50 protein-coding genes (2 of these 50 cut by a window edge) are annotated in these 57671 nt (G+C 71.9%); 31 read left to right on the top strand and 19 right to left on the bottom strand.

All coding sequences use genetic code 11. The features are described from left to right. On the bottom strand, positions 1–1116 hold the 5' portion of the coding sequence (locus AB0J80_RS10610; protein ID WP_364703036.1) for a GGDEF domain-containing protein. Its footprint begins 435 nt before the window's first position; the window shows 1116 of its 1551 coding nt (coding positions 1–1116); its start codon is at positions 1114–1116; its stop codon lies beyond the left edge, outside the window. A 156-nt stretch (positions 1117–1272) separates the two neighbouring features. Here AB0J80_RS10610 and AB0J80_RS10605 point away from each other — a divergent pair, with 156 nt between their 5' ends. Then, a complete protein-coding gene (locus tag AB0J80_RS10605; RefSeq protein WP_364703033.1) occupies positions 1273–2169 on the top strand; it encodes a DUF1996 domain-containing protein in 897 nt (298 codons plus the stop codon). On the opposite strand, the gene AB0J80_RS10600 is transcribed toward AB0J80_RS10605, so the two are convergent. Continuing rightward, positions 2163–2921 (bottom strand): hypothetical protein, encoded by a 759-nt coding sequence (locus tag AB0J80_RS10600; RefSeq protein WP_364703031.1) that lies wholly within the window; start codon positions 2919–2921, stop codon positions 2163–2165. The genes AB0J80_RS10605 and AB0J80_RS10600 overlap by 7 nt on opposite strands. Before the next feature lie 167 nt (positions 2922–3088). Here AB0J80_RS10600 and AB0J80_RS10595 point away from each other — a divergent pair, with 167 nt between their 5' ends. From AB0J80_RS10595 to AB0J80_RS10585, 3 genes are all read left to right on the top strand, one after another. After that, entirely contained in the window at positions 3089–3640 is a 552-nt protein-coding gene (locus AB0J80_RS10595) for a sigma-70 family RNA polymerase sigma factor (protein WP_364703686.1), read from the top strand. Continuing rightward, positions 3637–4338, top strand: coding sequence for a zf-HC2 domain-containing protein (locus tag AB0J80_RS10590; protein ID WP_364703029.1), 702 nt, complete (start codon positions 3637–3639; stop codon positions 4336–4338). The genes AB0J80_RS10595 and AB0J80_RS10590 overlap by 4 nt, the downstream gene beginning before the upstream one ends. Positions 4339–4412: 74 nt before the next feature. After that, positions 4413–4631, top strand: coding sequence for a hypothetical protein (locus AB0J80_RS10585; RefSeq protein ID WP_364703026.1), 219 nt, complete (start codon positions 4413–4415; stop codon positions 4629–4631). An 8-nt stretch (positions 4632–4639) separates the two neighbouring features. Here AB0J80_RS10585 and AB0J80_RS10580 read toward each other — a convergent pair whose 3' ends face one another. After that, a complete protein-coding gene (locus AB0J80_RS10580; protein WP_364703023.1) occupies positions 4640–6307 on the bottom strand; it encodes an MFS transporter in 1668 nt (555 codons plus the stop codon). Positions 6308–6388: 81 nt separating this feature from the next. Between AB0J80_RS10580 and AB0J80_RS10575 the strand changes: the two genes are divergently transcribed. Further along, positions 6389–7114, top strand: a complete 726-nt coding sequence (locus AB0J80_RS10575; RefSeq protein WP_364703021.1) for a TetR/AcrR family transcriptional regulator — start codon at positions 6389–6391, stop codon at positions 7112–7114. Between the two features lie 221 nt (positions 7115–7335). Next, positions 7336–7944, top strand: a complete 609-nt coding sequence (locus AB0J80_RS10570) for a hypothetical protein (RefSeq protein WP_364703019.1) — start codon at positions 7336–7338, stop codon at positions 7942–7944. 405 nt (positions 7945–8349) lie between these two features. Here AB0J80_RS10570 and AB0J80_RS10565 read toward each other — a convergent pair whose 3' ends face one another. From AB0J80_RS10565 to AB0J80_RS10555, 3 genes are all read right to left on the bottom strand, one after another. Beyond that, a complete protein-coding gene (locus AB0J80_RS10565) occupies positions 8350–8760 on the bottom strand; it encodes a rhodanese-like domain-containing protein (RefSeq protein WP_364703016.1) in 411 nt (136 codons plus the stop codon). Next, positions 8757–9230, bottom strand: coding sequence for a cysteine dioxygenase family protein (locus tag AB0J80_RS10560; protein ID WP_364703014.1), 474 nt, complete (start codon positions 9228–9230; stop codon positions 8757–8759). The genes AB0J80_RS10565 and AB0J80_RS10560 overlap by 4 nt, the downstream gene beginning before the upstream one ends. Before the next feature lie 454 nt (positions 9231–9684). Then, positions 9685–10623, bottom strand: coding sequence for a magnesium transporter CorA family protein (locus tag AB0J80_RS10555; protein WP_364703012.1), 939 nt, complete (start codon positions 10621–10623; stop codon positions 9685–9687). A gap of 397 nt (positions 10624–11020) precedes the next feature. Here AB0J80_RS10555 and AB0J80_RS10550 point away from each other — a divergent pair, with 397 nt between their 5' ends. The 3 genes from AB0J80_RS10550 to AB0J80_RS10540 all read left to right on the top strand — a co-directional run bounded on the left by AB0J80_RS10550 (position 11021) and on the right by AB0J80_RS10540 (position 13559). After that, positions 11021–12214 (top strand): neprosin family prolyl endopeptidase, encoded by a 1194-nt coding sequence (locus tag AB0J80_RS10550; protein ID WP_364703009.1) that lies wholly within the window; start codon positions 11021–11023, stop codon positions 12212–12214. A gap of 122 nt (positions 12215–12336) precedes the next feature. After that, the gene (locus AB0J80_RS10545; RefSeq protein ID WP_364703007.1) at positions 12337–12858 is read left to right on the top strand and encodes a sigma-70 family RNA polymerase sigma factor; all 522 of its coding nucleotides are present in this window, start codon (positions 12337–12339) and stop codon (positions 12856–12858) included. Then, positions 12855–13559, top strand: a complete 705-nt coding sequence (locus tag AB0J80_RS10540) for a zf-HC2 domain-containing protein (RefSeq protein ID WP_364703004.1) — start codon at positions 12855–12857, stop codon at positions 13557–13559. The genes AB0J80_RS10545 and AB0J80_RS10540 overlap by 4 nt, the downstream gene beginning before the upstream one ends. Before the next feature lie 80 nt (positions 13560–13639). On the opposite strand, the gene AB0J80_RS10535 is transcribed toward AB0J80_RS10540, so the two are convergent. The 8 genes from AB0J80_RS10535 to AB0J80_RS10500 form a co-directional block, all read right to left on the bottom strand. Beyond that, on the bottom strand, positions 13640–14023 hold the full coding sequence (locus AB0J80_RS10535) for a DUF393 domain-containing protein (protein ID WP_364703001.1): 384 nt from the start codon (positions 14021–14023) through the stop codon (positions 13640–13642). A gap of 12 nt (positions 14024–14035) precedes the next feature. Then, on the bottom strand, positions 14036–15055 hold the full coding sequence (locus AB0J80_RS10530) for an ABC transporter permease (protein WP_364702999.1): 1020 nt from the start codon (positions 15053–15055) through the stop codon (positions 14036–14038). After that, positions 15052–16029 carry an ABC transporter permease gene (locus tag AB0J80_RS10525; RefSeq protein WP_364702996.1) on the bottom strand — a complete coding sequence of 326 codons (978 nt, stop codon included), beginning with the start codon at positions 16027–16029 and terminating at the stop codon, positions 15052–15054. The genes AB0J80_RS10530 and AB0J80_RS10525 overlap by 4 nt, the downstream gene beginning before the upstream one ends. Further along, the gene (locus AB0J80_RS10520; protein ID WP_364702994.1) at positions 16019–17560 is read right to left on the bottom strand and encodes a sugar ABC transporter ATP-binding protein; all 1542 of its coding nucleotides are present in this window, start codon (positions 17558–17560) and stop codon (positions 16019–16021) included. Before AB0J80_RS10520 ends, AB0J80_RS10525 begins: the two co-directional genes overlap by 11 nt. Positions 17561–18149: 589 nt before the next feature. Continuing rightward, positions 18150–20900 (bottom strand): AbfB domain-containing protein, encoded by a 2751-nt coding sequence (locus AB0J80_RS10515; RefSeq protein WP_364702992.1) that lies wholly within the window; start codon positions 20898–20900, stop codon positions 18150–18152. A 194-nt stretch (positions 20901–21094) separates the two neighbouring features. Then, positions 21095–22180: an ABC transporter substrate-binding protein gene (locus AB0J80_RS10510; protein ID WP_364702989.1), complete on the bottom strand. Its 1086-nt coding sequence runs from the start codon at positions 22178–22180 to the stop codon at positions 21095–21097. A 262-nt stretch (positions 22181–22442) separates the two neighbouring features. Continuing rightward, on the bottom strand, positions 22443–25922 hold the full coding sequence (locus AB0J80_RS10505; RefSeq protein WP_364702987.1) for a BTAD domain-containing putative transcriptional regulator: 3480 nt from the start codon (positions 25920–25922) through the stop codon (positions 22443–22445). A 56-nt stretch (positions 25923–25978) separates the two neighbouring features. Then, positions 25979–28330, bottom strand: coding sequence for a BTAD domain-containing putative transcriptional regulator (locus tag AB0J80_RS10500; protein WP_364702985.1), 2352 nt, complete (start codon positions 28328–28330; stop codon positions 25979–25981). Positions 28331–28766: 436 nt separating this feature from the next. Here AB0J80_RS10500 and AB0J80_RS10495 point away from each other — a divergent pair, with 436 nt between their 5' ends. The 6 genes from AB0J80_RS10495 to AB0J80_RS10470 all read left to right on the top strand — a co-directional run bounded on the left by AB0J80_RS10495 (position 28767) and on the right by AB0J80_RS10470 (position 34656). After that, the gene (locus tag AB0J80_RS10495; RefSeq protein WP_364702982.1) at positions 28767–29093 is read left to right on the top strand and encodes a hypothetical protein; all 327 of its coding nucleotides are present in this window, start codon (positions 28767–28769) and stop codon (positions 29091–29093) included. Positions 29094–29236: 143 nt separating this feature from the next. Next, positions 29237–29860 carry a response regulator transcription factor gene (locus AB0J80_RS10490; protein WP_364702979.1) on the top strand — a complete coding sequence of 208 codons (624 nt, stop codon included), beginning with the start codon at positions 29237–29239 and terminating at the stop codon, positions 29858–29860. A gap of 80 nt (positions 29861–29940) precedes the next feature. Next, on the top strand, positions 29941–31617 hold the full coding sequence (locus AB0J80_RS10485) for an RICIN domain-containing protein (protein WP_364702976.1): 1677 nt from the start codon (positions 29941–29943) through the stop codon (positions 31615–31617). Between the two features lie 50 nt (positions 31618–31667). After that, complete coding sequence (locus AB0J80_RS10480) at positions 31668–32288, top strand: TetR/AcrR family transcriptional regulator (protein ID WP_364702973.1); 621 nt, start codon at positions 31668–31670, stop codon at positions 32286–32288. Positions 32289–32365: 77 nt separating this feature from the next. Further along, positions 32366–33442 (top strand): D-alanine--D-alanine ligase family protein, encoded by a 1077-nt coding sequence (locus AB0J80_RS10475; protein ID WP_364702970.1) that lies wholly within the window; start codon positions 32366–32368, stop codon positions 33440–33442. Then, entirely contained in the window at positions 33439–34656 is a 1218-nt protein-coding gene (locus tag AB0J80_RS10470; RefSeq protein WP_364702968.1) for an acyltransferase, read from the top strand. The genes AB0J80_RS10475 and AB0J80_RS10470 overlap by 4 nt, the downstream gene beginning before the upstream one ends. On the opposite strand, the gene AB0J80_RS10465 is transcribed toward AB0J80_RS10470, so the two are convergent. Continuing rightward, complete coding sequence (locus AB0J80_RS10465) at positions 34649–35968, bottom strand: hypothetical protein (protein ID WP_364702965.1); 1320 nt, start codon at positions 35966–35968, stop codon at positions 34649–34651. The genes AB0J80_RS10470 and AB0J80_RS10465 overlap by 8 nt on opposite strands. 192 nt (positions 35969–36160) lie before the next feature. Here AB0J80_RS10465 and alr point away from each other — a divergent pair, with 192 nt between their 5' ends. The 3 genes from alr to AB0J80_RS10450 are packed head-to-tail and all read left to right on the top strand — an operon-like array spanning position 36161 to position 39347. Further along, complete coding sequence (gene alr / locus AB0J80_RS10460) at positions 36161–37345, top strand: alanine racemase (protein WP_364702963.1); 1185 nt, start codon at positions 36161–36163, stop codon at positions 37343–37345. After that, a complete protein-coding gene (locus AB0J80_RS10455; protein WP_364702961.1) occupies positions 37342–38313 on the top strand; it encodes a hypothetical protein in 972 nt (323 codons plus the stop codon). The genes alr and AB0J80_RS10455 overlap by 4 nt, the downstream gene beginning before the upstream one ends. Then, positions 38310–39347, top strand: a complete 1038-nt coding sequence (locus tag AB0J80_RS10450) for a CapA family protein (RefSeq protein WP_364702958.1) — start codon at positions 38310–38312, stop codon at positions 39345–39347. The genes AB0J80_RS10455 and AB0J80_RS10450 overlap by 4 nt, the downstream gene beginning before the upstream one ends. Here AB0J80_RS10450 and AB0J80_RS10445 read toward each other — a convergent pair. Continuing rightward, a complete protein-coding gene (locus AB0J80_RS10445; RefSeq protein WP_364702956.1) occupies positions 39331–40377 on the bottom strand; it encodes a S66 peptidase family protein in 1047 nt (348 codons plus the stop codon). The genes AB0J80_RS10450 and AB0J80_RS10445 overlap by 17 nt on opposite strands. A 12-nt stretch (positions 40378–40389) precedes the next feature. Further along, positions 40390–40557, bottom strand: coding sequence for a hypothetical protein (locus AB0J80_RS10440; RefSeq protein WP_364702953.1), 168 nt, complete (start codon positions 40555–40557; stop codon positions 40390–40392). A 176-nt stretch (positions 40558–40733) separates the two neighbouring features. Here AB0J80_RS10440 and AB0J80_RS10435 point away from each other — a divergent pair, with 176 nt between their 5' ends. The 4 genes from AB0J80_RS10435 to AB0J80_RS10420 all read left to right on the top strand — a co-directional run bounded on the left by AB0J80_RS10435 (position 40734) and on the right by AB0J80_RS10420 (position 45712). After that, positions 40734–41450 (top strand): DUF6668 family protein, encoded by a 717-nt coding sequence (locus AB0J80_RS10435; protein ID WP_364702951.1) that lies wholly within the window; start codon positions 40734–40736, stop codon positions 41448–41450. A 289-nt stretch (positions 41451–41739) separates the two neighbouring features. After that, the gene (locus AB0J80_RS10430) at positions 41740–42324 is read left to right on the top strand and encodes a sigma-70 family RNA polymerase sigma factor (RefSeq protein ID WP_364702949.1); all 585 of its coding nucleotides are present in this window, start codon (positions 41740–41742) and stop codon (positions 42322–42324) included. Then, the gene (locus tag AB0J80_RS10425) at positions 42321–43952 is read left to right on the top strand and encodes an RICIN domain-containing protein (RefSeq protein ID WP_364702947.1); all 1632 of its coding nucleotides are present in this window, start codon (positions 42321–42323) and stop codon (positions 43950–43952) included. The genes AB0J80_RS10430 and AB0J80_RS10425 overlap by 4 nt, the downstream gene beginning before the upstream one ends. 17 nt (positions 43953–43969) lie before the next feature. After that, positions 43970–45712 carry a S8 family serine peptidase gene (locus AB0J80_RS10420; RefSeq protein WP_364702944.1) on the top strand — a complete coding sequence of 581 codons (1743 nt, stop codon included), beginning with the start codon at positions 43970–43972 and terminating at the stop codon, positions 45710–45712. Positions 45713–45756: 44 nt separating this feature from the next. Here the strand turns inward: AB0J80_RS10420 and AB0J80_RS10415 are convergent, their stop codons facing one another. Then, a complete protein-coding gene (locus AB0J80_RS10415) occupies positions 45757–46377 on the bottom strand; it encodes a response regulator transcription factor (RefSeq protein WP_364702941.1) in 621 nt (206 codons plus the stop codon). Positions 46378–46533: 156 nt separating this feature from the next. Here AB0J80_RS10415 and AB0J80_RS10410 point away from each other — a divergent pair, with 156 nt between their 5' ends. From AB0J80_RS10410 to AB0J80_RS10370, 9 genes are all read left to right on the top strand, one after another. Then, positions 46534–47292, top strand: coding sequence for a zf-HC2 domain-containing protein (locus AB0J80_RS10410; protein WP_364702938.1), 759 nt, complete (start codon positions 46534–46536; stop codon positions 47290–47292). Positions 47293–47428: 136 nt separating this feature from the next. Further along, positions 47429–47752 (top strand): hypothetical protein, encoded by a 324-nt coding sequence (locus tag AB0J80_RS10405; RefSeq protein ID WP_364702935.1) that lies wholly within the window; start codon positions 47429–47431, stop codon positions 47750–47752. 107 nt (positions 47753–47859) lie between these two features. Then, on the top strand, positions 47860–48483 hold the full coding sequence (locus AB0J80_RS10400) for a response regulator transcription factor (RefSeq protein WP_364702932.1): 624 nt from the start codon (positions 47860–47862) through the stop codon (positions 48481–48483). A gap of 61 nt (positions 48484–48544) precedes the next feature. After that, the gene (locus AB0J80_RS10395) at positions 48545–49057 is read left to right on the top strand and encodes a hypothetical protein (protein WP_364702929.1); all 513 of its coding nucleotides are present in this window, start codon (positions 48545–48547) and stop codon (positions 49055–49057) included. Between the two features lie 96 nt (positions 49058–49153). Beyond that, on the top strand, positions 49154–50647 hold the full coding sequence (locus AB0J80_RS10390; RefSeq protein WP_364702927.1) for an SCO6880 family protein: 1494 nt from the start codon (positions 49154–49156) through the stop codon (positions 50645–50647). Then, on the top strand, positions 50644–52398 hold the full coding sequence (locus tag AB0J80_RS10385) for an ATP/GTP-binding protein (protein ID WP_364702924.1): 1755 nt from the start codon (positions 50644–50646) through the stop codon (positions 52396–52398). The genes AB0J80_RS10390 and AB0J80_RS10385 overlap by 4 nt, the downstream gene beginning before the upstream one ends. Beyond that, entirely contained in the window at positions 52395–54212 is a 1818-nt protein-coding gene (locus tag AB0J80_RS10380) for a TraM recognition domain-containing protein (protein ID WP_364702922.1), read from the top strand. Before AB0J80_RS10385 ends, AB0J80_RS10380 begins: the two co-directional genes overlap by 4 nt. A 6-nt stretch (positions 54213–54218) precedes the next feature. Then, on the top strand, positions 54219–54935 hold the full coding sequence (locus AB0J80_RS10375; RefSeq protein WP_364702919.1) for a ricin-type beta-trefoil lectin domain protein: 717 nt from the start codon (positions 54219–54221) through the stop codon (positions 54933–54935). Between the two features lie 38 nt (positions 54936–54973). Further along, a complete protein-coding gene (locus AB0J80_RS10370) occupies positions 54974–57187 on the top strand; it encodes a hypothetical protein (protein ID WP_364702916.1) in 2214 nt (737 codons plus the stop codon). Between the two features lie 3 nt (positions 57188–57190). On the opposite strand, the gene AB0J80_RS10365 is transcribed toward AB0J80_RS10370, so the two are convergent. After that, positions 57191–57671, bottom strand: the 3' portion of a protein-coding gene (locus tag AB0J80_RS10365) for a glycoside hydrolase family 19 protein (protein WP_364702914.1). It continues 935 nt past the right edge of the window; 481 of the gene's 1416 nt are visible here — the last part of the coding sequence; its start codon lies off the right edge, out of view; its stop codon occupies positions 57191–57193.

Genomic DNA, 57671 nt, shown 5'->3' with positions numbered 1-57671 from the left:
GAGCCCGGTCAGCGGATCGCGGAGGATCTCCCGCTCGGCCCGGGCGCGCGCGGCATCGATCTCCTCGCGCTGGCGGGCCTGCCGCAGCATTCCCAGGCGCTGCAGCCGCAGCAGCCACAGCTCCCGCACCTGAGCTTCGACCACCTCGAACAGGTCCCGGCTGGACCCGCCGTCGTCGAGCTCCAGGACGGTCAGCGCCAGCTCGAAGCGGATGATGGGCAGCTCGTCCGGGCGTACCCCGGGCTCGGTCAGGTCGCGGGCGGCGACGAACTCACGCCGCGACTCGGCGAGGAAGCCGTGTGCCCGCAGACTGATGCCCAGGGCGAGATGGGCCATCCGGGCGTACTGGTGGGTGCCCGCGGCCCGCAGCTCCATGACCACCGAACGGGCCAGCTTCTCCGCCACCGTCGTCTCGCCGAGCTTGGCCAGCGCCAGGGCGTGGGCGGCGGTGACGGTCGGGTCGGGCTGGTCGTCGAGCCTTTCCCGGGTGATCTCGGCGCTGCGGCGCAGGCGGGTGCGTGCCTCTTCGGTACGCCCAACGTGCGAGAGCCGCAGTCCCCAGTACAGCAACGTGACCGCGTGCACCAGGTCGAACGACGTCGACCGGTGCCGCAGGTGTTCGTACGTCTCGGCCGCGGTCTCGTACAGCTCGGCCGCGGTGGCCGCCTCGGCGAACGAACACATCGCCGAACGGTGCCGGTCGTCGGGAACGGGACCGGCGTCGAGCAGGACCCCGGCCCGGGCCAGGTTGCGCATGCAGTCGACGTAGTGGCCGCTGAGCAGCTGAATCTGGGCCAGGTCGCAGAGCGCCTTGGCCTCCCCGGGCACCGACCCGGCCCGGCGCTGTGCGTGCAGCAACGTCACGCCGAGGGTGTGGGCCTCGGCGATCCGGCCGAGGGCGAGCAGCGCGTACATCTTGCTCTGGATCAGGAAGCGGACCGTCCGGTCGTCGCCGACGGCCTGCGCGACCGCCAGGTACGCGTCGGCCGCCCCGAGCGCCTCGTGGGCCCGCCCGGTGGAGGCCAGCTGGTGCGCCCGGCGGGCGAGCAGGTGCAGCGGGCCGTACGCGGAGACCGGCACGGGCAGCCGCCCGTCACGCGAGATCCGGTCCGCCATGTTTCCCAGTATCGACAGTTCGGTCATCAAGTAAATCCCGTGCTCGGCCCGCAGGATCTTCGATGTATGAATGGTCTCGACCGATGGCGGCGGGACCCAGGTATCTGTCCGATGTGCAACACGGTGCGCCATCTCACGCGTGCGTATCGTGAGGTCATGGCCGACGCGTGGGGCCGGCGCCCGGTCGTCGCGGTGACTCTGGCGATCGAGATCGTGCTCGCCGGAGTGGCGATCGGCGCCGCCCGCGCGACGACGCCGGACCTGGGGCCCGACTACGTCGCCATCAAGAACGTCACTCCCGCGCCTGCCGCGCCCGCCACCTTCTCGTACGCGTGGGACTGCGGCCACAACGAGGCCGGACACCGCAACACCGCGAACATCGTCGTCACGCCGGGACGCCCCGGGCCGCCACACCACGTGCACGAGTACGTCGGCAACCTTGCCGTCGGCGTCGCGAGCACCGTCGACGACCTGTCCGGCGGCCCGACCACGTGCCGCAACGGGGACCGATCAACCTATTACTGGCCTGTCCTGCGCACGGACACGGTGCAGGTGCCCACCTCGGTGACGTTGACGTTCTACGGCAACTCCCGCAGCCCGGTCGTGCAGATGCCCAGACTGCTGCGCGGGACGGTCGGCGACGCGCGCGCGTTCACGAACGGCGGTGCGCGTGCGTCGCCGGTGTGGAGTTGTTCGGGCGAGGAACGGCGGCGCAGCCTGCGCTACCCGATCTGCCGGACCGGCGAACGGGTGCTGCGGATCTTCGACTTCCCGAGCTGCTGGGACGGACGCCGGGTCGACGCCCCGGACCACCGGGCGCAGCTGATCCAGCCGCAGCCCGGTGGTGGCTGTCCCGAATCGACGTTCGCGGTTCCCCGGCTCGAGATCGTCGTCGCGTACGCGTTGCCGCGAGGAACCCCGTACCGGATCGACTCGTTCGACGACGAGCGGCACAGCCCGCGTACCGATCATGCGTTCTTCGTGAATCTGATGCCGGACGCCCTGATGAATGCGGTCGTCGAGTGCCTGAACACCGGCCGCGGGTGTCAGTAACCGGGGTCGGCGGGGGCGTCGGCGCCTTCGCCGCCCTGCCCGTCGGGAGCGGGCTGGATCGCGTCCGGCAGCGGCTTCGTCCTGCCGCCCGCCGGGCCGACGGCGAACCAGGTGCCGTTGACGCCCTGGCCCAGGATGTCGCCCGGCTTCTCGTCCTTCGCGAAGTAGTACACCGGCCAGCCGTTGATCGTCACCTGACAGTGGCCGTCGGCGCGTTCGACGTACCCGAGGACCTTGGGGTCGATGCCCTTGGGGTAGATCTTGCCCGGCGACTTGATCAGCAGCGGCGGCCACGCCTTGGCGCAGTCGCCGTTGCAGGTGGCCTTCGGCGGCTTGTTGTCGTCCTTGTCGAAGCGGTACAGCGTGCGGCCGGCGCCGTCGGTGACGTAGGTGCCGATCTGGGCGTTCTCGGTCGCGTTCAGCTCGACCGTCTTGCTGCCCTTGCGAATGCTCTTCGGCGGCGTGACGTCCTTGTTCGCCGGACCGTTGAAGATCTTCACCCACTTCTGGGTCTTCGCGACGGTCGGCTCGGGCACCGGCGTGGCGGGCGGGTCCGGCGTCTCCACCGCGGCGAGCTCCTGCGCGGGACCGAGGCCCACTTCCGGGGGCACGTCGGCGGTCGGCGGCGCGGTCGGCTCGGCGGTGGCGGCCGCGAAGTCGATGGTGGCGGTGTCCGCGGGCCGGGCACAGGCGGTCAGCCCGAGCACGCTGGTCACGGCGATGGCCACGGACGCGATGCTGGTGCGGTTCATGAACCCCACACGACGACGCCGCCGATCCGGTTCACCGGAATTCGTTTGAACCGGTTCGGCAGCGGCGTACGTGTGAGGGGAGTCAGACCGACGAATCGGGGGTCGAGGGTGGCCGGTACAGCGCTCCGTCCGGCCAGCCTCGGCATGTGGACCCCTTGGGGGAAGAGATGCCGGGGTTGAGGCTCCAACGTCGCCGGGAGGTGGCCGATGAGGCGCTGGTCAGGTCGTTGTTCGAGGAACACGGGCGGGCGATGCTCGCGTACGCGACCCAGCTGACCCGCGACCGGGCGGCCGCCGAGGATGTCGTCCAGGAAGCCCTGGTCCGCGCGTGGCGGCACCCGGACAGCCTGGTGAACGGTAAGGGTTCCGTACGCGGCTGGTTGCTCACCGTGATCCGCAACATCGTCACCGACCAGATCCGCGCCCGCAACGCCCGCGCCCCCGAGGTGCGGGAGAGTCCGATCGACGTGGCGTCGGACGACGATCACGCCGAACGGGTGGTCAACTCGATGGTCGTCGTGGACGCGCTGAGCCGGCTCTCCGCCGAACACCGTGAGGTCCTGGAGCAGCTGTATCTGCAGGGCAGCACGGTGACCGAGGCCGCCAAGACGCTCGGCATACCACCCGGAACCGTCAAGTCACGATCCTTCTACGCACTCCGGGCGTTACGCGAACTCAAGTCGCTGAGCCCCGCCGGAACGGAACGGTCTGCCTCATGAAGACGAACCACGTGGACCTCGCCGGCTACCTGACCAAGTCGTTGGACGCGGACCAGAACCGCGCGGTCGAAGAGCATCTCACCGGATGCGATGAATGCCGGGCCGAGGTGGAGTCTCTGCGGGAGTGGACGATGGCGCTCGAGGCCGTGCCCGAGGCTATGTTGCTGGACGGGCCACCGGACGACGCCGATCTGCTGTTGCAGCGCACGCTGCGGCAGATCCGGAACGAGTCGGCCGGGAGGCGGCATCGGCGCACGGCGCTGGTGGGAGCCGCCGCGGCGGTAGTGGTCGGGCTTTCCGTCGCCTCCGGCGTCGTGGTCGGCCACGCCACAGCGCCGGACCCAGAAGCCGTCAGGCCGTTGCCGACGCTGTCGCAGCCGACCACCGCGCCGGGCACCAAGACGGCCACCGCCGTGGATCCCGCCACCCAGGCGCGGATCACGGTCGCGGTCGCGCCCGCTCCCGGCTGGGTGCGGATCAAGGCCGCGGTCTCCGGGATTCCGCAGGGTGAGCGGTGCCGGCTCGAGGTCGTGGCCCGTGACGGTACGGCGGTACTGGCGGGCAGCTGGGTCGTCTCGGAGGTCGGTGCGAAGGACGGTACGACTCTCGACGGCAGCGCGCTGGTGCCGCCGGACCAGGTCGCTTCGGTACGCGTCGTGACCGAGGGCGGAAAGCAGTACACCAGCGTCGCAGTATGAGGTGAGGTTTTCCGCACCTTCAACCGGGAGCTAACCCCATGGTCGGCGGCCGCCGGGCTCCCTAGCGTCGGGGTATGCGCTACCTACCACTGTGGATCATCGGCATCTACGTGATCGTGCGGGCCGCGGCCGAGCCGTTCGTCATCGACGTGACGGACCCGGCCACCTATCGCCACGACTGGGGCGGACCTCATTTACTCGGCGTCCTGGGCGTGCACTGCGTGCCGGGGATCGTCGCGGCGGCGCTCATGGTCCGGTTCGTGCTGCGCCACCGGCGATCGGTCACCCAGTGATGTCCTGGTCAGTGTCCTTCCGCGTCGGGTCTGGCCTTGCGCGGCAGCAGGAATGCCAGGCCGAACGCGGCCACGATCAGCAGCAGCGCGACGCCCAGAGTGCGGACTGTGACGTCCCGGAAACCGGCGCGGACGGCGTCCGCGGCGCGGGCGCCGATCTCCGCTCCCGCCGGGCCCTGCGGCTGGGTCTGAGCGCGGCAGGATGGCGGTTCGACCTCGGGATCCTCCTCGGTTACCCGGTCCCGCAGGCAGGTACGCAGGGAGTTGACCACTCCGGGCTGCGCCTCCGCCGGGACGGCGGCGGCGGTCAGAGCGGGCTTGAAGGCGGCCGTGTCGACGTGATGGCCGACCGCGCCGGGCAGCAATCCGAAGAAGACGGTACCGAGCACGGCGATCCCGAAGGCGCCGCCGAGCTGCTGCACCGAGGTGAGCGCACCCGAGGCCGAGCCGGTCTCCTCGTCGTCGACCCCGGCCAGCACGATGTTGAAGAAGGGTGCCATGGCCAGTCCCATGCCGGCACCGAGCGGGAACAAGGCCGGGATCAGGTGGTAGGGCGTGATGTCGCCGCCGGCGACCTGAACCGTCGCCGCCACGCCGACCGTCGCGAGCGCCATGACGACGGTGCCGACGAGCAGCAGCTTGCGGCCCAGCCGCTCGCTGAGCCCGGCACCGGCGGCGATGAACCCGACGATCGTCCCCAGAGCCTGCGGAAGCGTCGTCAGACCCGCCTTCAGCGGGGAGTAGCCCAGGCCCACCTGCAGATAGAGCGTGAAGACCAGCCCGGTGCCGATGAGCGCCGCGAAGAAGAAGAGCCCGAGCAGCAGGCCGCTGGTGAACGCGCGCTTGCGGAACAGGCTGGGCGTCACCAGCGGATCCAGACCACGCTTGTCGCGGCGGGCCTCGAAGTAGCCGAAGAGCCCGAACAGGCCGATCCCGGCAGCCAGCATGACGAAGATCCAGACGGGCCAGTCGAGCTCCCGGCCCTGCACCAAGGGGTAGAGCAGCAGGAAAGCGCCGGCGGCGGCCAGCGCCACGCCGACGAGGTCGAGGCGTGGCGTGCGCTCACTGCGGAACTCGGGCAGGAACTTGATCGCCCCGAACACCGCGAAAAGGCCGAGCGGAAGGTTGATCAGGAAGATCATCCGCCAGCCGGTGCCGAAGTAGTCGGCGTCGACCAGCCAGCCGGCGAGGATCGGCCCGCCGACGGCGCCGAGGCCCATCACCGGCCCGAACGCGCCGAAGGCCTTCGCCTGCTCCTGCGGCGAGAACATCTGCTTGATCATGCCCAGGCCCTGGGGCAGCATCAGCGCACCGAAGAGCCCCTGCACCGCCCGGGCACCGATGAGCACACCCGGCGTCCACGCCACCGCGCAGAGCAGCGAGGCAAGCGTGAAGCCGGCCGCGCCCACGAGAAACATCCGCCGGCGGCCGTGGATGTCACCGAGCCTGCCGCCGGTCAGCAGCCCGATCGCCATCGCCAGCGTGTACGCGGCGCCCAGCCACTGGATGAGGCTCAGCGAGCCACCCAGCTCCTCACGGATGACCGGCCCGGCGATCGTCGTGACGAGCGAGTCCAGAAGGTCCATCACCTCGACGGCAAGGATCACGAACAGCGCGACCCAGCGCCATCGGTAAGGAGTCGCCCCCGTAGGCGCGTCTTCGAGTACGGCTTGCATGGGATCCCCCGAACATCGTTCCGATATGCCGAACACCGTTCTACTTACGAACACCGTTCGCGTCAAGTACGATGTTCGCCGATGACCGACACAGAGCTGCCCCTCCCGCCCTGGCGCCGTGGAGTACAGAAGCGCACCCGACCCGCCCGTCCGGCCCTCAGCCAGGCGCAGATCGTCGACGCCGGCCTGCGCATCGTCGCCGAGGAAGGCATCGAAGCGGTGAGCATGCGGCGCATCGCCGCCGTCTTCGGCACCGGGGCGTCGAGCCTCTACGCCCACGTGGCGAACAAGGAGGAGCTGCTCGCGCTGATGTTCGACCGCATCTGCGGCGACGTCGTGGTCCCCACGCCGGAGCCGGCCCGCTGGCAGGAGCAGATCAAGGAGATGGCCCGCTCCGGCCACGCCGTGATGACCAGGCACAACGACATCGCCCGTGCGGCGCTGGCCACGGTACCCAGCGGCCCCAACGCTCTCCGCGTGTCCGAGGGCATGCTCGCGATCCTCCTGGCCGGTGGTGTGCCCCCGGAGGTCGCGGCTTGGGCGCTCGACCGGTTGTTCCTGTATCTGGTGGCCGACGCGTATGAGAGCTCGCTGCATGCCCAGGCGGCAGCGGGGCGCGGGGTGGGGGAGGCGGAGATGAGCGAGGCGTTCCGGGACCAGCTCAACGGCTACTTCGAGAGCCTGCCGGCGGACCGGTTCCCGAACCTGCGGGCACACGCGCGCGCCATGACGTCGGGAAGGCAGGACGAACGCTTCGAGTTCGGCCTGGATCTGCTCATCGACGGGGTAGCTCGATACGCGGCATAGCGGCCTGCCCCCGGACGGCGAGGTGACCAGGTGCCGGGTGCTCACCTCGACGTGAGGTGACAGTCATGGGCTGCTCACCACTCGTCCGGCCCGACCTGAATCGCGTGACCGGACCTGACCGGCCTCGACGCGAGGCACGGGCTCCTATCGGCGAGGGGCCGACAGCAGCCGAAGTAGAGGCCGATCGGCTCTGAGGTCGAAGATCGCTTAGGCTGCCGGCCATGGGACACGTCCTCGCCCGGCTCAGCGGCTTCGGTCTGGTGCTGTTGCCGCATTGGCCCTACTCGTTCGAGCGCGAGCGGGAGGGCTCGGACGCCGTGCGGGTTACGCGGTGGACCCCATCAGGACCGGTGCAGGCCGTCGTCGAGCCCGGCCAACGGGTCGACCCCACGGACGCGATGGACGTTGAGCCTGGTTCGGACCTGCCCTACTGGCAGATCGAGACATCGGTCTTCTGCGCGCGCTGGCCTGCTGACTTCACTCTCGAGTCACCGCGCGACACGGGCGACCGAACCCCGTTCTACCTGCAGGGACCGGGCGAGGCGACGATCTTTCCGCAGGGGCCGGTGCCCAAGGCTCGGCTGGCGAGCCCGGACGCCCTCGTCGCTCCTTACCAGACGGTCGTGGCGCGGCGAACCGACGACAACGGCGTCACCGTCGTCGAACTCACTTATGAGCACGACGACAAACTCTGGTGGCAGGCGCACTGGGTGCTCCCGTTCCGAGGGGACCAACTCGTCGTTCTGACGGCACAGTCGCTGGAAAGTTCGTCGGAACGAGCTCGGAAGGCCGCCGAAACGGTGGTGGCGAGCTTCCAAAGCGCGCCGTAGAGCGCGACTCGCGGCCCGAGTCGTTCGGGTTGACGTCAGGCGATCGCGTACGGAGTCGCGACGAATGGGCGCGGCTTCGTCGGCTGCCGGTCCCCGGTGCAGCCGCACAGCCGACACTTTGTGCCGGGATGCCGCTGGAAGAAGCCGCGGAGCCGAGGCGCCGATCCTGCCGCTCGGCACGACCAGAAGTCGGGTCTGTCCGGCTGCGTGCCTCACCTGCCTGTCCCGTCCGGTCGGCTCGGCTGCCTGCCTGCCCGGCCGGCTGGGCTGCCTGCCCGTCTGGTCGGCTCGACTGCCTGCCCGCCCTGCTTCGCTGGCCTCGCCGATTGTTCGATGTGTCCGGTCGAGTTGCCGGGCCGAGTGCCGGCAGGGCCGACCGGGCGGTGGGGTGTCTCCTGGAACCGGTCAGACGGTCGGGAGGCCCGCCGCCTGCCAGGCCTTGAACCCACCCTCAAGGTCGGTCGCGCGCAGCAGGCCGAGGTCCTGCAGTGCCGCCGCCGCCAGGCTGCTCGTGTAGCCCTCCTGGCAGGTGACGATCACCTCGAGGTCGTAGTGCGTGAACTGCAGCCGGGCATCGCTGCGGGGGTCGAGACGCCATTCGAGGACGTTGCGCTCGATGATGACTGCGCCTGGAATCTCGCCGTGTTCGGCTCGTTGGGAGGCCGGCCGGATGTCGACGAGGACCGCTCCCCGGCTCATCGCCCGCTCGGTTTCGTGGGGGTCGACGCGTACGAGCCGCGATCGCGCCTCGGCGAGCAGGTCGTCGATGCCGCGGGAGCCGGGCGGGGCGGTGGCCTGCAGAGGAACGGCGCTCACCACTGAGCTCCGGCCCGCTCGACGGTCACCACGTCGAGGCCGGCAGCGCCGATGCGGTAGCGGGTCATCGTGGTCAGGGCCGGGCCGTACGCGTGGATGCTGATCGCCGGGCGGTTGGAGCGGTTCGTGATGCGGTGGATGTGGCGGGTGCCGAAGCGGCGGCCCGCTCCCTCGCCGAGCTCGCGGGAGGTGATCCGGGGTGCGCCGCCGGGGGAGGCGGCGACCGTGTCCTCCACGAGGCTGCCCGAGAAGACGTAGAACGCGCCTGCTGAGCCGCCGTGGTCGTGCAGGTCAGTGCCCTGGCCCGGTAGCCAGGTCAGCAACCACACCTCGTAGTCCGGCTCCTCGGCCAGCCGGTGGTACCAGCGGTCGACCGCGTCGAAGCGCGGAGCGACCGGCCAGCCGTCGGGGTCGGCGGCGTACCGCTGGGCGATGGCGAGGTGATCGAGACGGATGTCCACGGCGGTCACGAAGCGCTCCCGGATGTATACAAAGCCTATAAGGCCTATAGGTTTACCTCCTGAGGATACGCCGGTGGGCGCGCCGCGCGCGATCTTTCCGTCGTGAGATCTGTGAACTTATCCCCGGGGTGTACGGGTCCGCCCCGGTGAAGGGTCGCGCACTCGCGGCGTCGGCGGTCCGGGCGGCCCGAGGGTGTGGCGAAGCGGCGGTCGGGTTGGCTCGATGGGTGGCGGCGGGGCGGTCGGGTGCGCCGGTTGTGGCGGCGGGGCGGTCGGGTGCGCCGGCTGTGACCGCGGGGCGGGCGGGTGCGCCGGTTGTGACCGCCGGGCGGGCGGGTGCGCCGGATGGGTGAGGCGCTGGGCGGTCGGGCGGGCCGGGTGTGTGGCGGCGGGCGGTCGGGTCGGCCGGAGGGGCGACGGCGGCCGTCGGGTGAGCCGGATATGACGGCGCCGCGGTCGGCGGCTACCACCAGCCGCGGCGTTTGGCCCACGTCAGGAGCATGGCGGACATGATCGCCATGACCACCAGGACCGCGATCAATTGGGGCAGATGGGTGTTGTCGTTCACGATGATGTTCATGCCGTAAATGGAGGAGAGTGCGGTGATCGGCAAAGTCACCACGGCGATCACCGCGAGGCGTTCCGCCGCGATGGTCATTTTCGTCTCGGCGCGCACTCGGTAGAACTCGATCACGCCCTGGAGATATTCACGTTGACCGTCGGCGAGTCCTCTGATCCGGCCGAATTGATCAACGACGTCGGTGATCAAGGAAAGATCGGAGTTCTTGACTCTTTGGCCGAGTGCGACGATTCGGCCGTACACCTCGGCGCCGAGAGCGCCCATCGTGCGGACCGCGAGCAGGCCGTGCCGGGCTTGGAACAATTCCTCGAGAAACTCCTCCGGGTTGCCCATGTGTCCGCCGGTCACCCGCTGCTCGAGCTGCCACACGTCGCGGGTGATTTCTTCGATGAACGACTCCAGGCGCTGGGCGAGGGTGGAGACGATCGCGTACGAGAGCTCGTACGGCGACTTCGGCCGCAGGCGCCCGCTCTCGAGCCGGCGGCGGACGGCGTCGGTCTCCCGCAGCGCGACCTGGGGATCCACCGCCGGGTTCAGGGGGCCGTGCACGGTCACGACGTACCGGTCGCCGATGATCTGGTCGAGCTCGAGGTAGTGGACGTGCCCCGAGGGTCCTCGTTCGGGCCCGTGCAGGATGAGGAGATGGTGCTGCGGATAGATGTGCACCCGTGGCACCCGGTTGCGCACGGCGCAGTCCCGTGCGGCGAGCGGGTGGCAGTGCAGCACGTCGGTGAGCAGGTGTACGGCTTCCTCGTCGCACTGCCGAATATCTACCCAGATAAGTGTGTCGTCGCGCGCCAACAATTCGTCGAGTTCGGACATATGACGCTTTTCGGCACCCTGCTCCGTCAACAGAAGAATATCGATTTCCGACATGGCTCCACGCTAGACCCGAAAGAGCCTCACACCTCTAAGCCTCTTTCACAAAGAGTCTGGGTAATTTGCCGCACAGCGACCGGATAGACACTTACGGTCGATCCTTGCCCGTCTTGATTCACCGGATCGGCCCAGGTCCTCAACCGTTCAGGCGGAATGGTCGTCCGAGCGCAGCCACCGGTATCCGGAGCGTTATATGGTCGGCGACGCCTGCGAGAGCGGGTGCCCGGAGGACCCCCCTCGCCCCCTGCCTCCGAGCCCCCCGATGAACGAGGACGGACACGTGTCGAACTCCCGCCGCGGTTTGCTCGCCGCCGGCCTAGCCGCCGCCGTAGTCGGTTCCATGGGGGTCGTGTGGACCCTGAACGCCAACGCCGAAGAGACGCCGGAGGCCCCGGCGCCCGCCGTAGCCCTGCCGGGCGAGGCGGCAGCCGCCGGAACCGCAGTCGACGAGGCGGCAATCGGCGGAGCTGCAGTCGACGACGCGGCCGCGGACAAGGCGGCGGCCGGCGAAGCTGCAGCGAACGAAGCGGGAACCGACTCGGCGACGGCAAAGGCCGCGGCAGCCGACGGTGCAGCGGTTCCCGGTGGAGCGACGGCTCCCGACACGATGGAAACCAGCAACGGCGCTCCTCTGCCGACCCCGCCGAAGCTGCTGCCCTGGGGCGAGCGACCGTCGAAACTGAAGCGGGCCCGCGCCGGTGCCTCCAGCGCCGCGGTCGCCGCCGCCGGCGCGGACGCCGCCCCGGCCGACACGAGCGGCTCCCTGGAGCCCGTGCCCGAGTACGCCCCGAAGGGCCGCAACTCGCGTACCGGAATCCTGCGCAAGGCCCGGACCACCATCGTGCCGCCGGCGCCCCCGGTCGCCGGCGCGGCCGCCGCGGCGAGTGACGTCTACTTCCACTACGCGGTCGGCACCCAGACCGGCGAGACCGACGGCACCTGGGCCAACCTCAGCATCGCCAAGCCCGAGCTGAACCGCGACGACTTCCACACCTTGACCGAGATCGCGGTGCAGTCCGCGGACGGGCGGCAGATCGTGGAGGTCGGCTGGACCGTGGACCGCACCGTCAACGGCGACGCGGATCCCCACCTGTTCGTCTACTACTGGAAGGACCGGCAGCCGAGCTGCTACAACGCGTGCGGCTTCGAGGTATACAGCAAGACGATCAAGCCCGGGGACACGCTGCCGACCGGGACGCAGAAGCGGTTCGGCATCCAGCACTCCGGCAACGTGTGGTGGATCGCGTACGACTCGGAGTGGATCGGGTACTTCCCCGACCGGCTGTGGAACGGCACGTACACCCGCGGCGGCCTGACCCAGTGGTTCGGCGAGGTGGCCGCGGCGAGCTCGACGCCGTGCACCGACATGGGCAACGGCCTGCCGGCGTCGGATGGCCTCGCCGCGCGTGTCGGCTCGATCTCCATGACCAACGGTCCGGAACCCCGGGCAACCGTGCGTGCCACGAGCGATCTCTACAGCGCCGTCTCCCTCAGCGACCGGACGTTCCGGTTCGGCGGTGCGGGAGCCTGCTGACCGCAGCCTGACGGAGAGGCCTGATCTCGTACGAGGGGATCGGGCCTCTTTTGTCGTGTGCTGATCGAACCGTGCGGCCACGGGCGGGGTACAACGAGGCGGGGTACCGACGGGAGGCGGCGATGAGACGACGGGTGAGTCCCGACGAGGAGCTCATGACCGCGCTGTACACCGAGCACTACGCGGTGCTGCTCAGCTTCATCTCGCGCTACGTCAAGGACCGGCACAAGGGCGAGGACCTGGTGCAGGAGACGCTGCTGCGGGCGTGGCGGCACATCGGGCATCTGGACCCGGACCCCGGCCGCACCCGGTCCTACCTGCTCACGATCGCCCGCAACGTGGTCACCAACGCCTGGCGGGCCGAGCAGCGCAGACCGCATCTGGTCGCCGACGACGCCGCGGTCGCCGCGGTGCCGTCGGCGGACAACGTCGACCAGCTCGTCGAGGGGTGGCTGGTGGCCGAGGCCCTGGAACGGCTGTCGGCCGACCACCGTGCGGTCGTACAGGCGATGTACTACGAGGGAAGAACGGTCGCGGACGCCGCCAAGAGCCTGTCCGTGCCCGAGGGAACGGTGAAGTCGCGGGCGTTCTACGCGGTGCGCGCGCTGCGGCAGGTGTTCGAGGAGATGGGGGTGCTGCGATGAACCCCGCCGACCACGACGACCTGCGCAGACTGCTCGGCGGTTACCTGCTGGGCGGCCTGGACGACGCCGACACCGACCGGCTCGACGCCCATCTGGTGCACTGCGACGCCTGCCGTGCGGAGTTGGAGCAGCTCGGTCCCGTACCGGAAATGCTCCGGTCCTTGAAGAGCTCGCCCGCCCCTGCGGTCGCGCCCGGCACGCGGCCCAGCGCCGACCGGATCGAAGGCCTGCTCGGCAAAATGCGGGCCGAACACGCCCGCGAACGCCGTTCGTTGCGCACGCGCTGGCTGGCGGCGGCTGCGGCGGTGGTGCTCGTGGCTGCCGTCTCGGTGGGGTTCGTGGTGGCCGGCGACGACGAGCGGCCGACCCCGCCACCTCAGGCGGTGCCGAGCCGGCCGCCGCTGGTCACCGCGGTGTTCGAGTCCGCGAGCGGCAGCGGAATGACCGGCGAGGCGGTGCTGACCGGCAAGACGTGGGGAGTGTCGATCGACCTGAACGTGTCCCGGCTGCGCGGCACCGGACCGTTCGTCTGCCAGGTTCGCGAGGCGGACGGCTCGATGGAGGAGGCGGCGGTCTGGGGCCCCACGCCCAGCGGCAACGCCAAGGTCACCGGTGCCAGCTCCATCCAGCTGCCCAATGTCCGTTCGGTGGCGGTGGCGGACAAGCAGGGGCACGTGCTCGGCACAGCCAGACTGGACTAATCGGACCGGTCAGGTGCCGGACCCGGCCCGCGGCGGCGAACGCAGGGCGCGTCGGACATGACCCCGGCTGAGCGGACCGGTCAGGCGGCGTCGGACCTGGCTCGGGGGAGCGAGCACGCCGCCGTGCCGCCCGGAAGCAGATGGCGGTGGCCGGCGATCCAGCGGTACACCGGCCAGGCCAGCAGGCCGACAGGCTTGAGCTGCAGCGCGCGGCCCGGAACCTCCCAGAGCCGGCCGGCATCGCGCAGCAGCATCGCGACGGCGTCCGGCCCGGAGGCGATCGTGCCGTCCGGGCCGACCCACTGCACCGCCTCCTCGACCTGCTCGAGCGTCAGCCCCAGCGCATCGAGGTCGGCGAACTGCCACGGGACCACCGTCGCACGCGACGGAATACGGCGTTCGATGAACTGCGCGCACGAACTGCAGAACGAACAGTCGCCGTCGTACACGAGGGTCGGTTCCATGCGTTCATCCTGTCAGGTCACCCGGCGGAGCCGGACCAGGTAGGTCTGGGCGACGACCACCACGGCGAGGAATGCGCCGCTGATGACCTGCTGGTAGCTGCTCGGCACGTTGCCGACCTGGTTGATCATGTTCTGGATGACGCCGAGCAGCAGCACGCCGGCGATCGTGCCGGCGATGGTGCCCGCGCCGCCGGTCAGCAGCGTGCCGCCGATGACCACCGCGGCGATCGCGTCGAGCTCCATGCCCGTGCCCAGGACCGTGACGCCCGAGCCGAGCTTGGCCGCGTTGATCGCCCCAGCGAGGCCGGCGAGCAGACCGGACATGACATAGACCCAGACTTTGGTACGCCGAACAGCGACGCCCATGAGGCTCGCGGCGTCCTCACTCCCACCGACGGCGTAGACCGCGTGACCGAACCGCGTGCGGGACAGCAGCACCATCCCCAGCGCGAACACCACCGCCACCAGCCATACCGGGTACCCGATGCCCAGGAACGAGCCCGTGCCGAAGCTGCGGAACGTGTCGTCGGTGACCAGATACGTCTTCGAACCCTCGCTGCTGAGCGCGCGCATCAGCCCCCGCGCCCCGAGCAGAGCCGCCAGGGTGACGATGAAGGGCGCCATTCTTGTGTACGCGATGAGCACGCCGTTCAGCACTCCGATGAACCCGCAGACAGCCAGCGGCACGAGGAACGCCGGAACGAGTCCCCACTGCGACGCATAGGCCGAGACGACGCCGCCGAGGACGTACAGCGAGCCCACGGAGAGGTCGATGCCGCCCGTGATGATCACGAAGGTCATGCCGAGCGCGATCAGCGCGGGTGGAGCCGCCGCGACCAGGATCGTGCCGGCGTTGTCGTAGCTGCGGAAGTTGGGGAACACCGCCGACGCGATGATCACGACCGTGATGAGCACGGCCAGCGCGCCCTGCCGTTGCACGAGGCCGACGAGACGGTCGGTGCGCTGGGCCCGGCGCTCGTCGGCGGCGACGACCGCGGGGGCCTGCGGTTCCGACGCGATCTGCTGGGTCACCGGGTCTTCCTCTCTCGGGCGGCGTAGACGGCGATGAGGATGATCACGGCCTGCACCATCTCCGTCGTGGACGGCTGCAGGTTGTGCTTGATCATCGTTGCCACCACCAGTTGCATGAGCAGGGCGCCGGCGACGGTCCCGACGATGCGGATCTTCCCGCCGGTCAGCGGGGTGCCGCCGACCACCACGGCGGTGATCGCGGAGAGCTCGATGAGCAGGCCGACCGCCGAGGCGTCGCTGGACTGGATGCGGGCGACGGCAAGCAGGCCGGCGATGGACGCCAGCACCGCGCAGGCGACGTAGACAGTGATGAGGACGCGCTTCACGGGTACGCCGGCCAGCTCCGTCGCCGGGCGGTTGCCGCCGATGGCCAGCAGCCGGCGGCCGAACACCGTACGCCGTACGACGAACGCGACGACGAGCACCAGCAGCGCCGCGATCCACACCAGCATCGGAATGCCGAACAGGTCGCCGGAGCCGAGGAAGATGAGCTCCTCGTTCCGAACGTCTTTCAGCTGGCCGTTCGAGATGACCAGCGCCAGCCCCCGGCCGCCCACGAACAGTGCCAGGGTCGCGACGATCGGTTGCAGCCCCACCCTTGCCACGAGGGTGCCGTTGACCAGGCCCACGGCAACGCCGGCCAGCAGCGAGACGAGAATCGCCGCGATCACGCCGTACCCGAGATAGAGCGGGATGAGGGCGGCCGCGAGCGCCATCACCGAGCCGACCGAAAGGTCGATGCCCTCGGTGCCGATCACCAGCGCCATGCCCAGCGCCACGATGACGATCGGGGCGACCTGGATGAGCTGGATGCGCAGGTTGCTCCAGGTCAGGAAGTTGGGCGTGAACAGCACGTTGTAGAGGACCAGCACCGCGATCGCGACGTAGACGCCGTACTTCGGCAGCCACGCACGTACCCGGGCCAGATCGATGTCCAGGGCGGGCCGCGGGGCGGTCGCAGCCTCAGTCTTCATTGCCGACCTCTTTCGCTTCGACCGCCGCCGCGGCGATCGTCTCCAGCAGCGCCTCGGTGGTCACGTCGTCGCCGCGCAGCTCGCCGACCACCGCGCCGTCGCGCAGCACCACGACCCGGTCGGCGCCCTCGACCAGCTCCTCCGCGTCGGAGGACACGAGCACCACGCCCAGCCCCTCGGAGGCCAGCTCGTCGATGAGCCCCTGCACCTCCGCCTTCGCGCCGACGTCGATACCGCGCGTGGGCTCGTCCAGCAGCAGCACCTTGGGCTGGGTGGCGAGCAGGCGCGCCAGCAGCACCTTCTGCTGGTTGCCGCCAGACAGGTCACCCACCCGCTGGTCCGGGCTGGACGCCTTGATCCGCAACCGGGTCATGTAGGTGGAGACGATCTCGTCGATCTTGCGGTCGGAGACCAGTCCCAGCCGCGACATCCGGGGCAGGACCGCCAGCGCGATGTTCTCCCGCACGGACAGGCCGGCGACGATGCCCTCCGCCTTGCGGTCCTCGGGCTGGACCGCGATCCCGGCCTTGACCGCCTGCACGGTGGTCGGACGCTTGAGGTCCTTGCCGTCGACCTCCACGGTGCCGCTGTCGACCGGGTACGCCCCACCGATCGCCTTGATCGTCTCGCTGCGCCCGGCGCCGAGCAGTCCGCCCAGCCCGACCACCTCGCCCGGCTGAACGGCGAAGCTGATGTCGTGCAGCTTGTGCCGGCTGTTGAGGTGCGACACCCGCAGCACGGGCGCGGCGTCGTCCGCGCCGGTGTGGTCGCCGGTGAAACCCGTGAAACCCTCCCGGCGTACGGCGGACATGTCCCGGCCGAGCATCAGCGAGACGAGCCGGATGCGCTCGAGGTCGGCGAGCTTGCCGGTGTGCACCACCTTGCCGTCGCGCAGGATCGTGACCGCGTCGCAGATCTGGTAGAGCTCGTCGAGCCGGTGACTCACATAGACGATGCCGATGCCCTGCGCGTGCAGGTCCCGGATCACGCCGAACAGCGTCTCGACCTCCCGCGGCTCGAGCGAGGACGTCGGCTCGTCCATGATGACGACCTTCGCGTCGATCATGACCGCCCGCGCGAGCGCGACCATCTGCTGCGCGCCGAGGGCGAGGGTGCCGAGCTGGCGGCGTACGTCGGTGGTGACGCCGTAGCGGAGCAGGATCTCGTGGGCCTCGCGGAACATCCGCTTCTCGTCGAGCAGGCCGAGCGCGTTGCGCGGCTCGCGGCCCAGGAACAGGTTGTGGGCCACGCTCATCAGCGGGATGAGGTTGACCTCCTGGTAGATCGTGGAGATTCCGGCGCGCTGGGCGTCCATGGGCGAATCGAACCGGACGGGCTCGTCGTGGTAGCGCACCTCGCCGCCGTCCGGCTGGTAGACGCCGGTCAAAACCTTGATCAGAGTGGACTTCCCGGCGCCGTTCTCGCCGACCAGGGCGTGTACTTCGCCCGCTTGCAGAGTGAAGGACACACCGTCCAGGGCGCGCACGCCCGGGAACACCTTCGAGACATCGACGACTTCTAGCAGCGCCATGAACGCATTCACTCACTTCTCAACATAATCCGTCAAGACTTCGAACATCGCCGTTCGGAGGAGATCGTGGGAACGGTGGCTGCCGAGCGGGCCGGAGCGGGTCGCGAAGCTGACCTAGGAGAGGGCCGTGAGGTGCGGAAACACCGTTCGTAGGCGACGGTGGGACGCAGTTCGTCGTGCGGCGTTCGGGAGCGGTTGGTCGGTGGTGTGAGAACGCCGTTCGTCGGCGGGCGTGGGACGCCGTACGTGGTGCAGTGGGTGCGAAGCGGGCCGTCGGTCGTGGGGAACGGCGTTCGGGGTGGTGGTGGGATGCGGTTCGCGGTGTAGCGGTGGGAAGCGGGTCGTCGGTCGTGGGGAACGCCGTTCGCGGGTCCTTCGGTGCGCGAGCGGAGTGAGGAACGTGACGAACGCCGTTCGCGGAGCAGCGCGAATGCAGTTCGTGGTCGCGAACGCCCGTCATCCGGACCCGGCCGAGTCGTGACGCACCGACCACCGGGACCGCGGGCTCAGGGGCTCCTCGCCACCCGGCCACCGGGACCGCGGGCCGGGCGGCTCCTCGCCACCCGGCCCGCGCCAACCCCGCCGAGCCTCAGCCCAACGGCGCCGCGTTGTTCCACGTCGCGTCGGCCGCATAGCTCGCCGAACTGTCCCACGTGTTCCCGCCGCCGTTCGTCGCGATGTACACCGCCTCGGCGTAGTGCCGCCAGTAGTACCCCGGATAGTTGAACGACTCCAGCGACACGTTCCCGCCGCCACCGTTGAGTGCCGGTTGTGCGCAGAATGTCGCGTCCTGCAGGAATGTCGTCGTGTTGTCGTTCGACGCCTTCTGCAGCCGGTACCCGGCGTGCCTCAGGTACTGCCCCGGGAAGTTGACCGACTCGAACGAGTAGCAGCTCGTGTCGGCGAACCCCGTGCGGACCGTGAACGTCGCGTCCGCCCGGTCGGTGGCCGAGCTCGCCGTGGTGATCACGTCCGTGCGGGCCAGCCCGTCGTAGTGCCGCAGGTAGCGGGTGTCGTAGCCGGGCGTGGTGACCCGGAAGGAGCGCTTCTGGCCGACGGCCAGGTCGGCTCCGCTGCGCCACAGGGGCGCGGATACCGCCCACGTCGCGTCGTCGGTGAAGGAGCCGCCGGTGTTCTGGTCCATCCAGACTTCTTCGTTGCGGTGGCGGAGGTAGTAGCCCGCCATGTTCGACGCCTCGAGGGAGGTGCCGCCGCCCGACAGGCCGGGGCGGGCGCAGAAGGTCGCGTCCGCGTTGAAGGTGCCGCCGGTGCCTGCCTCGCTGTAGACCCGGTAGTCGCGGTGCCGGAGGTAGCGGCCCGGGAAGTTGCGGGACTCGAACGAGTAGCAGGCGCTGTTGGCCAGGCCGGGGCGCACCCAGAAGGTGGCGTCCTGGCGGTCGGTCGTCGCGCTGGTCGTACTGATCGCGTCTGTTCTGGCCGCGCCGTCGCGGTGGCGGAGGTAGCGGTTGGTGTAGCCGGGGGTGGTGACGCGCAGGGAGGCGAGCTTGTTCGTCGACAGGGTCGTGCCGTTGGCCGCGCCGAGGACGCTCTGGTTGACGGCTCGGACGCGGGCGAAGTCCATTTTCTGGATCTGGCGGTCGTAGGTGTAGAAGCCGTTGAGCTCCTCCTCCACGTCGGTGGGCTCGGTGTAGACGGATCCGGAGAGGCCGTTGCCGTTGACCAGGTCGATGAGCTTGCTGGTGATCTGGACGTAGCGGCTGGTGAGGGCGGTGGAGTCGGGCAGCCACTCGTACGCGAACTTGCCGCTGGTCGGCCACTCGTGTCCGGGGACGCGCAGGCCGAGGCCGCCGTACTCGCCGTTGACCGCGATGCGGGTGGCGGTCGGGGCGCGGGTGATGCCGGGGCCGACGTACATGTGGTCGTCGATGACGTCGCCGTTGCCCGGGTCCGGGTCGGAGTCGCAGCAGTTGGAGCCGGAGTTGTGGTTGACCAGGCGGGTCGGGTCCCAGCTCTTGACCAGGTCGGCGATGCGGCCGGCGTCGTACTCGCCCCAGCCCTCGTTGAACGGCACCCATTGGACGATCGACGTGATGCCCTTGTGCTCGTCGACCATCTCCTTGAGCTCCTTCTCGAAGCGCTGGCGCCCGGCCGTCGACGGTTCGCGGCCGCTGGCCAGTGCCGGCATGTCCTGCCAGACCATCAGGCCCAGCCTGTCCGCCCAGTAGAACCAGCGGTCGTTCTCGACCTTGATGTGTTTGCGGACCATGTTGAAGCCCAGCGCCTTCTGCTGTTCGAGGTCGAAGCGCAGGGCGGCGTCGGTGGGTGCGGTGTAGATGCCGTCCGGCCAGAAGCCCTGGTCGAGGGTGCCGAGCTGGTAGACGAACTTGCCGTTGAGCGTGGGGCGCAGCACGCCGCCGAGCATCGCCTTGCCGAGCGAGCGCATGCCGAAGTAGCCGCCCACGACGTCACCGCCGGCCATCGTCACCCTGAGGTTGTAGAGGAACGGGTTGTCGGGGGTCCAGAGCCGGGCATTCGGTACGGGGATCCGGAAGCTGCTGCCGACGGTGCCGGTCGCCGTGCCCACCACTGTGCTGCCGTCGAGCACCTGCGCGGTCACACTCGCGCCTGCCTGCGTGCCCTGCACGATCAGGTCGAGCCCGCCGGCCGCGACGTTGGGTGTCGTGTCCAGCCGGGTGATGCGCTGCGGGGTGGTGGGCTCCAGCCAGACGGTCTGCCAGATGCCCGACGACGGGGTGTACCAGATGCCGCCGCGGTTGGTGCGCTGTTTGCCGACCGGGATGTCCTGGTTGTTGGTGGGGTCCCAGACGCCGACGATGACCTCGTTCGAGCCGGCCCGCAGCGCGCCGGTGATGTCGTAGGAGAACTTGTCGTAGCCGCCCTCGTGGGTGCCGAGCAGGGTGCCGTTCACCCAGACCTTGGACTGCCAGTCGACCGCGCCGAAGTTGAGCTGGACGTTCCGGCCGGCCCAGCCGGCGGGCACGGTGAACGTCCGGCGGTAGTACATGTAGTCCTCGTGCCGCATGATCCCTGAGAGAGCGCTCTCGATCGGGTACGGCACCAGCACCTCCTCGCCGAGCGTGGTGTTCACCGGCGGGTTGTTGATGTTCGCCGCGCCCGCGAACTGCCAGATGCCGTTGAGGTTCTGCCAGTCGGGCCGGGTCAGCTGGGGCCGGGGGTACTCGGGCAGCGGGTTGCTCGTGGAGACCTGGCTGGTCCACGGGGTGCTGAGCGGGGGAGTCTTCGGCACGAACGCCGCCGCCGGGGCCTGCGTGGCGATCAGGGCGCCGGCCGAGGCGGTCAGTGCGGCCGTGGTCGCGGCGAGGAGGCGTCGCCACGACCGGGTTCGATGTTCAGTCACGTTGGTTCTCCCTATCCAGGAGCGTGCTGCAGGGGACGGGCGCCGGTGACCCGCGAGCGGGGAGGGAGTCACCAGCTTGGAACACATATTGACTCTTGTGAACACGGTTAATCAATAGACGAACGCCAATGCTGGAAACGGCGCAAGGCGGCGCCCGGATGATCCGGGCGCCGCCTTGGGGGATGAGCCGTGCGTCAGTAGGCGCTGTTCAGGTCGCTCTTCGCGTTGCTCTCGTCGTACTCGCGGTCGCTGATGATGATGTCCTCGGGGATCGGCTCACCGTTGAAGAACTTGGTCGCCGTCTGGAAGGCCAGCGGGCCGAAACGCGGGTTCGACTCGATCACCGAGTAGATCCAGCCGTCGACGATGCCCTGCACCGCGCCCTTGGTGCCGTCGATCGAGACGATCTTGACGTCACCCTTCTGCTTGCCGGCGCTGGTGAGCGCGACCTTCGCGCCCAGCGCCATCTCGTCGTTCTCGGCGTAGATGCCCTTGATGTCCCCGTTGGACTGCAGCAGCTGCTCGGTGACCTTCTGGCCCTCCTCGCGGGAGAACTGGCCGGTCTGCTCGAACACGATCTTGATCTCGGGCGCGACCTTGGCGATCTGGTCCTTGAAGCCCTTGGTCCGCAGCGTGGTCACGTTGTTGCCGGGCGAGCCGAGGAGGATCGCGACCGACCCCTTGTTGCCCATGGCGGCGGCCATCTTGTCGGCGGCCCGCTTGCCCTGCTCCTCGAAGTCCGACCCGATGAAGGTCAGGTAGTCCTTGCAGGAGGTGGCGTTGATCTTCCGGTCGATCGTGATGATCGGGACCTTCTTCGCCGAGGCCTTCGCGAAGACCGAGTCCCAGCCGTCGGAGTTCAGCGGGGCGATGATCAGCAGCTGCACGCCCGAGTCGATCATCTGCTCGACGTCGCTGATCTGCTTGTTGAACTGCGAGTTGGCGTTGGTGGTCTGCAGGTTGGCCGCGGGGATGCCCAGCTTCGCCGCCTCGTCCTTGATGGACTGGGTCTCGGCGATGCGGAACGGGTTGGCCTCCTTCTCCGACTGGGAGAAGCCGACCTTGGCGGTCTTGAGGTCGACCTTCTTGCCGCCGAACTGGTCCAGCGTGCAGGTCTTGGCGCCGGGCGCCGCCGACTGCGCGACCTGGGCGCCGGCGGAGGCGTTGGACCCGCCCGCGGGGGTGGTGCTGTCCTCGGACTTCGCGCAGGCACTGACCAGGAGCAGGGTTGCTCCGAGGGAAATGACCGCCGGCCTCCAGCGGCCGGACATGGCGCTCATGGCATGTGCTCCTTCGTGGTGATTCCCAGCTCGTCGGTGGGGGCATCGACGCTTTACCATCCGGAAACACATTCACGCACTATCGAACTTTTCCTGTCAAGGTCATGGTCATAACCAACCAGAAACGAACGCAACACAGGGTCGTTATGCGACCGCAACTCCGCAAAAGTGCAGGTCAGCGTAGGGTTGCCCGGAGTCGGGTCGCTTCACGTCTGCGCTTCGGCGGTGATGTTACCGATCACATCTGGACATCCGCCCGCCGTCACCCGACCGTGGCGGTGGGAGTGGAGCCGCGGGAGAGGTCGATGCCGTACTCGGCGAGCCGCTCCCGGGCGCGGTGCAGGTCCCACTGCGCACCGAGGACGGTGTAGAGCTCGGCCGCCTCCGCGCCGGTACGCGCCGCCTCGTGCGGCCGCCGCGACAGGGCCAGCAGCACCGCCGCGTCCTCCAGCGCTCCCGCCAGCTCGGGGACCCGCCCGACGGCCCGGTAGTGGGCGGCCGCCTCCAGGGCCGGTTGCGGATCCTCGGTCATCAACGCCCGGCACCGCGCCGCGGCGGCGAACGCCCGCGCCGGACGGACCTCCTTCGCCGCCTCGGCGGCACAGATGGCCGCGGCGCGCTCCGCCAGGTCGCGGCGGTCCAGGGACAGGGCCAGGCGCACGGCGTCCGGCAACCACTGGTGCCGCAGCATCATCGGCGCGTACTCCGGGGTGAGCAGCGGGGCCAGCTCCTCCAGCGCGTCCGCGGCGCGGCCCTGCTGCTCGGCGACCAGCGCGCGTGCCACCAACAGGAAGTCGCAGCTCTCCCGCTCGGCGTCGGTCACCGGCAGGGCGTTGGCGGCGTCGAGGTGGGCCGCGGCCAGGCTGTGGTCCCGGCGCCGCCCGGCGATCAGCGAGGCGACCCCGTGCAGCAGCATCGCGACCGCCCCCGGCTCGCGCATGCCCAGGAAGGTGATGCCCGGCGCGTCATCGGTCACCGCGCTGACCTCGGCCGTCGCGTCGTCCCAGCGGCCCAGCCAGTAGTACTGCACCGCCGAGGCGACCTGGAGGCTGGCCGGCAGCCGGTGCCGGATCGCGAACAGGGCCGCCTCGCGCAGCGTCCGCTCGGCCTCGTCGAGGCGGTCGAGGTTCTGCAGCGTGAACATGCGGTTGTCCAGCAGGTCGAAGTACATGCCGGCGAACGTCGGGTGATCGCGCATGATCTCCAGCGCGCGGTCGACGTACTCGAGGGCCCGCTGGTGGTCGCGGCGGATGGAGTGGGTGAGCCAGCTCGTCTGCAGCGCGAACGCCGCCTCGTACGGCTGGCCGGCCGCCATCGCCTCGTCATGCACCCGCGCGGCCCGCTCGTCGGCCTGGTCGAGGTCGTCCAGGGACCCCCGGCGGAAGTTGGCCAGCAGCACGCGGTGACGGGTCCGCCAGATCTCCGGCACGGCCGGATCGTGCACCGCGTCGGCGAGCAACGCGATCGCCTCCGCCGGGTGCCCCTGCCGGAACCGCATCGCGGCCAGCAGCTGCCGCATCTCGGCGCGGTCCGACGGGTCGGTGGCGATGCCGAGCGCCGCGCGGGCCTCCTCGATCGGGTAGCGGTCATACCGGAAGTCCAGCTTCACCAGCGCGATCAGCAGCGTCTCGCGCTGCGCCGGCGTCGGCAGGAGAGTCCCGAGCACCCGCCGGATCAGCGTACGGGCGATGTCCGGCACCCGCTTGACCACCTCGGCGTGGTGCCCGGTCAACCAGGTGACCACCCAGTCGTCGACCACGGGGGTCTCGGCGGCGAGCTGCTCGGCGACCCGGGTCACCGGGCTGCCGCCGCGGGACAGGATCTCGGCGGTCTGCCGGTGCAGCAGCGCCCTGATGGTGCGCGGGATGCTGTCGTAGAGGGCCTCACGCAGGAACGGGTGGCGGAAGGCCAGATCCGATCCCGAGTCGACGATGATGCTCGCGGTGAGAGCCTCCTCCAGGTTGGACACCAGCTCGAACGGCGAGCGCCCGGTCACCGCCACCACATCGTCCACAGCGAACTCCGCACCGAGCAAAGCCGCCAGCCGCAACACTTCCTTGGTGTCCTCGCTCAGGAAGTCCACAGTGGTACGCACGACCGCGAGCAGGGACCGCGGAGCCTCGACGGGCACCGACTCGTCGATGTCTGCCCGGCCGTCCGCGACCCGCACCACGCCCCGGCGTACCAGTGCCGACGCCATCTCCCGGGCGCAGAGCGGGTTCCCGCCCGAGTGGCTCACCACGGTCCGCAGGTGCGGGCCGACCGGCGCGCCGACCACCGAGGCCACGATCTCCTCGGTGGCCGCCGGTGAGAGCGCTTCCAGGACGAGGACGTGGCCCTCGCGCAGCTGTACGCCCCGGCGCAGCTGCGCCAGCTCGCGACCGTTCGGCTCGGGCCGGGCCGCGGCGACGAGCAGCAGCGGCAGGTGCCGGGTGGCCGCGACCAGGCGGTCCCACAGCAGCACGCTGGCCTCGTCGGCCCACTGCAGGTCGTCCACGACGAGGACGACCGGCGTGGCCGCGCAGGCGGTCCGCAGGTACGCAAGGATGCGTTCCGCCGCGATCCCCGGCCCCGCGTCGTCGCTGTCGTCGCCGGAGGGCGAGTGCAGGTCGCCGGCGAGGGCGGCGCGGCGCGGATCCGGCGAGGTCGCCGCCAGGCCCAGCGCCCGGGCCAGCACCTGCAGCGGGACGTGCTGGTCGAGCTCCGCGGCGACACCCCAGAACAGCTGACAGCCGGCGTCGTCGGCGTCGGACAGCGATCGGGTCAGCAGCTCGGTCTTGCCGATGCCCGGCTCGCCCTCGACCCAGACCGCGGCGCCGGTGCCGCTCGCGGCCCGGCCTACCAGATCGCGCAGCAGGGTGACTTCTTCCGTACGCCCGTAGAGCGGCCGCTCGACGACGCCGTCCCGGATCGCCCGGGCCACCTGGGTGGGCACGACCGCCGCCGTCCGGGCCGGTGCCTCGTCGCCGGCCGCCGACCCGTCGAGCACCTTGAGCTGCAGCTCCTGCAGCCGTGGGCCGGGCTCGACCCCCAACTCGGTGACGAGGGTACGGCGGGCCGCACGGAACGCCTCCAGCGCCTCGGCCGGCCGGCCGCCCCGGTACAGCGCCAGCATGAGCAGCTCGTGCAGGGGCTCGTGCAGCGGGTAGTCGCGGACGAGCCCGGCCAGCTCGGCGATCAGCGAGTCGTCGTCGAGCTCCATGGCGATCCGGGCCCGCCGCTCCGCCGCCGCGAGCCTGCGGTCGCCGAGGCGGGTGCGTTCCAGCTCGATGCGGTCGCCGGTCAGGCCCGCGTACGCCTCGCCGTGCCACAGCCGCAGCGCCTCGTCGAGGAGCGCCGCCGCGGCCGCCGCATCGCCCGCCTCCTGCCGCGTGGCCGCCTCGGTGCAGAGCTCCTCGAAACGGTCGCTGTCCAGGTGGCCCGGCGTGATCCGCAGCGAGTACCCATGAGGGCCGGAGCTGAGCACCTCGGCCGCGGCACGGCGGTCCGGCCCCGGGGCGAGCGCGCGGCGCAGACCGGAGATATAGGTGTAGACGCTGCCCGGCGCGGTGGCCGGCGGCGCGGTGCCCCACACGGCCTCGATGATGTCGTCGCGGGTGACCACCCGGTTGGCGTCGGCGGCGAGGACGGCGAAGAGGGCGCGCTGCCGGGCCGGGCCCAGGTTCAGCTCGCGGTCGCCGTACCAGGCCCGGACCGGGCCGAGAACCGACACCCGGAGTGGTTCATGCGGGTCGTCCGACATCCGTCCTCCGATTCCGCGGCGGCGACGTGCCTCCCGAGCTGGCGAGCACCGGCGCGTCAGCGACTGACTGAAACGTGGTCCCCGAGCAGCAGCGACCTGCTCAGGTGGGGAGCGGTCGGCTCACCGGGCAGATGCGGGCGGAGCCTCGTGATCAGCAGGCGGAAGCGGTTGAGCCACGGCTCCGGGAAATGGCGGGAGCTGAGCGCGGCCCGGGCCAGGTCGGCGGCGGCGGCGTGTTCCCCCTGCCGGTCGTGGCTGCACGCCATGATCCATTGCATCTCGGCTTCCAGGTTCACGTCGGTCGTGCGGGCGGCCACCCAGCCGGCGTCCGCCACCGCGTTCTGTCCCTGGTCGTGCAGCAGCCGCGCGAGCCAGGCGGTGAGGCCGAGCCGGGTGCTCTCGTCGAGGGCGTACTCGGCTCGTACCTGCCGGAGCATGGTCACCGCGGCCTCGGGGGCCCGGGCCGCGAGCTGGTCGATGTGCCGGGTGAGCCAGCGGCTCGCGCCGGCGTCGAGCGGCACGGGGCCGGCCAGCAGCTGCTCCACCACACGCTCGGGGGCGCCGCCGAGCTCCGCGATCTTCTCGGCGAAGGACCGGTGCAGCATGATCCGCAGGGCGGCCGGGGTGCTCTCGTGCAGCACACGCGAGACGATCCGGTGGCGGAAGGCGAGCGTGTGCGGGTCCTCGGTGAGCACGCCCGCCACCCGGGCGGGTTCGACGATCCGGGCCAGGTCGTGGGGCGCCCGGTCGGTCACGGCGGCGACCTCGGCGATCGTGCAGTCGCCGCCGAGGAACGCGCAGGCCCGCAGGATGTGGCGGGTCTCCTCGCTGAACGCCGCGAGGTGCGCGTTCACCGCGGCGACCAGCTCGGCCGGCGGAACGTCGCGGTATCCGGTGCCGTTGCGGGCGCTCGTCGCGAGGTGCCGCAGGTAGTACGGGTTGCCGCCGGCGTCGGCGAGCAGCCGGCGCAGCAGCCGCGGCTCGAGCGACTCCGGGGCGACCGCCCGGACCAGCGCCGTCGCCTGGTCGGCGCCGAGCGGCGGAAGCTCCACCGTCTCGTCGGCCGGCACCCCGAGCACCTCGGGCGAACCGGGCCGGACGGACGCGACCAACAGCAGCGGCAGCTCGCGGGTCAGCTCGTGCAGGGCGGCCCAGACCTCGAGCGTGGTGCTGTCCGCGCGCTGCAGGTCGTCGGCGACGAGGATCAGCGGCGACTCGGCGGCCTGCCGGACCAGGTCCACCGCCCGCTCGACGGTCTGCGGCCGGGGGCCGTCGATGGCGTCGGCGGCGACGGTGAACAGGTGCCGCACCAGCTCGCGCGGGGCGTCGCCGGACATCGCCGACTCCATGCACTCCAGCAGCACGCCGAGCGGCATGCGCCGGGCCAGCTCGTCGCCGAGGCCCCAGCCCACCCGGCACCCGCGCGGCACGTCGCCCCGCAGTGCCACGGTGAGCAGCGCCGACTTGCCCATGCCCGGCGCTCCCACGACCCTGATGCTGCGGCCCTGGCCGCCGGCGACCGCCATGACGGCGCGCCGCAGCCGGCCCAGCTCGGCGTCGCGGCCGATCAGAGTGACGGGGTCCGAAGCGGGGCCCGCGACGACCGCCGCCGGGCGTGCCGAGGGCGGCGGCTGCTCCTTGGTGCCGGTGAGGATGCGCAGGCGCATGGTTCGCAGCGCCGCGCTGGGCTCGGTCCCCGTCTCCTCCAGCAGCACCTGGCTCAGGTGGTCGTGCACCCGCAGGGCCTCGGCCTGACGGCCGGTCGCCTGCAACGCGGTCATCAGCATCCCGTGCAGCGTCTCCTGCAACGGGTACGTCTGGACGAGCGCGCGCAGAGCGGCGATCGCCTCGTCGTTGCGGCCGAGCTCCATGAGCAGTGCCGCGTGGCGTTCCGCGCTCGCCAGCCGCAGCTCGGTCAGCCGCAGGCGCTGCGACTCGGCGTACGGGCCGGGCACGCCGGACAGGGCCTCGCCGTGCCAGAGCCGCATGGCGGCCTCGAGGGCGGCCAGCTCGGCGAGCCGGTCGCCCGCGGCGCGGTGCCGGCGGCTCTCGTCGCGCAGCGCCTCGAAGCGGAACACGTCGACGTTCTCCGGCTGGACGTGCAGGCAGTAGGTGCCGCCGCCGGAGGTGAGCAGCTGTCCCGCGGCCCAGCGGTCACGGTCGGGCTCGAGGACCCGGCGCAGGGTCGAGACGTACGTGTAGACGTTGCCGATCGCGCTCGCCGGCGGCTCGTCGCCCCACAGTGCACCGACGAGCTGCTGACGGGAGACGGCGTGACCGGCATGCAGGGCGAGCACGGCCAGGACGGCCGCGCGCCGCGCGGAACCGAGCGGTAGTTCGGTCTCGCCCCGCCATGCCCGGACGGGGCCCAGCAGGCGAAGGTCCATGCCCTCGTGCGCTGCCCTCATGGCTACCCAATCTCGTGGTCGTGGGATTGCTCCCAACAGCTCGGTGGTTGAAGGCGCAACCTTCTACCGCCGACCGACATTCCCCCGTCGGTTGTGTCCGCCCTGCCGAAGTCGTTTCTAATCAATGCATGCAAGCTGATCATGTCGCACGCGCCGGGCAAGCATATCGTCGCCGTTGACCGTTTGCGGATCTGCCGTGACTCATTCTTGACCGATTCCCGCCCGCTTCGCGAATCGACGCTCACCACTCGACTTCGGTTACTTGCGCGTAGCATCCGCTTTCCGTTTACCGCGCCGGGCGGCTCTTCATGCGGGCGTCCCGGGCAAACCTGCTGGTCGCGGGGGCACTTCGGGCGGCGGAGGGTCCCCGCCGGCGCCGTCGCCCTGGTGAACTCGCTGGGACCGGGCCGTACGGGACTCCAGGCGAGGAGGGCGGATGAGCGGCGACGCATCTTCGCTTCCCTTCGCCGGGGAACTCTTTCTCGCCCTGGCGACCGAGGGGCGGCTGGTCGTGGACGCGGTCCGCGCCGACGCGGTGATCGCGGACCTGGAGCGGACCCTGGCGCAGGTCAGGTCACGGCTGCGGGTGGTGCGCATCTGGCGGCAGCTGCCCGCGCGGCGCATCGGCGAGCTGCCGGACGAGCTCGTTCAGGCCGTCGTGGACGCCGTCTTCGTGGACCAGCTGGCCCCGGGGCAGCTCGAGCGGGCCGAGCGGGAACTCCTGAAGTACATCAGGGCATTGCGCCGGGCGCGCGTCGACTGACAAAGAGTTTGCAAGTTCGGCAGTGAACTGCATCGATGCAATGTTCTTCACGCCGCGGCGCCCACTATGAAGGTCGCGTGAAGATTTCCTGAAGGCCACCTCCTCCAGACTGGCCCGGCCAGATCGACCAACCGGAGGTAGCAGTGGAGCAGGTCCGCGTCGCCCTGCAGGCGATGGATCCGATCAGCCATGCTGGGCTCGCCAGCTTTCTTCAGTCGCGTCCCGGGCTCGTGCTGCTGCCCGCCGCCGAGCGGGCCGCCGCCACGGTGCTCGTCGTCTCGACCGACCGGCTGACCACCGACGTCGTCGCCCTGCTGCGGCGCTCGGCCGCCGAGACGGGCGCCCCGGTCGTGCTCGTCACCAACGAGATCAACGAGACCGAGCTGCTCACCGCGGTCGAGTGCCGGGTGGTCGCGGTCCTCCCGCGGTCCGCCGTCACGGCCGAGCGCCTGGTGCACTGCGTGCTGGCGGCCGCCGCCGGCGGCGGCGTCATGCCGCCGAACCTGGTCGGCGAGCTGCTCAAGCACATCGAGCGGCTGCAGCGCGACGTGCTCACCCCGCACGGCCTGAACGCCTCGGGCCTCACGCCGCGCGAGATCGACGTGCTGCGGCTGATGGCGGACGGATTCGACACGAGCGAGATCGCCGGCGAGCTGTGCTACTCGGAAAGAACCGTCAAAAACGTCATTTACGGGCTCACCCATCGCCTCAAGCTTCGTAACCGTTCGCACGCAGTTGCTTACGCATTGCGGAGCGGCATGATCTGACGATTCCCGAGCCGAATCCGTGAACCGGTGGGACTCGCTCACCGTCGTGGGGACGACTGCTTCGCAAGGAGACAAGCGGGATGTGGACAGCGACACTGGGCGGCCGCCGGCTGGCGGCGCTCGCGGCGCTCGGGCTCGCGGCGCTGGTGACTCTGGCAGCGTCGGGACGACCCGATTCGGCGTACGCGGGACAGGCCCTGCCGGGCGCCGAGGTCTCACCGGACCAGGTGAAGGTGCTCGTCGAGGCCGCGAAGTCCTGCCCGGCGCTCACCCCGGCCCGGCTCGCCGGCCAGGTGATGGCCGCCAGCCAGTTCGGCACCGAGCCGGTGGAGGCGGTGAGCGCGGCCGGCGGCCGTGGCCCGGCCGGCCTCACCCCCAAGGTGTGGCACCGGTGGGCGCCGTGGGCCGACGCCCGGCAGACCGACACCCGGGCCAGCGTCCTGGCTCTCGCCCACGGCATGTGCGACCTGGTGGGACAGCTGCGGCTGGTCAAGGTGCCGGGAGATCAGTGGCGGCTGGCGCTGGCGGCGCACCGCGTCGGGATGGCACCGGTCATCCAGGCGGCGACCGTGCCCGCCGCGGCCCGCGAGTACGTGGACACCGTCGAGCGCTACGCGATCTGGTACGCCCTCCAGCCCGCGTTCGGCGGCTCCGGTGATCCCGCCCCCTCGACCAGGCCCGTCGACCCCCAGGTCACCGAGGCGCCCCTGGTGCCGGTGCCGGATGCGTACGTGGCCGCCGTCGTAGCCGCCGGACGGGTGTGCAAGGACGTACCGGCGCCACGGGTCGCGGCCCAGCTCATGGCGACGTCCGCCTTCGACCCGCAGCGGCTCGGCCCGGCGGGGCAGCAGGGCATCGCGCAGTTCCTCCCGCAGACCTGGGTGCGGTACGTGCCGCCGTCCGGTGCCACCCCGTGGAGCCCCACCGCGGCGATCCGCGCCCTCGGCACGACGATGTGCGCGATCGCCGAGGAGATGGCGCCGCGCGCCGAGGACCCGTACCCGCTGGCCCTGGCCGCGTTCCAGCGCGGCGACTCGTCGATCGGCCGCGACGACCTCGACGGCTCGAAGAGCCTCACCGCCCTGGTGCAGCTCGTGCACCGGTACGAGACCGAGTACGCCAAGGACGCCCGGCTGACCGCCGCGCCGAAGCCGGCACCCTCCGCCTCGGCCACGCCGCGCGAGTCCGGCAAGCCGGCCCCGAAACCGACGAAGACCCACGCCCCCGGCCGGTCCAACCAGCCGCCCGTCAAGGCCGCGGACGGCGACGGCTCCGGCCGCGTGTACGGCCCGTACTTCCTGCACAACAACGGCACCGGGCAGTGCATGGACGTGCCGGGCAGCGGCTCCGGCGAGCGGGACGGGCCGATCAACCAGTCGCCGTGCCTGAAGTCCACCGAGGACAACCAGGAGTTCGCCTTCGTGCCGCGGTTCGTCGACGGTGACGGCTACCAGCTCTACTGGATCCGCAACGTGGTCGACGGCTACTGCGTGGACCCGCCCGGCGTCGCCGAGGTCCCGGACGGCACCCGGTTGAACGAGACCGGCTGCTTCGACGACGACAACCAGTACTGGCGGCTGGAGAAGACGATCACCGTCGGCGCGTTCCAGCACTACTGGATCCGCAACGCCGCGTCGGGTCTGTGCCTGGACGTGCCGGGCGATGCGGACGCTGCTAAGGACACGCAGCTCGCGCTCTCCGCCTGCCACGAGAACAACGACCACGACTGGGCCCTCGTGCAGAAGTCGGAGTGGTGAGCCCGTGCGCTAGAGGTTCTTACCGTGCGCGATGGTTGTAGCGTTACGCCATGGCTTCCAGTGGAATCCGGGACCGCTTCCGCGCGCAGATGCGCCAGGAGGTCAAGGACGCCGCGCTCCGGCAGCTGGCCGAGGGCGGGCCGCAGGCGCTCTCGCTCAACGCGATCGCCAAGGAGCTGGGGGTCTCCGGGCCGGCCCTGTACCGCTACTTCGCCGGCCGGGACGCCCTGCTCACCGAGCTGATCCTGGACGCGTACGGCGACCTGACCGCCGCCCTGGAGGCCGTGCCGCGGCGGCTGGCCGACCTGGCGGCGGCCTACCGGTCCTGGGCGCTCGCCCAGCCGCACCGCTACCGCCTGCTCTTCGCCGCGCCGCTGCCCGGCTACGACGCCCACGACGAGCGGCTGGTCGCGGCGGCGCAGCGGGCGATGGCCGTACTCCTCGAAGCGGTCGGCCCCGGGCCGGAGCCGGACCCGGTCCTGGCCCGGCAGCTCGCCGTCTGGTCCGGCGCCACGGACCCCGCGGTGGCGCTGCACGCCGTCACCGCCTGGAGCCGGCTGCACGGCTTCGTCAGCCTCGAGATCGAGGGCAACTTCCGCTCGATGGGCCTCGACCCGGACCTGTTCTTCGCCGCCGAGGCCCGGGCTCTGGACCGATTGATCAGTAACTGACCTTCCGGGTGAGCACCTGCTTGCCGCACGATCCACGCCCAGAGTCGGCGATCTTTTCGAGCGTGGAGTGATGCGACGTGCCCCCAACGGTCCGAGTTGCGGTCCTCTTCGGCGGGCGCAGCACCGAACATGACGTCTCCTGCCGGTCGGCCGCGAGCGTCGTGCAGTATCTCGACCGCAGCCGCTACGAGGTGGTTCCGGTCCGTATCACCGTCGAAGGCGAGTGGATCGTCGGGACCGACCGCGCCACCACGACCGTCGACGAGGCGGCGCTCCGGGCCATGACACCCGAGCCCGACGGGTGGCGGCCCACCATCGTGGAGAGTCTCTTCCGCGCGCTCGAGGCGCTGCGCGACGTCGACGTCGTCATGCCGATCCTGCACGGACCGTACGGCGAGGACGGCACGGTGCAGAGCGTCCTCGAGCTCGCCGGCATCCCGTACGTCGGCAGCGGTGTCCTGGCCAGCGCCACCTCGATGGACAAGGAGTTCACCAAGAAGATCCTCGCCGCGGAGGGCATCTCCGTCGCCGACGGTGTGGTGCTGCGCGGCGCCAAGGACGAGGTGAGCGCCGCCGAGCAGGAGCGCCTCGGCCTGCCCGCCTTCGTCAAGCCGGCCCGCGGCGGGTCGAGCATCGGCGTCTCCCGGGTCGGCGACTGGGCCGAGCTGCCGGCGGCGGTCGAGGCGGCCCGGCTCTGCGACACCAAGGTGCTCGTCGAGGCCGGCGTGCCGGGCCGCGAGATCGACGTCGGCGTGCTGGAGCTGCCCGACGGCCGGCTGGTCGCCAGCCCTCCGCTGGAGATCCGGGTCGCCGGCCACCACGGCTTCTTCGACTACGACGCCAAGTACCGCGAGGGCCTGACCGAGTTCGTCATCCCGGCCGACCTCGACCCGGACACCACGGAGTGGCTGGGCGCCGAGGCGATCCGGGTCTTCCGGACGCTGGGCTGCGCCGGCCTGCTGCGGGTCGACTTCTTCGTCGACCCGGTGCGCGGGCTGACCGTCAACGAGGTCAACACCATGCCCGGCCTCACGGCGATGTCGCAGTTCCCGCGGATGTGGAAGGCGGCCGGCACGCCGTACCCGGAGCTGCTCGGGCTGCTGGTCGCCACGGCGCTGGCGGGCGCCCGGCGGCCGGCACCGGCGCTGCCGTGACCCGGCCGGAAGCGGCGACCGACGCGGGCTGGTGGTCCGAGGTCTCGCGGGAGACCTGGGAGGACGCGCCGACGCAGGTCATTCCGGCGGTGAGACCGGAGCCGGCCGCACCGGCGGCGAAGCAGCGGGCGGGCTGGGCGGACGTGGCGAAGGGCGTCTGCATCCTGCTGGTGGTGCTGTGGCACGTCATCATGAAGCACTACCTGCAGATCACCTGGCATCTGCCGGCGCCCATCCCAGGGCTGTGGGGCTTCTTCGGCGACCAGCTGCTGCCGCTGCGGATGCCGGTCTTCTTCACCATCTCGGGTCTCTTCGCGGCCTCCGCAGTGCAGCGTTCCTGGAAGGTCACCGCGCGGAGCCGGATCGCCAAGTTCTACTACCTGTACGCCATCTGGTTCACCGTGCACACCGTGGTCCTGTCGATGGTGCCCCGGTTCGACACGCTGGCCGCGCACAGCGCCCTGAACGTGCTCGAACAGCTCACCATCACGCCCACGAACCTGTGGTACCTGGTGGCCCTGGCGGTCTACTTCGTCGTCGCCAAGCTCACCCGCAACCTGCCGGTCGCCGCGGTCCTCGGGCCGGCGCTGCTGCTCTCGGCGATCGCGTCGGCCGGCCTGCTCGCCGCGCCGGGCAACCGCGGGCAGCTCTACCAGAACCTGTTCTTCTTCCTCGCCGGGCTGCGGCTCAAGCCGTGGGTCGAGCGCTGGGCCCGTACGGCGAACCGGCGCATGCTGCTCGTCGGCGGCGCGTCGTACCTGGTCGCCATGCTGGGGATCCGCGTACTCGGCGCGAAGCAGTGGTTCGGCGTCTGGCCGGTGCTCTGCGTCCTCGCGGTGGTCGTCGGCATCGCCGGCGCGGTGGAACTGGACCGCTGGGCCCGGGTGAGCCGGCTCCTGGCCGATCTCGGCCGCAACACGCTGCCCATCTACGTGATGCACATGCCCCTGCTGGCACTGCTGCACGCCGCACTGCTCAAGCCATTCTCGGCCGCGGGCACCCCGGTGCAGCTGCTCCTTGCCGTTTTCCTGCCGCTGGCGCTGACCGCCCTGCTGGTCACGGCCTGCCTCACGCTGCGGCGCTGGATCGAGGCGGCCGGCGGCTCGTGGCTCTTCGACCTGCCGGCACGCCGGCAGCCTGCCCGGGAGCAGCCACGCGCGGCCGAGCCGACCTGGGACGAGCGGCCGACGATGGTGCTGCCGCAGGTCAGGTGAGCTCGATGCCGGTGGTCTCGCGCCGCCAGAGCAGGCTGCACAGCACCTCGAGGCCGCGGTTCAGGTGCCGCCGGTAGGTGCTGAAGGGCAGCCCGAGCCGCTCCGCCGCCGCCTCCTGGGTGGGTGCCCCGCCGAGGTACGTCGCGATCAGCGCCCGGTGCGGCTTGCCCTGCCGCGGATCCTCTCCCAGTGCGTCCAGCGTGGACTGCAGAACGTCGCGCAGGGCGGCGACCGGCTCGGCAGATGCCTCGGAGGCCGCCACCATCCGGCTGTGTACCAACGCGTTGCCCGCGAGCAGGTCGGGTCGCCGCCAGGCCCGCAGCGCCTCGCGGACGGCCACGTCGAACTCCGGCCGGGGCAACGACTCGACCTTCGCGGTGGCGGTCAGGGTGGTGCCCTCTTCGAGACGGGCCAGCACCGCCTCGTGCCGCAGCGGGTCGCGCCACTGCAGCTCCGTGCGGACCGCGGTGCGGACGAAGGGGCGCACATGGACGCCGTTCGGCCCGCAGACCGCATACGGCAGGGTGCAGAGCCAGCGGAACAGCTCGACGGCGTCGGCGTCGGCCACCGTGGCCCGGATCAGCTTCTCCGTGGTGACCTCCGCGTACGCGCAGATCTCCAGGGCGTGCCGGTGCGCCGCCGAGGGCACGTCGCCGACCACCTGCTTGACGACCGCCTGGGCGACGCAGAGGCGTACCTCGTCGTCGTCCTTGTCGGCGCTGACCGCCTCCACCGCCAGGCGCAGCGCGAGCGGGTTGCCGCCGGCCAGCTCGGCCAGGACCGGCTGGCGCCGGCGGGGGATGGCGTGCCGGTCGAGCAGCATCTCCGCCTCGGACGGGGAGAGGTCGCCGACCTCGTGGACGCGCAGCACGTCGTGCCAGCCCGGGTCGGCGGTCCACTCGACGTCCGGCGGGGTCCGCGCGGCGAGGACCACCACCGTGCCGACGGGCAGGCTCGGCAGGAACTCCTCGCGCAGCCACGGCTCCACCGGCTGCCAGTGCTCGAACTCGTCGATCAGCAGCACCGGGCCGGCCGTGCCCGCCGGCGTGGGCGGCACCGCGGCCAGCAGGGCGGAGATCATGCCGCCGGGCTCGAACCGGTCGACCCGCACGACCTGGCGGTTGGCACGCTCCGCCTCGACGCCGTAGCGCCGCAGCAGCGTGGTCTTGCCCGTGCCACCCGCACCGTGCAGGTAGAGCACGGTGAAGAGCGCCCCGCCCGCCAGCGCGGAGCGGAACGCCGCCATCTCGGCCGTACGGCCGACGAAGGCCCGGTTGCGCGCCGAGCGGAGGTATTCCTCCAGGCGCGTCACCGCGTGCTCCTGAGTCATCGTTCGGCATTGGGTCTGCATCGTCGTAGGATTCTTCCCGTCGCTCTGTTCGCTCGCCGTAAACCGAGCACATGCAGGGCCTCCTGCTCGTCATCATGGCCCTTTCCGGCAAGTGGGTGGTGACGCGGAAACTGTCGGTGACGGCCGCGGATTGACCAGGAAATGGTCTTCAGAATGAGCAGGGCCGTCGTCCACCATGCGCCGGGTGTCGACTGCAACGTCTCGATCGGGGGCCGGACGGTGACGGCGATGGCGGAGGCCGTCGTCGACCTGGACGCGATCGCCCACAACTGCGGGCTGCTCGCCGCGACCGCCGGTCCCGCCGGGATGATGGCGGTGGTCAAGGCCGACGGCTTCGGCCACGGTGCCACCGAGGTCGCGCGTACGGCGCTGCGCCACGGAGCCACCTGGCTGGGGGTGACGTCCGTCGCGGAGGCGCTCGCCCTGCGCGCCGAGGGCCTCACCGCGCCGATGCTGCTCTGGCTCTATCCGCCGACGGAGACCTTCGAGGAGGTCCTGACCGCGGGGATCGACGTGTCGGTCGGTGCCGTCGAGGCCCTGGAGGTGCTCGCCGACGCGGCCGACCGCACCGGCACGGTCGCGAACGTGCACCTCAAGCTGGACACCGGGATGTCGCGGGGCGGCGCGCCGGCCGAGGAGTGGGCTCAGCTGTTCACCTGGGCGCGCAAGTTCGAAAGTGCGGGGCTGCTGCGCGTACGCGCGCTCTGGTCGCACCTCGCCAACGCCGAGAACCCGCAGGCTTCCGGTCTGCTCGCCCAGCTGCGCGAGTTCGACGAGGCCCGGCAGGCGGCGGCCGCGGCCGGCATCGACCCGCCGATCGTGCACCTGGCCAACTCGGCCGCGGCGCTGCACCTGCCGCAGGCCCGGTTCGACCTGCTGCGCGCCGGGATCGGCCTCTACGGCATCGAGCCGGTGCCGGGCCGCCGCTTCGGCCTGCGGCCGGCCATGACCGTACGGGCGCAGGTGCTGCTCACCAAGCGGGTCCCCGCGGGCACCGGGGTGTCGTACGGTCCCGACTTCGTCACCGACCGTGAGACCACACTGGCGCTGGTGCCCCTGGGCTTCGCCGACGGCGTCCCGCGGCACACGTCCGGACGGGCGTCGTTCTCCATCCGTGGCGTGCGTTGCCCGATCGCCGGCCGGGTCAGCATGGACCAGGTCGTCCTCGACGTCGGCGACCTGCCCGTCCGGGCCGGCGAGTGGGCCGTCATGTTCGGCCCGGGCGACGCCGGCGAGCCGACCGTGGCCGAGTGGGCCCGCTGGGCGGACACCAACCCGCACGAGATCCTCACCGGGATCGGGCACCGGGTGCCGCGCCGCTACGAGAGCATCCGGTGACCCGTACGCCCGACACCGCCGGCGTGCTCGCCACCGCGGCCGGCATCGGCCTGTGCGGCGCGATCGCGGAGTTCGTCGTCGCCCGTCACTACCTGCAGCTGGAGTGGGTGATCGGCCCGCCCGTGCCGCTGGTGTGGTGGGCGGCCGCCGGGGTGGGCGGCGTGCTGGGCGCCCCGCTGCTCCTCGTCTACCTGGGCCGCAGAGCAACGCGCCTCGTCGAGCTGCCGTGGGGCAGGCTGGTCCTCACCTGGGTGGTTCCGTGCCTGGCGGCCCACCTCGTCTGGCTCGCCGTGACGCTGGTGCTGCTCCGCCGGTTCGACCCGGGCCTGCTCGGCGTCCCCGTCCGTGACACCGGCGAACTGCTGAGCATCCTGGTGCTGCCGCCTCCGCTGTTGTCGCTGCTGTACGTGCTCGCGCTCGTCCCCGTGCTGGTCAAGCTCGCGCAGCGGATCCCGGCCACGGCGGTCGTCGGCGTCCTGGCGGCGGCCACCCTGCTGGCGGACACCGCTGTCTTCGCCGTCTTCCTGGCCGTGGGACTGCTGCTGACCCGCGAGATCGACCGCGTGGTCGAGACCGCCTCCCGGCGGAACCTGGTGCTGCGCGGCGCGGTGGCCGTGGTGGGAGCGGCCGTGCTCGGCGTGGACCGCTTCCCGGCCGGGCTCGCCACGGTGGTGGCCGGACTGGCCGCGCTGCCCTTCGGCCTGACCCTGGCGGCGATGGCGCGCGGGCGGCTCCTGGCGGCGATGGGTGCTGCGGCCGTACCGGGATATCTGCTCCTTGTTCCTGTCATGGCGCCGGCCGACAAGGTCTTGTTGCCGCGGTTGTCCGTGCAGGGCTCCGCGGTGCAGCTCATGGTCGCGGCGGTCGAGCCTGCGGTGCTGACCGCTGGGATCGTCGCCGGGGGAGTCGTCCTGGTCGCCGTCGGCAGACGGGTGCGGGCGCGGATACCGGCGGGGGCGGTCCGGTGAGGCGGCGGCTCGCGGTGCTCACCTGCGCGGCCGTGATGCTGGCCGCTGCCGGGTGCGCCCCGGACGAAGCGCCGGAGGTGGCGGCGAGCGCGGCGCCCGAGGTGACGCTGACGTTCGCCGGCGACGTGCACTTCCAGGACCGGGTGGACAAGCTGCTCGGCGATCCGGCCACGGCTTTCGGCCCGGCGGCGAAGGAGCTGGCCGACGGCGACCTGACCTTCGTCAACCTGGAGACGGCGATCACCGGGCGCGGCAAGGCCGAGCCGAAGCGGTACCTGTTCCGGGCTCGCAACGAAGCGGTCCCGGCGTTGAAGGCGGCAGGCGTCGACGCGGTGTCGCTCGCGAACAACCACAGCCTCGACTACGGCCGGCAGGGGCTCGCCGACACCATGGCGACCGCGCGGCGCGGGGGGCTCGGGACCATCGGCGCCGGGCGCGACGCGAACGAGGCGTACAAGCCGTGGCGGCGTACCGTCCGCGGCGTGAAGGTCGCCGTGCTCGCCTTCAGCCAGGTGGACGACCTCGCGCAGGAGTGGGCGGCGCAGCCGGACCGGGCGGGGCTCGCCATGGCGTTCGACCGGCAGCGGGCGCTGGCCGCGGTACGCGCCGCCCGCGCCGACAGCGACCTCGTCGTGGTGCTCCCGCACTGGGGGACCGAGGGCGACCGGTGCCCGGACAAGCGGCAGCGCGACTTCGCCGACGCGCTGATCGGGGCCGGTGCGGACGTCATCGTCGGCGCGCATGCGCACGTGCTGCAGGGCGCCGGGCGGTCCGGGGACGCCTACGTGGCGTACGGGCTCGGCAACTTCCTCTGGTACAGCTCGGGGCTGTTCCCGCCGTACAGCGCCCGGAGCGGGGTGCTGCGGCTGACCGTACGCGGCCGGAAGGTCGTGCGCTCCGAGTTCGTACCCACGGTCGTCTCCGGCACCGGGCAGCCGTCCGTGCTCACCGGGTGGCGGGCCGGCATCGCCCGCGACAACTTCACCGGACTGCGGGAGTGCGCGGGTCTCGACGCCGTCAGTAGTGCGCAGTGATGGTCTGCGCGACGCCGTCGACGGTCATGCGGCCGCCGTACGGCAGCACCCACTGTGGATCGATGTGCCCGAAGTCCACGCCGAAGACGATCATCGCCTCCGGGTGGTACGCGGCGAACGCCTTGAGGACGGCCTCGCGCTGCTGCTCCCGGTATGCCGCCCGCTGCTCGACCGGCCGCGGGCTGTGGATGAACGTAGCCTTGGCAGTGCCCACCAGCACGGCCGGGAAGTGCTCGAGCAGCCCGCGCTCGCCGAAGTTGCGCAGCATCTCGAAGACCTCGGTCGCGGACGGCATCTCCTCGGAGGTCTCCAGCAGCAGGACGCATCCGGCGTAGTCCTCGACCGGCCGCATCCACCGGTTCGCGGCCAGCGTCCCGTGCAGGATCTCCAGGTTGCCGCCCCACGTCGGCCCGCTGACCACCCGTCCGGCCCGGTGCCACACCCGGCCCGGGCTCGGGTACGAGGGCACCGACCCGGTCAGCGCGGCCTCGGTATCGGCCCAGTCCAGCTCGTCCTCGCGGAACTCGGCCACCGGCTCGATCTCCAGATCGCCGCCGGTGAAGAGGGCCGCGCGCAGGGAGGCGGAGAGCTCCGGCCCGGGACCGGACGCCCGGCTCAGGAACACCTGTGTGGACATTCCGTGGTACGCGCCCACCCCGTGGTACCAGAGCCAGTTCAGCAGGTTCGTGTTGTCGGAGTACCCGAAGAAAGGCTTGGGATCGGCCCGGAACGGCGCCGGATCGAGGTGCCGCAACACCGTGATCTGGTCGTTGCCGCCGATCGTCGCGAAGACTGCCCGGTTGCCCGGGTCCGCGTAAGCCGCCATCAGATCGTCGGCCCGTTCCTGCGGCGAGGCGTGCCGCCGTGTGGTGGGGAACTCGACCGGTACGAGCCCGAAGTCCTGGCGAAGCCGCTGCATCGCGCGCTGGTGCAGCGCCGGGAACTCGGCCGGGGCGGCGAAGGAGGGTGAGAGCACCGCGACGCGGTCACCGGCGGCGAGCTTGGGCGGGCGGATCGGTGCGGGACGCATCCGGGCATTGAATCAACCCCGGCCGCGTCGCGTCCCCCGGATTTCGGCGAGGTGCCGGCGCAGGACGGCGTTCTCCCGCCGGAGCACGGCGAGCTCGCGTGCCGTACGCCGGTGCCACCACGCGCGGACCGTCTCGTGCCCGCGGCCGGCATCGCGGGCGAGGCGATAGAGCAGGCTCATGGCGAAACACGTCCTCTCGACTGGAGAAAAACCGCCGGGCGTCGTGAACCGGGACCGGGACACGTCCGTTGTGGCTCTTCGACAACGGCTCGTCCGGGTCCTCGTCGTTCCTCAACGGGCGCCGGCCCGGTGCGGTTCACGAGCCCGCCGACGATGACGAGAGAGGCGAGATGCGGATGCCCAGCACACCCGGAGCCGCCGTCGACGGCGAGCAGCCGGTGCCGCCCGCACCCGGTCGGCACTCGTACACGTACTTCGGGAGGAAGATCACGCCGGCGCACGCGCCGATCGAGGGCCCGCCACCGGTCGTCGAACCTCCGCGGCTGGAGCCGCAGCCACCACCACCCGCGCAGCCGCCACCGCAGCCGTCCACGGTCGCCCCGCCCGCCGCGCAGGTGCCGCGATGGCAGCCCCATCAACCCAAGGTGGCCACGCCCGCACCGCCCGGCCGGCTGTCCGGCCAGGGGATCGCCTGGGTGTCCGCCCACGGCGGTTCCGGCGCGACCACCCTGACGGCCGTGCTCGGCGGGGTGGACCTGGGCTGCCGGTGGCCGAACGCCGGGCGGCACGAGCCCGCGCGGGTGTTCCTGGTGGCGAGAACCCACGCCCAGGGCCTGCGCGCCGCCTCACGGGCCCTCAACGCCATTCGCGAGGGGCGGCATCCGGCCGGGATGGAGCTGGTGGGGCTGGTGCTCGTCGCCGACGCGCCGGGACGGCTGCCGCGCACGCTGGTGAGCCGGATCAAGGTGCTGCGGTCCGCCGTACCGGTGCATCGCATCCCCTGGATCGCGCCGTGGCGGGTCGGCAAGAAGGTGGACCGCCTGCCACGCCAGGTCACCAAGCTGGAGCAGCGGGTGCAGGCCCTGAACCGGGGCGGTCCCCGGGAGGGCTGAAGGGGCAGGCTCCTCCGGACCGCGAATACCTGATCACGGTGAGCCCGGGAACGAATACGCACATGTGAGTGGTCGTTCGGGCGAGACGGCCTCCGGAGGCGCGACACCCTTCCGGTGGCGGTGCAACGATCCGATCTGCCATCGACTCCCCCCTCGCGATGGCGCTACGAGTGGTGAGACGGAGATGCGGATGCGGACGGAGAAAGCGGGCGTAGCGGTCCTCTTCAGACCGTTGGCGCCGGCCGCCGGCGGCCGTGCCTCCGAGGACCGACCCGGATCGGACGAGCCCATGCCGAGTACGTCTTCCCCGCCGCCCGGAAGTGGGACAGGCGCGCCGCCCGGGGCGGCCGCCGCCCGGCCCGGCACCCCGGACGCCGAGGCGCTCGAACACCTCCAGCGGGTGCACCGCCCGGTGCTCCTCGCCTACATCACCCGCCTCACCAAGGGCGACGTGCACTGGGCGGAGGACATCCTCCAGGAGACGCTGGTCCGGGCCTGGAAGAACCCGGAGGCGCGCAACGCCGAGGGCCGGTGGAACCGCGCCTGGCTCTTCACCGTCGCGCGCCGCATCACGATCGACCACGTCCGCGCCCTGCAGGTACGCCCGGCCGAGTTCTTCGACGAGAGGCTCGACGCGCACGCCGGGACGGAGAACGACATCGACCGGATGCTCGAGGCGCAGGAGGTGCGGGCGGCCATCTCGTCGCTGCCCGAGCGGCTGCGCACCATCCTCGTCGAGATCTACTTCCAGGAACGCTCCGTCGCCGAGGCGGCCGAGATCCTGGACGTGCCGGCCGGCACGGTGAAATCCCGCACCTTCTACGCCCTGCGCGCGCTGCGCGAGGCGCTCACGGAACGGGGCTTCCGATTTTGAGAAAGACCGACAAGACCCGATCGCCGCGGCGCACCGACGTCGTGGCGGCCGCCGTGCTGGCGCTCGGCGGCGTGACCCTGGCCGTGGTGCAGACCGGCTCGGCCTTCGCGGACCCCGACCAGCTGGCGGGCAAGCCGGTGCCGGCCGGTGACGTCGAGCCGATCGTCGCCGCGGCCCTGTCCTGCCCGGCCCTCACCCCGCCGCGGCTGGCCGCGCAGGTCATGGCGGCCTCGGGCTTCGACCCGGGCGCGGCCGAGCCGGGCAGCCGCCGCGGCGTCGCGGGCCTCAAGGACACGACCTGGAAGAAGTGGCAGCCATGGAGCGGTGCGCGACGGGCCGACCGGGAAGCCAACATCCTGGCCCTGGCCCACCACACGTGCGAGCTCGTCGGCCGGTTGCGGGCGGCCGGTGCCGAGGGCGACCTGTGGACGCTCGCGGTCGCCGCCGACCGGGCCGGGTTCGCGGCCACCGCCAAGGCGAAGGCGGTCCCCGCAGCGGCCGAGTCCTACGTGGACCAGGTGACCGGGTACGCCCAGTGGTACGCGAAACAGGACGTGTTCCGCCCCGGCGGCGCCCCGGCACCGGCCCCGTCGGCCCCGTCGAGCTCACCCACGGCGACCCCGGTGCCGGACGAGTACGTGCCGTACGTGCGCGCCGCGGGCCGGGTCTGCCCCACGATCACGCCGGCCCGCATCGCCGCGCAGCTCATGGTGCTGTCCGGCTTCGACCCCAACCTGCGGTCCGCCGACGGTGCGTCCGGCATCGCCCAGTTCAGCCCGCGGACCTGGTCGCGCTACCAGCCGTCGCGTACGGCCACGGTGTGGAACCCCAAGGACGCCATCCCGGCCCTGGGTACCGCGATGTGCAGCCTCAGCGGCGAGCTCACCGGGCTCAGCGGGGCGGACCCGTACACGCTGGCGCTGGCGGCGTACCAGTGGGGGACCGAGGCGGTGCGGCAGGCGAACGGGCTGCCGCGGGCCAACGTGCCGCAGCTGGCGAAGGCCGTCGAGGGCTACACGGCCCAGTACGACAAGGACGAGCGGCTGGTGACCCGGCGTACCACGCCGTCGAGTTCGGCCGCACCCACGTCGAAGCCGGCCCCGGCCTCCACCCCCGCGTCGAAGCCCGCACCGGCCACGAGCGAGCCGGAGAAGCCGCTCTTCGACCCGCAGGTCCGGTACCAGATCGTCAACGGGTGGACCGGACAGGTCCTCGAGCTGCCGGGCGACGACACCAGCAAGGACGCCGGCGTCCGCATCCAGTTCTGGCAGAACCAGCGCACCGCCGACCAGTTCTGGCACATCGTCCCGGCCGGAGGGAAGGACTGCTACCTCGTCACCAACGCCTTCAGCGGCAAGTCGCTGGGCATCGAGGGGAAGTCCAAGGACAACGAGGCGAAGGTGGCGGTCTTCGACACCGACCCGAAGGACCCCAACCAGCAGTGGGAGTTCCGCGACGCGGGCGACGGCCAGTACCACTTCGTCAACCGCAACTCGGGCAAGGCGCTCGACGTCCTCGGCGACGACTTCGGGCCGCCGCGCGAGGACGGCACCTGGAACGGCTACTGGATCGAGCAGTGGGAGCTGCAGCCGGACGCCCGCGACCAGCGCTGGGTCGTGTCCCGGTGACGAGGGGGAACGCATCGATGTCGTGGATCAGTCGCGCCGTGGTCCGCGCCGGTCTGAGTGTCACGGTGGTGGCGGGAGTGCTCGCGTCCGTCGCCGGACCGGTACGCGCCGCCGACGAGGAGTACGTGAAGTACTACACGGTGACCTCCTCCTACAACGGCAAGCCGGAGGACCTCACGGAGGTCGCCACCCGGTTCCTGGGCAACGGCTCCCGGTCGGTGGAGATCTTCAACTACAACACCGGCCGCAAACAACCGGACGGCGGCGTCCTGACCGATCCGAACCGGCTGCACGCCGGCTGGATGCTGGTGATGCCGTGGGACGCGGTCGGCGCCGGCATCCAGTACGGCGTCCTGCCCGACAAGGCACCGACGCCGGCCAAGAAGAAGCCGCCGAAGCCCAGCACCCCGACCAAGGAACCGGCGCCGCAGTCGACGCCGGCCGCGGGCACCCCGCCGAGCGCCCAGCCCGGCGTGACCCCCAGCACGGCGCCGCAGGCCGGTCTGCCGCCGGCACCCTCCTGCCCGTCCACCTCCACCTCCAGCACCAAGTCGGACTGGGCGCGGCCGCGGATGGCGGCGGACAAGGCGTGGCCGCAGAGCCGGGGCAAGGGCCAGCTCATCGCGATCGTCGACTCCGGCGTGAACGGCGGCCTGGCACAGCTGAGCGGGCACGTGTCGATCGGCGTCGACGTCACCGACGACCGGGGCCGCGGCGACAGCGACTGCCTCGGCACGGGTACGGCCATGGCCGCCCTGCTCATCGCCAAGCAGGTCAAGGGCGAGGGCCCGATCGGGGTCGCGCCCGACGCCACGGTCCTGCCCGTACGGGTGGCCCGCGACAAGCTTCCCGTCGCGCCGCAAGCGCAGGCCAAGGGCATCGCGACCGCCGCGGCCGCGGGCGCCACGGTGATCGCGCTGGGCTCGTCCGTCGACGCGACCGACACCGGGGTGGCCAAGGCCATCGCCGACGCGGTGGCGCGCGACGTCGTCGTGGTCCTCGCGGCGCCGACCGAGGACAAGCCGGTCAACCCGGACGCCAAGACCGTCGAGGGCATGGTCCGGGTCGCCGGCGTGGGCATCGACGACCAATGGGCGGTCAACTACCGCAAGGGCGCGGTGGACGTCGCCGCGCCCGGGGTCAACGTCACCAGCCTCGGCAGCAACGGCCCGGTGAACGGCAGCGGCACCCACTACGCCGTCGCCTTCGCGGCGGGGGAGGCGGCGCTCATCCGGGCCGCGTACCCGGACCTGACCGCCGCCCAGGTCACCCACCGGCTGAAGGTGACCGCCGAGCGGATGGGCGACGGAGAACCCCCGCACAGCCAGTACGGCTGGGGTTTCCTCAACCCCGCCGCGGCGGTGACCAAGGTGCTCAGCGAGGAGTCGACGGTGACGCCACCGGCGACCCAGGAGCTGACCAGGCCCGCCTCGCAGCGCAGCGACGCCGGCGGCGACGGGTCGACGCGGACCACCGTGCTGATCGTGACGATCGCCCTCATGCTGGCGGCCGCCGCCCTGCTCGGCCACCGGATCCGGCAGCTGCTGCGCAAGGACGACGACGATGCGGGCTACGAGAACGACATGGACCTGTACGACCCGCGCCTGCAGGCCCGCGAGCCGGCGATGGCAGCTCCGGTCCCGGCCGCCGCTCCGGCTCCGGTACGGGACACCGAGCCGCTCCCTCCGCCCTCGCTCAACGGCGGTCCGCGGTCCGGCGACGATCACTGGTCCGATCCCGGTGGCCATTGGACGGACTGATGCCGACCCGCCACCCAGCGCCGCCTGAGCCGCATCCCCCCGGCTCAGGCGGCCGGCGTGTCCGGACGTCCGCGCGGCACCAGGCCCAGCTCGATCGCGGTCCTGGTCAGCTCCGCCTTGTTGCGCGCGTCGAGCTTGGCGCGCAGGCGCTTGGCGTACGTGTTGACGGTCGCCTCGGACAGGCCCATCCGGGTGGCGATCTGCGAATGCGTGTACCCGGAGGCGATCCAGACCAGCGTCTCGCGCTCGCGCGGCGCCAGGCCCTCGGCGGCGACCGGGCGGGGCTGCCCGGCGAGCTGGGGACCGGCGTAGAAGCCGCCCCGGGCCACGACGCCGAGCGCCGCGGCCAGCTCGCCGGGATCGCTCGGGCGCGAGATGCAGCCGTGCGCGCCGGCATGGACGGTCGCCAGCAGGTCGGACGGCTCGTTCCAGGCGGCCGCGACGAGGGTACGGCCGTGCGCGGCGGCCCGCGAGACCAGGCGAAGAGCGGCGGCGTCGATCCGCGGCAGCTCCACGATCACCACGTCGTGCCCGCGCCGGACGGCGTCGAGCAGCGGCACCGAGCCCACCACGGTGACCACCCGCAGCCCGGGAGCGCCGGACGCGACCCGCTCCAGATGCCTGCGCGACATCGGCAGGTCCGCGACGATGGCGACCGAGTACAAGGCTCCTCCACGGCTTCATCGGCTGGGACGACCGGTACAACGGGGGGCGTACGCGCGCGGTTCACGAATTCGGTGACCGCCCGAATGAACCGGGCGGGCTGCCCGCGCGTTCATCGGTGGACATGACGAGCGGCGACGAGCTGAGGGTTGATGTAGGTGGCTGACAACGACGAGCAGCATGTGACGGACCTGCTCGGGCTCTACTACATGGATGCGCTGGACCGGTCGCAGGGCGACGCGGTGGAGCGCCACCTTCAGTCCTGCCCGCAGTGCCGCGCCACGGCCGGCGAGACGGTCGAGACCATCGCGGCCCTCGAGCTGCTCTCCGAGGACGACCGGCGTTTTTTGGCCGGCGCCCGCGGCGATGAACCCGCACGGCCTTCCGGCCGGGTGGTACGCGCGGTGCCGGCCACCGCCGCCGGCCCGGACAAGGGTTCGCCGCCGGGCCGCAGGTCCCGGATGCGCAACCGGCGTACCGCCGCGCTCGTCCGCGCCGGGGCGATGCTGGCGGTGGTGCTCGTCGTGGCCGGGCTGGCCCTCGGCGCGTTGCTGCGTACCCCCGGCGGTTCGGCGACCCCGACCACGACGGTCGCCGCCACCGCCGCGGACGACCGGACCGGGGCGTCCCTCTCGGTCTCCGCCACGCGCAGCGAGGACGGCAGCGTGACCATCCGCGCCACGGTCAACGGCCTCAAGGCGGGACGCGGCTACCGGCTCGACGCGGTCACCACCGACGGCCAGGCCCTGCCCGTGCAGACCTGGACCAGCGACGGCAAGGTCCAGGAGCTGGGCGGCGACGTCCCGGTGCCGCTCGACGCGCTGTCGTTCTTCACGGTCGCCCAGGACGGCCAGGCCCCGGTCGTCTCCGCCTACCTGTCGTCGGCGGCGCAGCAGCCCGGGCCGGTCGCCAGCTGACACCGACGGCGGGGCAGCCCCGCGAGTCGTAGCGGGCACATCCGGCCCGCGGCCCTTCCGTGCCGCCGCCCGTTCTGGTCGACTCAGGGGACCTTCACCGGCCCGCCCGGTGGCGAGCGACCCAGAGGGAGGGCCGATGAGCGGGGACATCCCTCACCTGCCCTTCGCGGGCGAGCTCTTCCTGCGGCTCGCCGCCGAGGGCCGGCTCGTCGTGGACGCGCGGCAGGCCGACGAGATCATCGCGCGGCTGGAGTCCACCCTCGCCCAGATCCGGTCCCGCATGCGGATCATCCGCATCTGGCAGCAGCAGCCGATGCAACGCGTCGACGAGCTCCCCGAGGAGCTGGCACCGGACGTCATCGACGCCGTCTTCCTGGACCAGCTCGCCCCCGGCCAGCTCGAGCTGGCGGCCGTCGAGCTGCCCAAGTACATCCGGGCACTGCACGAGGCCCGGCACTGACCTGCGCATTCATGACCTTTACGAGCGTTATGAAGGTCACGTGAAGATTTTCTGAAGGCCACCTCCTCCACACTGGCACCGCCACTGAACGATCCATGGAGGTAGCTGTGGACCAGGTTCGGGTTGCCCTGCACGCGACGGACCCGCTCAGCCACGCCGGACTCGCCGGACTTCTGCAGTCCCGGCCGGAGCTCACCCTGCTGCGCCCGGCCGACCGCGCCGAGGCCCAGGTGCTCGTCGTCGCCGCCGAGCGGCTGAGCCCGGAGGTGATCGCGGTCCTGCGCCGCGCGGCCGCGGACTCCGGTGCGCCGGTGGTGCTGGTGACGAACGAGATCAGCGAGAACGAGCTGCTGACCGCCGTGGAGTGCCGGGTCGTCGCGGTGCTGCCCCGCTCGGCGGTCACCGTGGAGCGCCTCACCAAGAGCGTACGGGCGGCCGCGGCCGGCGGCGGCATCATGCCACCCAACCTCGTCGGGGAGCTGCTCAAGCACATCGAGAAGCTGCAGCGTGAGGTGCTGTCCCCGCACGGCACCGGGGCGGGTGGCCTCACCCCGCGCGAGATCGACGTGCTCCGGCTGATGGCCGACGGGCTCGACACCAGCGAGATCGCGGGCGAGCTGTGCTACTCCGAGCGCACGGTCAAGAACGTGATCTACGGGTTGACGCACCGGCTCAAGCTGCGCAACCGGTCGCACGCGGTCGCGTACGCGCTGCGCGCCGGAATGATCTGAACCCCGCCCCCGGTCCGTCCGTTCGACAGGCGACGACGACACGACGGACAGGGTGGTGGAGATGAACGCTCTGCAGTGGACAGCGGTGCGAGCGGCCGTACTCGTGACGGCGGTGGCCGGTGCCGCCGCCTGCCAGTCCGGTTCGCCGGGCGCCTCCGCGGGTGCCCCGCCGGCATCACCACCGGCCGCCGCCTCCTCGGCCGCGCCGCCGACGGTGGAGTCGGGGCTGGCGAGCCGCGCGGCGATCCTGTCGGTGAGCAAGGCGGACGCGTGCAAACAGGCCAACGAGGCCTTCAACGAGGTGCTGCAGGCCCTCATCGACGTCGCCAAGCCGGGCAAGGACCCGCAGTACACGGCCGCCGAGCTCGCGCCGATGCGGGAGCAGGTCAAGAAGTCGACCGACCGGCTCTCCCGGCTCGCCGTCGGCTCCTCCGACGAGCGCCTGCGGACGGCCATCCAGGCCCTGGCGGACGCGGGTGCCGCGTACCTGCCCGTGACGCACCTGGCGACCGCCGAGAAGGAGGGGGCCGCCTTCAGCGGCGCGGCCGAGAAGCTCGGCCGACTGTGCAAGTGACGTGAGGAAAACCGGGCAGCCGTGAACCGGCGCGACCGGGCGCCCGTTGTGTGGCTGTCGATCTGGCAAGTCACCGGAAATGGGGGGTCGAGAGTCGTGACCACGGAAGCGGTAGTGGCCCGGACGTACGGCAACTGGCGGCGGCCCCGCAAGGCCGGTCTGGGGTCGTTCGGCCTGATCGGCACCGTCGGTGTCTTCGCGGGCCTGGTGCTGGTGCTGCTCGCGTCGCTGCTCTCCATCCAGGCGGCGTTCATCGTCTTCGTGCCGGTCGCCCTCGGGCTCGCGCCGCTCGCGCTGCGTACCCAGGACGGCCGCAACGTCTACAACCTGATGTCGCTGCGCATCGGCTGGGCCCGGCGCAAGAGCAAGAAGCAGCACCTGTACGCCTCGGGCCCGCTGTCCGCGCGGCCGGGCGGGAGGTTCCGGCCGCCCGGCATGCTCAGCAAGGTCACCATGCTCGAGGGTCGCGACCCGTACGACCGGCCGTTCGGTGTGCTGCACCACCGCTACCGCAACCTCTACACCATCGTCCTCGGCTGCGAGCCGGACGGCGGATCGCTGGTCGACGCCGACCAGGTGGACATCTGGGTGGCGCTGTGGGGCGACTGGCTGTCCCGCCTCGCGCACGAGCCCGGCCTGCGCGGCGCCTCGGTGGTCGTGGAGACCGCGCCGGACCCGGGCACCCGCCTGGCCTCCGAGGTGCTCACCCGGATCTCGCCGGACGCGCCGCCGGCCGCGCGGGCGGTGATGGAGGAGGTCGTCGAGCGCTATCCCGACGCCTCCTCCGAGATGAACACCTACATCACCCTCACGTACGGCCTGCCCGGCGGCCAGAAGCGGGACACCGAGGAGGTGCTCACCGACCTGGCGCTGCGGATCCAGGGTCTGGTCAGCGGGCTCGTCAGCGCCGGTGGTGGCGCGGCCGAGCCGTTGTCGGCCGAGCGCATCGCCGAGGTGGTGCGGGTGGCGTACGACCCGGCGGTCGCGGCCGACGTGCTCGACATCCGCGCCCGGCACGGCGGTACGGGCCTCGACTGGTCGGACGCCGGGCCGGCCGCGGCGGTGGAGGCGGTCAACGCGTACCAGCACGACTCCGGGGTCTCCCGCAGCTGGCTGCTGACGCTGGCGCCGCGCGGCACCGTGCGCTCGAGCGTGCTGCGTACGCTGCTCGACCCGGCACCGAGCATCCGGCGCAAGCGGGTGGCGCTGCTCTACCGCCCGATCGACCCGGCCACCTCGGCGAAGATCGTGGAGGCGGACCGTCGCGCCGCGCAGTTCATGGCCAACTCGACGCGCGGCCTCGTACGCGCCCGGGCAGCGTCCGAAGTGGCCGCCGCGGAGCAGACGGCGTCCGAGGAAGCCGCGGGCGCCGGCCTCGTCGAGTTCTCCATGGTGGTGACCGTGACGGTGGACGCCGCCGAGGACATCGCGGACGCCGACGTGACCATGCGCAACATGCTCGGCGCGACCAGGCTCGCCATGCGGCCGGCCGACCGGATGCAGGCCGCCGCCTTCACCTGCGCGCTGCCGGTCGGGATCCTGCCCTGGGAGCAGACGATGGTGCCGCACGAGCTGCAGGAGGCGCTGTGACGACCGGCGGTACCCGGCTGCGCGTCCTCGACCTCGGCGCGGGCTGGAAGCGGGGGGCGTCGGGCCGGACCACCGGTCTCAGCGACCTCGTCGTGCCGCCCGTGGACGAGCAGGAGCGGGAGGCCGACGAGGTCGGCAAGCAGACGCCGCGCGCGCTGAAGAAGGCGGCGAAGCGGCAGGCCCGCGTCGAGCTGGTCGAGAACAGACGCAAGGAGCGTGCCGCCAAGGCGAACCAGCCGGAGAGCGTTCCGCACCGGGGCGCGAGCGGCTCCGGCGGCGGGCGGGTCTCGGCGATGGACCCGCCCACGATGTGGCGGGCCACCACGGTGCAGGCCTGCGGGCTCTGGCCGTTCGCGTCCGGGTCCGGCGCTCCCACCGTCGGCGTGCCGCTGGGCCAGCACCTCGCCACCGGTGCCACCGTGTGCGGTGACCCGCTCAACTGGTTCACCCGGGCCCGGTACATCTCCAACCCGTCCCTGTTCATGCTCGGCATGCCGGGTCTCGGGAAGTCGACGCTGATCAACCGGATGCTCATCGGGCTCTCCGCGCAGGGCGTGGTGCCGCTGGTGCTGGGCGACCTCAAGCCGGACTACGCGGACACCGTACGCGCCCTCGGCGGTCAGGTGATCTCCATCGCCCGCGGGGTCGGCGGCCTCAACGTGCTCGACCCGGGCGCGATGGGCGCCGCCGCGGCGAAGATCGGCGGTCAGGCCGGTGACGTGCTGGCCGCCGAGACCCACGGCCGGGTCCTCAACATGGTCGCCGCCCTGCTCACCATCGTGCGCGGCCAGCCGATCAGCGACCACGAGCAGTCGGTGCTCTCCGCCTGCCTGCGGCACCTGCGGGAGCGGACGGCCCTCGGGCAGACCGTCCACCTGACCGACCTGCTCGCCGTGCTGCAGGAGGGCCCGCCGCGGGTCCGGCAGATCACCCTGGACCGCGGCCAGGAGGCCCGATACCGCGATGCGGTGGACCCGCTGCACCGCTCGCTGCTGGGCATCCTCGACGGCCCGCTCGGCGACACGTTCGCGTCCGAGACGTCGACGCACATCGACCCCAACGCGACGGCCGTGTGCATCGACATCTCCCGCATCGGCGAGGCGGACAGCCAGCTCACCGCGGCGGCGATGCTCGCCGCCTGGTCCGACGGCCTGGGTACGGTCGCCGCGTCGCACGCGCTGGCCGATGCCGGCCTGGCGCCGCGGCGCTGGTTCTTCACGGTCCTGGACGAGCTGTGGCGACCGCTGCGGGCGGCGTCCGGCATCGTCGACCGGATCGACGCGCTGACCCGCCTCAACCGGTCCCTCGGCCTGGCCGACTCGAAGATCACCCACACCCTCAAGGACGCGGAGGCGCTGGGCAACGAGTCGGACAAGGCGAAGGCGCGCGGCTTCGTCGAGCGCGCCGGCATGGTGGCCTGCGCCGGGCTGCCGCGCGCCGAGATGGAGGACCTCGGCAAGGTCGTCGGCCTGTCCCGCCGGGAGATCGAGCTGGTCTCCTCCTGGTCGTCGCCGCCGGGCTGGGCGCAGAGCGGCGAGAACGAGGAACCGCCCGGTCGAGGCCGGTTCCTCATCAAGGTCGGTGGCCGCCCCGGCATCCCGATCCGGGTGGCGATCACCGACACCGAGCGCCACCTGCACGACACCAACACCCGGTGGGTCCAGAACGGGTACGCCGAACGCATGGCGGCCGAGCGCGCGGAGGCGGAGGCCCTCCTGGCCGCCGGCGACACCGAACGGGGGCCGGCATGAGCTCCTCGCCGCGCGGCGGGGGTCTGGGCAGCGACGTGTTCCCCTGGCTGATCCCCGCCCTCGCCGTCGTCAACGTGGTCGGGTTCGGCGTCCTCAGCGTCGGCGGAACGCTCGGTGCCGCCGCCACCGGGCACGGCTGGCATCCGCCGTCCTTCAGCCTCGGCGTCTACCTGCAGGTGCTCTCCGGAGACACGGCGAGAGCCTGGCCGGGTACGCCGGCGTGGGCCGTCTACGGCGGTGTGGCGCTGGTCCTGGCCCTGGCGGTCGGCCTGCTGCTGGTGGCCGGCCGGAAGCTCGCCGCCAGGCTGACCGGCCGGACCAGGGGACTGGCGAGCCGGCGCGAGATGCAGAGCATGATGCCGAAGGGGATCGAGGCGCGGGCCCGGGACCTGCGGCCCTCGCTCAAGGGGCGGCGTACCGTCGTTCCCGACGAGACCGGCAACCTCCTCGGCGACCTGGTGCCTAACGGGCCGGAGCTGCGCTCGTCCTTCGAGGACGTGGAGCTGGACCTGATGGCTCCCCGCGCCGGCAAGTCCACCGGCATCGCGATCCCGCGGCTGCTGCGCGCCCTCGGACCGGTGCTGCTGACGTCCAACAAGTCCGACGTCTACACCGTCACCCGGCAGGAGCGGATGAAGGTGGGCAAGGTCTGGACCTTCGACCCGCAGGGCATCGCGCACACGCCGCGGGAGATGTGGTGGGACATGCTCGCCGGCTGCGACACCATCGAGGGTGCGCGCCGGCTCGCCGGTCACTTCGTCAGCTCGGTCAACGACGACTCGTCCAAGAAGGACTTCTGGATCTCCGCCGCGCAGAACACGCTGACCGCGCTCTTCCTCGCCGCGGCGCGCGGCGGGGCGTCGGTCTCCGATCTGCTCGCCTGGCTCGCCGACCCGGCCGACCGGACCCCGATCGACCTGCTCCGGGAGGTCGGCATGCCGGCCATGGCCGAGCAGCTGCAGGGTACGGTGCGCGGCGCGGTGGAGACCCGCGACGGCATCTACGAGACCGCGCGGCAGTGTGTCGCCTGCCTGCTGGACCCGGAGATCCTCGCCTGGGTCAGCCCGGACCCGACCCGGCCGGAGTTCGTCCCCGACGAGCACGTGCTCGGCCGCGACACCCTCTACCTGCTCTCCAAGGACGGCGGCGGCTCGGCGGCGGGCGTCATCGCCGGCCTCGCCGACGCGACGATGCGCGCCGGGGTGGTGGCCGCCGAGCGGATGGGCGGCCGGCTCGACCCGCCGATGACCGCCGTGCTCGACGAGGCGGCGAACGTGTGCCGCATCAGCGACCTGCCCGACCTGTACAGCCACTTCGGCTCGCGCGGGATCAACGTCGTCACGCTGCTGCAGAGCTACCGGCAGGGCGTACGGGTGTGGGGCGAGCCCGGCATGGACGCCCTGTGGAGCGCGGCGACGATCAAGCTGCTCGGCGCCGGCCTGGACGACGCCGACTTCGTCGACAAGATCGCTCGGCTGGTCGGCCAGCACGACGTGAAGACGCCGAGCTGGTCGAAGAGCAAGGACGGGTCTTCGCGCTCGATGTCGTACCGGCAGGAGCAGGTGCTGCCCGCCGACAAGATCAGGGCGCTGCCCAAGGGCACCGCGCTGCTGCTCGCCACCGGCGTCCGGCCCGCGCTCGTACGGCTGCGCCCCTGGTACAAGGAGGCCGACGCCGGTCCCATCTCGAAGGCGGCGAAGGCCGAGGTCGAGGCCATCACCCAGCGGGCCGCGGCGAGCTGGTCCCGCCGCTCCGCCCACCGCAGGGTGCGCGGCGAGGAGTTCCAGGTCGCGCCCGCCTGGGACGGTGGGTGAGCCGTCATGACGGGTCCGATGTGGGCGGTGCTCGCCGCCGCCACGCTCATCCTGGCCGGCGGTCTGACCGCGGCGGTCCGGGGGGTGCGCCGCGGACGGGCGGCGCGCTGGTGGCCCGCTCCGGCGCGACCCACGCCGACGCTCGCCCACCAGTGGGCCAGCCAGGAGCTCGCACCCCGGTCCGGCCGGCACGTCCGCTCCGGCCGGGCCGGCCGGGTGCTCATCGTCGCCGCCTGCGCGATCGCGCTGGTCGCCGTCGGCTCGGTCGCGACACTCGCCCTGACCGGGAAGCCGCCCGCGGAACGGTTCGCGGTCGCACTGTCCGGGCAACCGGCCGGCGACGTCGCGTACGGACCGCGCATCGTGTCCGAGGACGCGGCCCTGTGCCTGGCGGCCCGCTCGGTGGCCGACGGGTCGACGCTGACGGTGGCGGCCTGCGACGGCACGCCGGCGCAGCGGTGGACGCCCGCCGCCGACGGCACCCTGCGGATCGGCGCCTCCTGCCTGGCGGCCACCACGAGCGCGGGCCCGCGGCTGGCCGCCTGCGACAGCGGTCCCGGGCAGCGGTTCTCCCTCGACTCCGGACGGCTGGTCTGGCGTGGCTCGCCACCCCCGCTGACCTGTGTCGACGTCGCGGACGGGCGGGTCGTCGCAGCCGCCGGGATCGTTCTGCGCGACTGCGACAGGGCCGCCACGCGGCACTGGTGGTACCTCGCGTCGTAGCCCTGCGGCACCCTGACGCTCGGATCGGAAAGGCCCCCATGACCAGCACCCTCGACCCGCACGTCGTTCCCGGCACCGCGCTGCGGCAGGACCGGATCGGCAACGCCCTCGTGCTGCACCCGGACGAGCCGGTCAGCGCCGAGGCCCGGGACCTGGCCCTGCGGATCGCCGCCGACCCCGAGAACGACATCGTCGTGCTCGACCTGCCGGACGGCGTACCGTTCGCCGTCTGGCAGTCGCTGGTGCAGACCTGGCCCCGCCGGCGGCGCCGCGGGGTGCGGCTCGTCACCTGCCGCAGCGGCCCCGGCACGGCCGGGCTGACCGCGCAGTGGCTGGCCCAGCTGCTGCGCTGCGTCGTGTACGCCCCCGACGGCGAGCTCACCGTGGGCGCCTCCGGTACGGTCCTCGCGCACGCGTCGCCGGACAGCGGCTGGCTGCGGTTCCGCCCCGGCAAGCCGCCGGTGTGGTTCGCGAAGCGCTATCCCGCCCCGGTGTGGGACGCGGCGGCCGCCGAGACCCGTACCCTCAGCCCCACGACCCGGGCCGAGCCGCTGACCGGGGGCCTCTGGATCCACGACACCCGCGACCCCCGGCCCGTCGAACGGCACCGGGCGCTGCTGGAGACCTCGTCGCCGTGCGACCCCGAAGCGCTGACGGTCGTGCTCGGCTGCCCGGGTACGCCGCCGCTGCCGCTGGACGACGTCCGCCGGTTCTGGGACGACCTCACCGCCGACCAGCGGGCCCGCCTGCGGTTCGCGGCGTACGGCGAGGTCGCCACACCGGACGGCGACCGCGTCGGACAGGCGCTCGCCGACGTGCTGGGCGCGCCGGTGGTGTGCTTCTCCGGGCTGCCGCTGACCTCCCCGTACGCGGACGCCACCTACCCGGTGCGGGCGGACGGCGAGCCGGGCTGGCCCACGTTCACCCGGGAGCTCGGCTTCGCCCCGCGCATCCTGCCCGTCTCGCTGCCGCGGCGGCCGGTGGTGCTCGGCCACCGGGTGCCGATGGACCTCGGTGAGGAGGTGGCGCCGCTGACGTACCGGGCCGCCGCCGACGTGTTCGTGGAAATCATCGAGGCGGGACTGTGGGTACGCGCGCCGCAGACCCCGGCCCACGCCGACCGGGTCCGGGGCCTGGCCGCCGAGCCGGACCACTGTGCGGTGCTCTTCGAGGACGGGCTGCTGCCGGTCGCCCGGAAGCTGGCGGGCCGGCTGAACGACGCCCGGGTGACCAGCCGGGCCCGGCCGGCGTCGGAGCTCGTCGACGCCGGGCGGGACGAGACGTTCACCGCGCCGCCGCCCCCGCCCGTGCCCCTGCCCGAGCAGTGGAACGAGCCGACACCGCTGCCGCTCAACCCGCGCGTGATCGAGCCGGTCGAGGTCGCCCGAGAGGCGCCGCGCGTGATCGAGCCGGTCGAGGTCGCACGAGAAGTGACGCGCGTGTTCGAGCCGGTCGAGGTCGCCCGAGAAGTGCCGCGGGTCGTTGAGCCCGTCCAGGTCCTGCCTTCGGTCGCGCCGGAGAAGCCGGTCGCGGCGGAGGAGTCACCGGTCGATGGGGAACGGGAATGGCTGCGCCGCACCCTCGCCGTCCTCGACCCGGCCGCCGACGTCGACGCCCTCTGCGCGGTCCTCGACGGCGACCTGGAGGCCGCCGCCCTGCGGTGGTATCTGGGCCGCGGCGGTGCGGCACTCGACCCGCTGCTGTGCAGCGGCGAGGACGGCGACCACCAGCGGCTCGCCGAGCTCGTCACGGCCGCTCTCGCGCGGCTGCCCCAGCACCTCGGTGCCGTCACGTACGCCCGTACCCCCGGCCCGGTCGAATGGGAGCTGTACCGCGACGCCCTGCTGACCGCCGACTGGGGTTTCGTCCACGCCCTCACCGAGGCGTGTGCGGGGCAGCGGGGGGACACGAACGTCCTGATCTGGTCGCTCACCGCCGTGCGTACCGAAGCCCTGGAGCCGGACGACGACGCGCGGGTGACGGACCGGGTGGTGTTCCGGCCCGGCACCCGGTTCAAGATCCTGGAGCTGGAGCCGCCCCGGGGCCGGCGGCGCGGCAGCATCCTGCTGCGGGAACTGCGCCCGGAGGAGCTGAACGAGGACGGCGGTATCGATGCGACCCCGCAGCCGCACGATGCCGAGGCGGTGACCGCGCTGGCCGGCGACCTGCGCCGGTGGGCGCTGGCGCCGGCCCGCACCCGGACCGGAGCCGGGGCGGCGGCCCGCTTCGACCGCCTCCCCGGCCTGATCTGACGATCAGCAGCTCAGGTTGCCGCCCGGCTCCACGCCGAGCACCTTGGTGAACTTCTGGTACGCATCGACCCGGCTCTGCACCAGGTCCGGCCGGGCGCCGTTGCACTCCACCGTGCCGTTGATGCTGCGGATCGTCGCCCCGAAGCCGCCTCCGCCGGTGATGCCGGCATGCGCCGTGCCGGCACCCGGGCCGGACTGCGTCATCCAGTACCAGAGCGCGGTCTGCCAGGCCACGGTCGCGTCGTTCTTCACCTTGTCCGGATCGTCGAGAAGGTCGACGCCCAGGGCGTCCCCGGCCGCCTTGTAGTTGTAGTTCCAGCTCAGCTGCAGCGGCCCACGGCCGTGGTAGGCGGTCTGGCCGGCGGGACATCCGTACGGCTTGCCGGTGTCGCAGTAGGTGCCCCAGACGGTGGTGTCGATCTCCTCGGCGTACTTGAGGCCGCCGGACTCGTGGTCGACGTTGGCGAGGAACGCGGCGATCTCC

Source organism: Actinoplanes sp. NPDC049548 (genome assembly GCF_040676695.1).
Classification (GTDB): domain Bacteria; phylum Actinomycetota; class Actinomycetes; order Mycobacteriales; family Micromonosporaceae; genus Actinoplanes.
The sequence above is the reverse complement of the archived record's forward strand: the minus strand, read 5'-3'. Positions and strand labels throughout refer to the sequence as shown.

Bases quoted from the DNA above. Each gene is read 5' to 3' on its own strand.
- AB0J80_RS10605 (WP_364703033.1), top strand. From the start codon at position 1,273: ATGGCCGACGCGTGGGGCCGGCGCCCGGTCGTCGCGGTGACTCTGGCG.
- AB0J80_RS10600 (WP_364703031.1), bottom strand. From the start codon at position 2,921: ATGAACCGCACCAGCATCGCGTCCGTGGCCATCGCCGTGACCAGCGTG.
- AB0J80_RS10595 (WP_364703686.1), top strand. From the start codon at position 3,089: ATGCCGGGGTTGAGGCTCCAACGTCGCCGGGAGGTGGCCGATGAGGCG.
- AB0J80_RS10590 (WP_364703029.1), top strand. From the start codon at position 3,637: ATGAAGACGAACCACGTGGACCTCGCCGGCTACCTGACCAAGTCGTTG.
- AB0J80_RS10585 (WP_364703026.1), top strand. From the start codon at position 4,413: ATGCGCTACCTACCACTGTGGATCATCGGCATCTACGTGATCGTGCGG.
- AB0J80_RS10580 (WP_364703023.1), bottom strand. From the start codon at position 6,307: ATGCAAGCCGTACTCGAAGACGCGCCTACGGGGGCGACTCCTTACCGA.
- AB0J80_RS10575 (WP_364703021.1), top strand. From the start codon at position 6,389: ATGACCGACACAGAGCTGCCCCTCCCGCCCTGGCGCCGTGGAGTACAG.
- AB0J80_RS10570 (WP_364703019.1), top strand. From the start codon at position 7,336: ATGGGACACGTCCTCGCCCGGCTCAGCGGCTTCGGTCTGGTGCTGTTG.
- AB0J80_RS10555 (WP_364703012.1), bottom strand. From the start codon at position 10,623: ATGTCCGAACTCGACGAATTGTTGGCGCGCGACGACACACTTATCTGG.
- AB0J80_RS10550 (WP_364703009.1), top strand. From the start codon at position 11,021: ATGGGGGTCGTGTGGACCCTGAACGCCAACGCCGAAGAGACGCCGGAG.
- AB0J80_RS10545 (WP_364703007.1), top strand. From the start codon at position 12,337: ATGAGACGACGGGTGAGTCCCGACGAGGAGCTCATGACCGCGCTGTAC.
- AB0J80_RS10540 (WP_364703004.1), top strand. From the start codon at position 12,855: ATGAACCCCGCCGACCACGACGACCTGCGCAGACTGCTCGGCGGTTAC.
- AB0J80_RS10535 (WP_364703001.1), bottom strand. From the start codon at position 14,023: ATGGAACCGACCCTCGTGTACGACGGCGACTGTTCGTTCTGCAGTTCG.
- AB0J80_RS10525 (WP_364702996.1), bottom strand. From the start codon at position 16,029: ATGAAGACTGAGGCTGCGACCGCCCCGCGGCCCGCCCTGGACATCGAT.
- AB0J80_RS10520 (WP_364702994.1), bottom strand. From the start codon at position 17,560: ATGGCGCTGCTAGAAGTCGTCGATGTCTCGAAGGTGTTCCCGGGCGTG.
- AB0J80_RS10510 (WP_364702989.1), bottom strand. From the start codon at position 22,180: ATGAGCGCCATGTCCGGCCGCTGGAGGCCGGCGGTCATTTCCCTCGGA.
- AB0J80_RS10505 (WP_364702987.1), bottom strand. From the start codon at position 25,922: ATGTCGGACGACCCGCATGAACCACTCCGGGTGTCGGTTCTCGGCCCG.
- AB0J80_RS10500 (WP_364702985.1), bottom strand. From the start codon at position 28,330: ATGAGGGCAGCGCACGAGGGCATGGACCTTCGCCTGCTGGGCCCCGTC.
- AB0J80_RS10495 (WP_364702982.1), top strand. From the start codon at position 28,767: ATGAGCGGCGACGCATCTTCGCTTCCCTTCGCCGGGGAACTCTTTCTC.
- AB0J80_RS10485 (WP_364702976.1), top strand. From the start codon at position 29,941: ATGTGGACAGCGACACTGGGCGGCCGCCGGCTGGCGGCGCTCGCGGCG.
- AB0J80_RS10480 (WP_364702973.1), top strand. From the start codon at position 31,668: ATGGCTTCCAGTGGAATCCGGGACCGCTTCCGCGCGCAGATGCGCCAG.
- alr (WP_364702963.1), top strand. From the start codon at position 36,161: ATGAGCAGGGCCGTCGTCCACCATGCGCCGGGTGTCGACTGCAACGTC.
- AB0J80_RS10445 (WP_364702956.1), bottom strand. From the start codon at position 40,377: ATGCGTCCCGCACCGATCCGCCCGCCCAAGCTCGCCGCCGGTGACCGC.
- AB0J80_RS10440 (WP_364702953.1), bottom strand. From the start codon at position 40,557: ATGAGCCTGCTCTATCGCCTCGCCCGCGATGCCGGCCGCGGGCACGAG.
- AB0J80_RS10435 (WP_364702951.1), top strand. From the start codon at position 40,734: ATGCCCAGCACACCCGGAGCCGCCGTCGACGGCGAGCAGCCGGTGCCG.
- AB0J80_RS10430 (WP_364702949.1), top strand. From the start codon at position 41,740: ATGCCGAGTACGTCTTCCCCGCCGCCCGGAAGTGGGACAGGCGCGCCG.
- AB0J80_RS10420 (WP_364702944.1), top strand. From the start codon at position 43,970: ATGTCGTGGATCAGTCGCGCCGTGGTCCGCGCCGGTCTGAGTGTCACG.
- AB0J80_RS10405 (WP_364702935.1), top strand. From the start codon at position 47,429: ATGAGCGGGGACATCCCTCACCTGCCCTTCGCGGGCGAGCTCTTCCTG.
- AB0J80_RS10395 (WP_364702929.1), top strand. From the start codon at position 48,545: ATGAACGCTCTGCAGTGGACAGCGGTGCGAGCGGCCGTACTCGTGACG.
- AB0J80_RS10380 (WP_364702922.1), top strand. From the start codon at position 52,395: ATGAGCTCCTCGCCGCGCGGCGGGGGTCTGGGCAGCGACGTGTTCCCC.
- AB0J80_RS10375 (WP_364702919.1), top strand. From the start codon at position 54,219: ATGACGGGTCCGATGTGGGCGGTGCTCGCCGCCGCCACGCTCATCCTG.
- AB0J80_RS10370 (WP_364702916.1), top strand. From the start codon at position 54,974: ATGACCAGCACCCTCGACCCGCACGTCGTTCCCGGCACCGCGCTGCGG.